The 56,834-nt window shown below is 74.4% G+C and carries 51 protein-coding genes, 1 other RNA gene and 2 pseudogenes (2 of these 54 only partly in view); 34 read left to right on the top strand and 20 right to left on the bottom strand.

The features are described from left to right. Together ACFYM6_RS05055 and ACFYM6_RS05050 are read left to right on the top strand one after the other, a co-directional pair. Positions 1-1,180 (top strand): annotated as a pseudogene (locus tag ACFYM6_RS05055) (DEAD/DEAH box helicase); its annotated part reaches 1,406 nt to the left of the window's first position; the annotation flags it as partial. Further along, a complete protein-coding gene (locus ACFYM6_RS05050) occupies positions 1,177-2,142 on the top strand; it encodes a hypothetical protein (RefSeq protein ID WP_387272373.1) in 966 nt (321 codons plus the stop codon). The pseudogene ACFYM6_RS05055 and the gene ACFYM6_RS05050, both read left to right, overlap by 4 nt. 45 nt (positions 2,143-2,187) lie before the next feature. Here the strand turns inward: ACFYM6_RS05050 and ACFYM6_RS05045 are convergent, their stop codons facing one another. After that, complete coding sequence (locus tag ACFYM6_RS05045; protein ID WP_073833711.1) at positions 2,188-2,445, bottom strand: DUF3040 domain-containing protein; 258 nt, start codon at positions 2,443-2,445, stop codon at positions 2,188-2,190. 531 nt (positions 2,446-2,976) lie between these two features. Further along, positions 2,977-3,648, bottom strand: coding sequence for a bifunctional DNA primase/polymerase (locus tag ACFYM6_RS05040; protein WP_387272371.1), 672 nt, complete (start codon positions 3,646-3,648; stop codon positions 2,977-2,979). A 243-nt stretch (positions 3,649-3,891) separates the two neighbouring features. On the opposite strand from ACFYM6_RS05040, the gene ACFYM6_RS05035 reads away from it, so the two are divergent. From ACFYM6_RS05035 to mctP, 7 genes are all read left to right on the top strand, one after another. Beyond that, the gene (locus tag ACFYM6_RS05035) at positions 3,892-5,115 is read left to right on the top strand and encodes a helix-turn-helix domain-containing protein (protein WP_387272369.1); all 1,224 of its coding nucleotides are present in this window, start codon (positions 3,892-3,894) and stop codon (positions 5,113-5,115) included. 4 nt (positions 5,116-5,119) lie between these two features. Further along, a complete protein-coding gene (locus tag ACFYM6_RS05030; RefSeq protein WP_387272367.1) occupies positions 5,120-5,701 on the top strand; it encodes a flavoprotein in 582 nt (193 codons plus the stop codon). 161 nt (positions 5,702-5,862) lie between these two features. Next, complete coding sequence (locus ACFYM6_RS05025) at positions 5,863-6,735, top strand: Nif3-like dinuclear metal center hexameric protein (RefSeq protein ID WP_387272365.1); 873 nt, start codon at positions 5,863-5,865, stop codon at positions 6,733-6,735. Continuing rightward, positions 6,725-7,462, top strand: coding sequence for a zinc ribbon domain-containing protein (locus ACFYM6_RS05020; RefSeq protein ID WP_387272363.1), 738 nt, complete (start codon positions 6,725-6,727; stop codon positions 7,460-7,462). The genes ACFYM6_RS05025 and ACFYM6_RS05020 overlap by 11 nt, the downstream gene beginning before the upstream one ends. Before the next feature lie 5 nt (positions 7,463-7,467). Continuing rightward, positions 7,468-8,688, top strand: coding sequence for a bifunctional RNase H/acid phosphatase (locus ACFYM6_RS05015; RefSeq protein WP_387272361.1), 1,221 nt, complete (start codon positions 7,468-7,470; stop codon positions 8,686-8,688). Between the two features lie 199 nt (positions 8,689-8,887). Next, entirely contained in the window at positions 8,888-9,133 is a 246-nt protein-coding gene (locus ACFYM6_RS05010) for a DUF3311 domain-containing protein (protein WP_387272359.1), read from the top strand. Then, positions 9,133-10,788 (top strand): monocarboxylate uptake permease MctP, encoded by a 1,656-nt coding sequence (mctP, locus tag ACFYM6_RS05005; RefSeq protein WP_387272357.1) that lies wholly within the window; start codon positions 9,133-9,135, stop codon positions 10,786-10,788. Before ACFYM6_RS05010 ends, mctP begins: the two co-directional genes overlap by 1 nt. A gap of 55 nt (positions 10,789-10,843) precedes the next feature. On the opposite strand, the gene ACFYM6_RS05000 is transcribed toward mctP, so the two are convergent. Further along, positions 10,844-11,323, bottom strand: a complete 480-nt coding sequence (locus ACFYM6_RS05000; RefSeq protein ID WP_387272355.1) for a MarR family winged helix-turn-helix transcriptional regulator — start codon at positions 11,321-11,323, stop codon at positions 10,844-10,846. A 53-nt stretch (positions 11,324-11,376) separates the two neighbouring features. On the opposite strand from ACFYM6_RS05000, the gene ACFYM6_RS04995 reads away from it, so the two are divergent. Continuing rightward, the gene (locus ACFYM6_RS04995) at positions 11,377-12,609 is read left to right on the top strand and encodes an MFS transporter (RefSeq protein ID WP_387272353.1); all 1,233 of its coding nucleotides are present in this window, start codon (positions 11,377-11,379) and stop codon (positions 12,607-12,609) included. A gap of 69 nt (positions 12,610-12,678) precedes the next feature. Here the strand turns inward: ACFYM6_RS04995 and ACFYM6_RS04990 are convergent, their stop codons facing one another. Next, complete coding sequence (locus tag ACFYM6_RS04990; protein ID WP_387272351.1) at positions 12,679-13,440, bottom strand: sulfite exporter TauE/SafE family protein; 762 nt, start codon at positions 13,438-13,440, stop codon at positions 12,679-12,681. A gap of 147 nt (positions 13,441-13,587) precedes the next feature. Between ACFYM6_RS04990 and rnpB the strand changes: the two genes are divergently transcribed. Beyond that, positions 13,588-14,000, top strand: an RNA gene (gene rnpB / locus ACFYM6_RS04985) — RNase P RNA component class A. 36 nt (positions 14,001-14,036) lie between these two features. Here rnpB and ACFYM6_RS04980 read toward each other — a convergent pair. After that, positions 14,037-14,396 carry a metalloregulator ArsR/SmtB family transcription factor gene (locus tag ACFYM6_RS04980; RefSeq protein ID WP_357434929.1) on the bottom strand — a complete coding sequence of 120 codons (360 nt, stop codon included), beginning with the start codon at positions 14,394-14,396 and terminating at the stop codon, positions 14,037-14,039. A 66-nt stretch (positions 14,397-14,462) separates the two neighbouring features. Between ACFYM6_RS04980 and ACFYM6_RS04975 the strand changes: the two genes are divergently transcribed. From ACFYM6_RS04975 to ACFYM6_RS04935, 9 genes are all read left to right on the top strand, one after another. Next, entirely contained in the window at positions 14,463-15,539 is a 1,077-nt protein-coding gene (locus ACFYM6_RS04975; protein ID WP_387272348.1) for a cation diffusion facilitator family transporter, read from the top strand. A 135-nt stretch (positions 15,540-15,674) separates the two neighbouring features. After that, positions 15,675-16,889 (top strand): PP2C family protein-serine/threonine phosphatase, encoded by a 1,215-nt coding sequence (locus ACFYM6_RS04970; protein ID WP_387272346.1) that lies wholly within the window; start codon positions 15,675-15,677, stop codon positions 16,887-16,889. Positions 16,890-17,052: 163 nt separating this feature from the next. Continuing rightward, a complete protein-coding gene (locus ACFYM6_RS04965; RefSeq protein WP_387272344.1) occupies positions 17,053-17,382 on the top strand; it encodes a PadR family transcriptional regulator in 330 nt (109 codons plus the stop codon). After that, positions 17,376-18,338, top strand: a complete 963-nt coding sequence (locus ACFYM6_RS04960; RefSeq protein WP_387272342.1) for a hypothetical protein — start codon at positions 17,376-17,378, stop codon at positions 18,336-18,338. Before ACFYM6_RS04965 ends, ACFYM6_RS04960 begins: the two co-directional genes overlap by 7 nt. A gap of 195 nt (positions 18,339-18,533) precedes the next feature. Beyond that, positions 18,534-18,737 (top strand): hypothetical protein, encoded by a 204-nt coding sequence (locus tag ACFYM6_RS04955; protein ID WP_073833768.1) that lies wholly within the window; start codon positions 18,534-18,536, stop codon positions 18,735-18,737. Between the two features lie 76 nt (positions 18,738-18,813). Beyond that, the gene (locus tag ACFYM6_RS04950; protein ID WP_387272340.1) at positions 18,814-19,542 is read left to right on the top strand and encodes a histone; all 729 of its coding nucleotides are present in this window, start codon (positions 18,814-18,816) and stop codon (positions 19,540-19,542) included. 180 nt (positions 19,543-19,722) lie between these two features. Further along, positions 19,723-21,180 (top strand): RNB domain-containing ribonuclease, encoded by a 1,458-nt coding sequence (locus tag ACFYM6_RS04945; protein WP_387272338.1) that lies wholly within the window; start codon positions 19,723-19,725, stop codon positions 21,178-21,180. Between the two features lie 83 nt (positions 21,181-21,263). Next, positions 21,264-21,962, top strand: coding sequence for an NADPH-dependent F420 reductase (gene npdG, locus ACFYM6_RS04940; protein ID WP_387272336.1), 699 nt, complete (start codon positions 21,264-21,266; stop codon positions 21,960-21,962). A gap of 43 nt (positions 21,963-22,005) precedes the next feature. After that, a complete protein-coding gene (locus tag ACFYM6_RS04935) occupies positions 22,006-22,449 on the top strand; it encodes a VOC family protein (protein ID WP_387272334.1) in 444 nt (147 codons plus the stop codon). A gap of 48 nt (positions 22,450-22,497) precedes the next feature. Here ACFYM6_RS04935 and panB read toward each other — a convergent pair whose 3' ends face one another. Continuing rightward, a complete protein-coding gene (panB, locus tag ACFYM6_RS04930; protein WP_073833697.1) occupies positions 22,498-23,343 on the bottom strand; it encodes a 3-methyl-2-oxobutanoate hydroxymethyltransferase in 846 nt (281 codons plus the stop codon). A 171-nt stretch (positions 23,344-23,514) separates the two neighbouring features. Then, entirely contained in the window at positions 23,515-25,275 is a 1,761-nt protein-coding gene (locus tag ACFYM6_RS04925; RefSeq protein WP_387272332.1) for an NAD+ synthase, read from the bottom strand. A 210-nt stretch (positions 25,276-25,485) separates the two neighbouring features. Between ACFYM6_RS04925 and glnA (ACFYM6_RS04920) the strand changes: the two genes are divergently transcribed. The 3 genes from glnA (ACFYM6_RS04920) (at position 25,486) to ACFYM6_RS04910 (ending at position 28,023) form a co-directional block, all read left to right on the top strand. Further along, positions 25,486-26,835: a type I glutamate--ammonia ligase gene (gene glnA / locus ACFYM6_RS04920; protein ID WP_387272330.1), complete on the top strand. Its 1,350-nt coding sequence runs from the start codon at positions 25,486-25,488 to the stop codon at positions 26,833-26,835. A gap of 31 nt (positions 26,836-26,866) precedes the next feature. After that, positions 26,867-27,559: a helix-turn-helix transcriptional regulator gene (locus ACFYM6_RS04915; protein WP_387272329.1), complete on the top strand. Its 693-nt coding sequence runs from the start codon at positions 26,867-26,869 to the stop codon at positions 27,557-27,559. 95 nt (positions 27,560-27,654) lie between these two features. After that, positions 27,655-28,023: a VOC family protein gene (locus ACFYM6_RS04910; protein ID WP_387272327.1), complete on the top strand. Its 369-nt coding sequence runs from the start codon at positions 27,655-27,657 to the stop codon at positions 28,021-28,023. Between the two features lie 86 nt (positions 28,024-28,109). Here the strand turns inward: ACFYM6_RS04910 and ACFYM6_RS04905 are convergent, their stop codons facing one another. Beyond that, positions 28,110-28,586 (bottom strand): hypothetical protein, encoded by a 477-nt coding sequence (locus tag ACFYM6_RS04905; protein WP_387272325.1) that lies wholly within the window; start codon positions 28,584-28,586, stop codon positions 28,110-28,112. A gap of 181 nt (positions 28,587-28,767) precedes the next feature. Between ACFYM6_RS04905 and ACFYM6_RS04900 the strand changes: the two genes are divergently transcribed. Beyond that, positions 28,768-29,634, top strand: coding sequence for a virginiamycin B lyase (locus ACFYM6_RS04900; RefSeq protein WP_387272323.1), 867 nt, complete (start codon positions 28,768-28,770; stop codon positions 29,632-29,634). A gap of 173 nt (positions 29,635-29,807) precedes the next feature. Here the strand turns inward: ACFYM6_RS04900 and ACFYM6_RS04895 are convergent, their stop codons facing one another. Continuing rightward, complete coding sequence (locus ACFYM6_RS04895; protein WP_387272322.1) at positions 29,808-30,740, bottom strand: LD-carboxypeptidase; 933 nt, start codon at positions 30,738-30,740, stop codon at positions 29,808-29,810. A 71-nt stretch (positions 30,741-30,811) separates the two neighbouring features. On the opposite strand from ACFYM6_RS04895, the gene ACFYM6_RS04890 reads away from it, so the two are divergent. Together ACFYM6_RS04890 and ACFYM6_RS04885 are read left to right on the top strand one after the other, a co-directional pair. Continuing rightward, a complete protein-coding gene (locus ACFYM6_RS04890) occupies positions 30,812-31,579 on the top strand; it encodes a type 1 glutamine amidotransferase (RefSeq protein WP_387272320.1) in 768 nt (255 codons plus the stop codon). Between the two features lies 1 nt (position 31,580). Continuing rightward, positions 31,581-34,613: a bifunctional [glutamine synthetase] adenylyltransferase/[glutamine synthetase]-adenylyl-L-tyrosine phosphorylase gene (locus ACFYM6_RS04885; protein WP_387272318.1), complete on the top strand. Its 3,033-nt coding sequence runs from the start codon at positions 31,581-31,583 to the stop codon at positions 34,611-34,613. A 144-nt stretch (positions 34,614-34,757) separates the two neighbouring features. Here ACFYM6_RS04885 and ACFYM6_RS04880 read toward each other — a convergent pair whose 3' ends face one another. Further along, on the bottom strand, positions 34,758-36,341 hold the full coding sequence (locus tag ACFYM6_RS04880) for a hypothetical protein (RefSeq protein WP_387272316.1): 1,584 nt from the start codon (positions 36,339-36,341) through the stop codon (positions 34,758-34,760). A gap of 45 nt (positions 36,342-36,386) precedes the next feature. Here ACFYM6_RS04880 and mptB (ACFYM6_RS04875) point away from each other — a divergent pair, with 45 nt between their 5' ends. Both mptB (ACFYM6_RS04875) and mptB (ACFYM6_RS04870) read left to right on the top strand, forming a co-directional pair. Continuing rightward, a complete protein-coding gene (gene mptB / locus ACFYM6_RS04875; protein WP_387272802.1) occupies positions 36,387-37,802 on the top strand; it encodes a polyprenol phosphomannose-dependent alpha 1,6 mannosyltransferase MptB in 1,416 nt (471 codons plus the stop codon). Positions 37,803-37,853: 51 nt separating this feature from the next. After that, positions 37,854-39,353 (top strand): polyprenol phosphomannose-dependent alpha 1,6 mannosyltransferase MptB, encoded by a 1,500-nt coding sequence (gene mptB / locus ACFYM6_RS04870; protein ID WP_387272314.1) that lies wholly within the window; start codon positions 37,854-37,856, stop codon positions 39,351-39,353. Between the two features lie 72 nt (positions 39,354-39,425). Here the strand turns inward: mptB (ACFYM6_RS04870) and glnA (ACFYM6_RS04865) are convergent, their stop codons facing one another. Further along, positions 39,426-40,850 (bottom strand): type I glutamate--ammonia ligase, encoded by a 1,425-nt coding sequence (gene glnA / locus ACFYM6_RS04865; RefSeq protein ID WP_387272312.1) that lies wholly within the window; start codon positions 40,848-40,850, stop codon positions 39,426-39,428. Positions 40,851-41,145: 295 nt separating this feature from the next. On the opposite strand from glnA (ACFYM6_RS04865), the gene ACFYM6_RS04860 reads away from it, so the two are divergent. Further along, positions 41,146-41,544 carry an RDD family protein gene (locus tag ACFYM6_RS04860; protein ID WP_073833684.1) on the top strand — a complete coding sequence of 133 codons (399 nt, stop codon included), beginning with the start codon at positions 41,146-41,148 and terminating at the stop codon, positions 41,542-41,544. 68 nt (positions 41,545-41,612) lie between these two features. On the opposite strand, the gene ACFYM6_RS04855 is transcribed toward ACFYM6_RS04860, so the two are convergent. Next, on the bottom strand, positions 41,613-42,302 hold the full coding sequence (locus tag ACFYM6_RS04855) for a DUF4191 domain-containing protein (protein WP_073833683.1): 690 nt from the start codon (positions 42,300-42,302) through the stop codon (positions 41,613-41,615). 211 nt (positions 42,303-42,513) lie between these two features. Here ACFYM6_RS04855 and ACFYM6_RS04850 point away from each other — a divergent pair, with 211 nt between their 5' ends. Both ACFYM6_RS04850 and ACFYM6_RS04845 read left to right on the top strand, forming a co-directional pair. Next, entirely contained in the window at positions 42,514-42,684 is a 171-nt protein-coding gene (locus tag ACFYM6_RS04850) for a hypothetical protein (RefSeq protein ID WP_387272310.1), read from the top strand. Then, positions 42,681-45,887 carry an AAA family ATPase gene (locus ACFYM6_RS04845; protein ID WP_387272308.1) on the top strand — a complete coding sequence of 1,069 codons (3,207 nt, stop codon included), beginning with the start codon at positions 42,681-42,683 and terminating at the stop codon, positions 45,885-45,887. Before ACFYM6_RS04850 ends, ACFYM6_RS04845 begins: the two co-directional genes overlap by 4 nt. 10 nt (positions 45,888-45,897) lie before the next feature. Here the strand turns inward: ACFYM6_RS04845 and ACFYM6_RS04840 are convergent, their stop codons facing one another. Together ACFYM6_RS04840 and lipA are read right to left on the bottom strand one after the other, a co-directional pair. After that, positions 45,898-47,757 carry a DUF423 domain-containing protein gene (locus ACFYM6_RS04840; RefSeq protein WP_387272306.1) on the bottom strand — a complete coding sequence of 620 codons (1,860 nt, stop codon included), beginning with the start codon at positions 47,755-47,757 and terminating at the stop codon, positions 45,898-45,900. Between the two features lie 107 nt (positions 47,758-47,864). Next, positions 47,865-48,911, bottom strand: coding sequence for a lipoyl synthase (gene lipA / locus ACFYM6_RS04835; protein WP_357434995.1), 1,047 nt, complete (start codon positions 48,909-48,911; stop codon positions 47,865-47,867). Positions 48,912-49,315: 404 nt separating this feature from the next. Between lipA and aspS the strand changes: the two are divergent. Then, a pseudogene (gene aspS, locus ACFYM6_RS04830) lies at positions 49,316-50,599 on the top strand (aspartate--tRNA(Asn) ligase); the annotation flags it as partial. A gap of 491 nt (positions 50,600-51,090) precedes the next feature. Continuing rightward, positions 51,091-51,675 (top strand): FUSC family protein, encoded by a 585-nt coding sequence (locus ACFYM6_RS04825; RefSeq protein ID WP_387272304.1) that lies wholly within the window; start codon positions 51,091-51,093, stop codon positions 51,673-51,675. Here ACFYM6_RS04825 and nadE read toward each other — a convergent pair. From nadE to ACFYM6_RS04795, 6 genes are all read right to left on the bottom strand, one after another. After that, positions 51,656-52,534, bottom strand: a complete 879-nt coding sequence (gene nadE / locus ACFYM6_RS04820) for an ammonia-dependent NAD(+) synthetase (RefSeq protein WP_387272302.1) — start codon at positions 52,532-52,534, stop codon at positions 51,656-51,658. The two genes, ACFYM6_RS04825 and nadE, sit on opposite strands and share 20 nt — an antisense overlap. Positions 52,535-52,581: 47 nt before the next feature. Then, positions 52,582-52,974, bottom strand: coding sequence for a VOC family protein (locus tag ACFYM6_RS04815; RefSeq protein ID WP_357435000.1), 393 nt, complete (start codon positions 52,972-52,974; stop codon positions 52,582-52,584). Positions 52,975-52,991: 17 nt separating this feature from the next. Next, the gene (locus ACFYM6_RS04810) at positions 52,992-53,684 is read right to left on the bottom strand and encodes a DUF6596 domain-containing protein (protein WP_387272800.1); all 693 of its coding nucleotides are present in this window, start codon (positions 53,682-53,684) and stop codon (positions 52,992-52,994) included. 12 nt (positions 53,685-53,696) lie between these two features. After that, the gene (locus ACFYM6_RS04805) at positions 53,697-54,020 is read right to left on the bottom strand and encodes a sigma factor-like helix-turn-helix DNA-binding protein (protein ID WP_387272300.1); all 324 of its coding nucleotides are present in this window, start codon (positions 54,018-54,020) and stop codon (positions 53,697-53,699) included. Between the two features lie 100 nt (positions 54,021-54,120). Then, positions 54,121-54,762, bottom strand: coding sequence for a lipoyl(octanoyl) transferase LipB (lipB, locus tag ACFYM6_RS04800; protein WP_387272298.1), 642 nt, complete (start codon positions 54,760-54,762; stop codon positions 54,121-54,123). Between the two features lie 53 nt (positions 54,763-54,815). Then, positions 54,816-56,633: a DUF2079 domain-containing protein gene (locus tag ACFYM6_RS04795; protein ID WP_387272296.1), complete on the bottom strand. Its 1,818-nt coding sequence runs from the start codon at positions 56,631-56,633 to the stop codon at positions 54,816-54,818. 195 nt (positions 56,634-56,828) lie between these two features. Between ACFYM6_RS04795 and ACFYM6_RS04790 the strand changes: the two genes are divergently transcribed. Further along, on the top strand, positions 56,829-56,834 hold the start of the coding sequence (locus ACFYM6_RS04790) for a PHB depolymerase family esterase (RefSeq protein WP_387272294.1). Its footprint extends 1,191 nt past the window's final position; only the first 6 of its 1,197 coding nucleotides appear in the window; it begins with the start codon at positions 56,829-56,831; the stop codon falls past the right edge of the window.

Raw genomic sequence — 56,834 nt, 5'->3', positions numbered from 1 at the left:
GGCCGAGCGCGCCCGGGGTGAGGCGTTCGCCGCGGCGGTGCACGCCGCGGACCTGGTCCTCACCACCTACTCGGTGGCCGCCCGCGACGCGTACGACCTGGCCGGGATCGACTGGCACCGGGTGGTGGTGGACGAGGCCCAGGCGATCAAGAACGCCGCCACCCGGCAGGCCGAGGCGGTCCGGTCGCTGCCCGCGCGGCACCGGGTCGCGGTCACCGGTACGCCGGTGGAGAACCGGCTCGCCGACCTCTGGTCGATCATGCAGTTCGCCAACCCCGGCCTGCTCGGCCCGGCCGCCACCTTCCGGAAGAAGTTCGCCGAGCCGATCGAGCGGCACGGCGACGCCGAGGTGGCCGGGCGGCTGCGCCGGATCACCGGACCGTTCGTGCTGCGCCGGCTCAAGACCGACGCGTCGATCATCTCCGACCTGCCCGAGAAGCTGGAGATGGAGGTGCTCTGCAACCTCACCGCCGAGCAGGCCGCCCTCTACCGGGCGGTGGTCGACGACATGATGGCGAAGATCGAGTCCAGCGACGGGATGGAACGCCGCGGTCTGGTGCTGGCCACCATGACCCGGCTCAAGCAGGTCTGCAACCACCCCGCCCAGCTGCTGCACGACGGCTCGGCCCTGCCCGGCCGCTCCGGCAAGCTGGAACGGCTCGAGGAGATCGTCGACGAGGTGCTCGCGGCCGGGGAGAAGGCCCTGCTGTTCACCCAGTACGCCGAGTTCGGCGGGATGCTGCGCGGGCACCTGTCCGCCCGTACCGGCCGGGAGGTGCTCTACCTGCACGGCGGCGTCGGCAAGGCCGAGCGGGACGCCATGGTGACCCGGTTCCAGTCCCCGGACGGTCCGCCGCTGTTCGTCCTGTCGCTCAAGGCCGGCGGCACCGGGCTGACCCTCACCGCGGCGAACCACGTGGTGCACGTGGACCGCTGGTGGAACCCGGCCGTCGAGGACCAGGCCACCGACCGGGCGTTCCGCATCGGCCAACGCCGCCGGGTGCAGGTACGCAAGTTCGTGTGCGCCGGCACGGTCGAGGAGAAGGTGGCCGCGATGATCGCGGACAAGCGCAGCCTGGCCCAGCGGGTGGTGGGCAGCGGCGAGCAGTGGGTCACCGAGCTGTCCACCGACACCCTGCGTGAGCTGTTCGCGCTGGACGCCGGGGCGGTGGTGGAGTGACCACTCCGGACCGAGGGTCGCGGTTCGCCGAGTTCGGGCCGCCGCGCCGGGTCGAGGGCGGCCTGAAGGCGCGCAGCACCCGGGGCGCGATCGGCCGCTCCTGGTGGTCCCGGCGCTTCCTGGAGGTGCTGGAGTCCTTCGCGCTCGGCACCCGGCTCACCCGGGGCCGGGCGTACGCGCGCCGGGGCCAGGTGCTCCGGCTCGACGTCGCCCCCGGGCTGGTGACCGCCAGCGTGCAGGGGTCACGGCCCAAGCCGTACCCGGTGCGGATCGGGTTGCCGGCGTACCCGGACGAGGTCTGGGACCGGGTCGAGGCGGACCTGGCCGGGCAGGCGTTCTTCAGCGCCCGGCTGCTCGCCGGCGACCTGCCGTCCGAGTTGGAGGAGCTGTTCGCCGAGGCGAACGCGCCCCTCTTCCCAGCCGGCGTGGCCGAGCTGGAGCAGCACTGCGGCTGCCCTGACTTCGCCGTCCCGTGCAAGCACCTGGCGGCCACCTTCTACCTGCTGGCCGAGGCGTTCGACGCCGACCCGTTCCGGCTCCTGCACTGGCGCGGCCGGAGCCGGGCCGAGCTGCTCGACCGGCTGCGTAGCCTGCGGGGCGTCGCCGCGAGCGCGGACGGCGCACCGGCCGAGCAGGCGGCGGTGCCGGGCGCGCCGGCCGGCCCGGCGGACGCCGGTGCCGGGCCAGCGGCGGCGGAACGAGCCGTGGCCGGCGCGGGGCGGGTGCTCGGCGGCCTGCCGGCGGCCGAACTGGCCGACGAGCTGGACCGGTTCTGGCTGCCTCCGGCGCCGTTGCCCGACCGGCCACCCACCCTGGCGACCGGACCGGAGCTGCTGCTGCGCCAGCTCGCCCCGCCGGGGGCCGCGATCGGCGGCCCCGGCCTGGTCGAGCGGCTACGGCGGGCCTACCGGGAGTTCGGCCGGCCGCGACCGGCGACGGACCCGGACACCTCGGCGCGCTGATCCCCGGCGTCCGGTCTCCCGGCCCGCAGGGTGCGATCGGCGCGGTCATAGCCAGCGTCGCCGGAAGTGCCACATGAGCCCGGCGTTGGCCAGCAGTACCACGGCGCAGATCGCGCCGGCCAGCCGGCCGGCCAGTACGGTCATCGCCGGCAGCGAGGCCCACAGCACGATCGTCAACAGCATCAGATAGCGGCCTCGGCGGCCCCGGGCCCGGTGATCGAGCCGGGCGAAGAACTGCGGGTCGCTCTCCCGCAGTTGGCGGGTGATCTGTTCGAACCTGCGCTGATCCTCTTTGCTGAGCATGGCGGTGCCTTCCCCTCACGGCTTCAGCGGTCCCGCGGCATACCCGCAACGGAGGCGGGTCACGCGCTGCTCCTGCCGCCACTTCGATCAAAGTCGGACGGGTAGGCATCTTCCGGTCTGACGACCTCAGCGCAGGCCTGCCCGGGGGTTACGTTTCCGCGGTGCCTTCGAACGGCCCCAACAGCGTCGCCGCGGGCGAAAACGTGAGGTCCCGGCCGCCGCGGCAACAACATTCGTGAGCAACGGGCGGCGGGGCACGGTGGGCGGCCGGGTCGGCCGCGCGGGGGTAGGTCAGCGGAGGGGGCGGTGGGTGGTGTTGGGGCGGGAGCCGGTGGGGCGGGGTCGGCCGGGGCGGGAGCCCCAGGGCCGGGTGCCCGCCCAGCGGCGCGGGCGGCGGTGGTGCGGTGCTGGTTCGGTGCCGCCGGTGTGGCGGGCCGCGTCATCACTGGACATGGTCAACCCCCGCTCTGGCGCGAGCGCGCCGTCACCCGGGTCCAACGAGTCCGGCACCGGGGAGGACGCTGCCCGCGGTCAGCAGCCGCGGCGGGGTAGGGGAAGTTGGCCCGGGAGCAGATCGGAGGTGAGCGTGACGCCGGCCCCCCGTAACGCCTCGATCAGCGCGTTCTGCACCAGATAGGAGTCGGGAAGCTGCCAGCGCGCCTGCTCGGGGGCGACCGCCCAGCGCACCGTCCCCTCGGGCAGCCGGGTCGGCGGTGCCGGGATCCAGGAGCCGCCACCGTGCCGGATCACGTGGAAGCAGTGCTCGAGTTCCGGCCGGAGCGGGTCCCCGCGGCGGACCAGGAACATCCAGCGGCCGGTGGGGGTGACCAGGACCGGCCCGCGTACGCCGAAGCCGGCCGGGTGGGTCGCGAGCGTGTCCAGGACCCGTCGGCCGAGATGGGCCGCGACCTCGAGTACGTCGAACGCGTGCCCGGTGGGCAGCAGCACCCCGTGCGGGCGGCTGCGCCACCAGGTGGCCACCCGCGCCGGGTCGGCGCTCGCCGCGTGCTCCCAGTTTTCCAGGGCCGGGTGGCAGCCGCTGGTGGGACAGCCGGCCCGGCCGCAGACGAAGCGGCTGTTGGCCAGGCAGGCGCCGGGCGTCACCTCCCAGCCGTGGACGGCGTAGCGGACGGCGACCCGGCGCAGCCGGACCCGTTCCAGGGGCGACAGGTGAGCCACGCGTGGTCCGACATTCCCCCACATGTGTGCCACATCCCCTCTCGTCCGCACTGGATGGTCCACATCGCACGTCGAACGCCGTCACTGCCGTAACCCGCGGTCGTTGAGCTGACGAACGGCTGATGCAACTTGCACGGAAACTACGAGGACTGGCCGTACGGCTGACGTACAGACTGTGCGACCAGGGAAAATCTGAGAACCGACCGGTCGTCGCGACCGTCGACCGGGTTGGCTCAGCCGGCCGTGGGCAGGGGGAGGGATGGCGAGATGGACGAACTACCCATAGGCCGCCGGGTGGCGTACTGGCGGGGGCGGCGCAAGATGTCCCAACAGGTCTTCGCCGACCGGCTCGGCAAGTCCAAGAGCTGGGTGGACAAGGTGGAGCGCGGAGTCCGGCGGCTGGACAAGTTCTCCGTCCTCTACGAGATCGCCGACATTCTCCAGGTCGACGTCCAACTGCTCCTCGGCAAGGACCCGGAGCGGCGCACCGACACCCTCAACTGCATCGACCAGGTCGAGGTCGAGGAGATCCGGGCCGCGCTGGAGCGGTACGACTCGATGACCGCCTACTTCGACGCGGCGCCGTACCCGCCCCCGCTGGCGGACATGCGCAAGGCGGTCAACCACGCCTGGCTCACCTACCAGTACGGCCGCTACGGGATGCTCACCCGCGCCCTGCCGAAGCTGCTGCGCGACGCCCAGGCCGCCGACGCCGGCTACGCCGACGAGCAGGCCCGCGACGCCGCCCACCTGCTCGGGCAGGTCTACCAGATCGCCTCCTCGGTGCTCCGCAAGCTCGGCGAGTGCGACCTGGCCTGGCTGGCCGCCGACCGCTCGATGGCGGTCGCCCAGCGGGCCGACGACCAGTTGCTGGCCGGTGTCGCCACCACCCGGGTCTGCAACGCGCTGGCGGCCATGGGCCGGTCCCGGCCGGCGCTGGAACTCAACGTCAACATCGCCAACCGACTGGCCCCCGGCACCGGCGACGCGAGCCCGGAGCAGCTCTCCGTCTACGGCATGCTGCTGCTCCAGGGCGCGATGGCCGCCGCCCGCATCGGCGACTCCGCGACGGTGGACGACCTGCTCAACGGGGCCCAGGAGGCGGCCACCCTGCTGGGCAGCGACCAGAACCACTACTGGACCTCGTTCGGCCCGACCAACCTCGAGCTGCACCGGGCCGCCGCCGCCGTCGAACTCGGCGACGGGGGCCGGGCGGTGGAGATCCACCAGCGGATCCCCGAGCCGGCGTTCAACGCGCTGCTGCCCGAGCGGCGCGCGCACCACCTGCTCGACATCGCCCGCGGCTACGCCCAGATCGGTGACGTCGCCAACGCGGGTGAGATGCTGCTGCTCGGTGACCGGCTCGCCCCGTCCGAGATCCGCTGCCGGCCGATCGCCCACGAGGTGATGTCCGACGTGCTCCGTCGCACACGGGGTACGCCGCCTCCGCCGATCGGGGAGTTGGCTGAGCACATGGGAGTCGGAGTATGAGCGGATGAACAGTCCGCATCTCAGCCACCGGCGCCGTCGGGTGCTCTACGTGATCGCCTGCGGCTCGCCGCTGGCCCGCAACGTCGGCCGGTTGGTCGACCTCGCCCAGCAGGAAGGCTGGGACGTTTGCGTGGTCACCACCCCCGACGGTGCCAAGTTCGTCGACCGCGCGTCGCTGGCCCGGCAGACCGGGCACCCGGTACGCACCCACTACAAAAACCCGGGCGACCCGGACGTGCTCCCCCCGGCGGACGCGATGCTGGTCTGCCCGGCGACGGTCAACACCGTCAACAAGTGGGCGGCCGGCATCGCCGACACGCTCGCCCTGGGGCTGCTGATCGAGGCGCAGGGGCTCGGGGTGCCGATCGCGGCCGTCCCGTACACCAACTCGGCGATGGCCGCGCACCCGGCGTTCCGGGCCAGCCTGGACCGGCTGCGTGAGTGGGGGGTGCGGATGGTCTTCGGCGACCACGTCGTACCGCTGCACCCGCCGGGTACCGGTGAGCGGCACACGGACGTGTTCCCCTGGGAGGTCGGCCTCGCGGCGCTGGGCGGCACGCCACGCCCGGCCGCCCCGGTCGGCTGAGCCGGCCTCGACGTGCCGACGGGTCAGCTCCCGCCGGCCCCGTCCGGCCGCACCGACCCCGGGTCGCGCCCGGCCACCGGCGAGCGGATGACGGGCGACCTGTGGGCCGCAGGTTCCGTCTGCCGCCGGACCGGGCCCGGACGCCGGTAAGCTGGCCGGCCGTGAGCACAACCGGATCCCCGCCCACCGTCGCCGACGTGGTGGCCGTGCTGGACCGCCGCTACCCGCCCGCGTGGGCCGAGGAGTGGGACCGGGTCGGCCTGGTGCTCGGCGAGCCCAGCACCCCGGTACGCCGGATCGCCTGCGTGGTCGACGTGGTCCCGGAGACGGTGGACGAGGCGCTCGCCGCCGGGGCCGACCTGATCGTCGCGCACCACCCGTTGCTGCTGCGCGGGGTCTCCTCGGTCGCCGCCACCACGTACAAGGGGCGCATCGTCCACCGGATGATCAAGGCGGACGTGGCGCTGTACGTGGCGCACACCAACGCCGACGTGGCCGACCCGGGCGTCTCCGACGCGCTCGCCGCCCGGTTCGGGCTGACCGGGCTGCGCCCGCTGCACCGGCCCCGGCCGGGGTCGCCCGCCGACGGCCCGGGGCGGGGCATCGGCCGGATCGGCGAGCTGCCCGCCCCGATGACCCTGGCCGAGCTGACCCGGCACGCGGCCGCCGTGCTCCCCGCCACCGCCTGGGGAGTTCGCGCCGCCGGGGATCCCGGGCGTATGGTTCGTACCCTTGCCGTCAGCGGAGGCTCGGGGGACAGCTTCCTCGCCGAGGCGACCGCCGCCGGGGTGGACGCGTTCCTCACCGCAGACCTGCGCCACCACCCCGCCGGTGAGCACCTCGCCGCCGGCGGCCCGGCCCTGCTGGACGCCGCCCACTGGGCGACCGAACGACCCTGGCTGGACGACCTGGCCGCCCACCTGCGGGCCGAGCTGGGCGTCGAGACCGTGGTGTCCGACCTGGACACCGACCCGTGGACCGTGCACGCCGCCGCACCCGACCGGACGACAAGGAGTCCCGACCGTGAAGGCTGATCCGAAGGTGCAGCGCCGGCTGCTCGACCTGCAGGCGATCGACACCGCCCTCGCCCAGCTCGCCCACCGCCGCCGGTCGCTGCCCGAGCGGGCCGAGCTGGAGGCCCTCGCCCGGGAGCTCTCCGCGCTGGAGGACGAGCGGGTCCGGGCGCAGGTGGCCGTCGACGACCTGGACCGGGACATCGCCCGGCTGGAGAAGGACGTCGACCAGGTACGCGCCCGCAAGAGCAAGGACGAGGCGCGGCTCGCGTCCGGCAGCGGGCCGGCCCGGGAGCTGGAGGCGACCCAGCACGAACTGGCCTCGCTGAACCGCCGGCAGAGCGACCTGGAGGACGCCGAGCTGGAGCTGATGGAGCAGCGGGAGACCGCGCAGGGGGTGCTCGACGGCGTGGAACGGCGCATCGCCGAGGCCCGGGACCGGCGGGCCGCCGCCGAGCAGCGGCGCGACGAGAGCCTGGCCGAGATCGCCAAGGAGGAGGAGTTCAAGCGCGGCGCCCGCCAGCCGCTCGCCGGCGACCTCCCGGCCGACCTGGTCGCCCTCTACGACCGGATCCGCGAGGACACCGGGCTCGGGGCCGCGTTGCTCACCGCCGGCCGCTGCGGCGGCTGCCGGCTGGAGCTCTCCGGCGCCGACGTGGCCCGGATCCGCAAGGCCGACCCGGACGAGGTGGTGCGCTGCGAGGAGTGCCGGCGGATCATGGTCCGGACCGCCGAGTCGGGTCTCTGACCGCCGTGGCGGTGCGTGCGGTCGTCGTCGAGGCCGACGGCGGGTCCCGGGGCAACCCGGGGCCGGCCGGCTACGGCGCGGTGGTCCGGGACCCGGCGACCGGCGAGGTGCTGGCCGAGCGGTCCGAGGCGATCGGCACCGCCACCAACAACGTCGCCGAGTACCGGGGCCTGATCGCCGGGCTGGAGGCCGCCGCCGAACTGGGCGCGGCCGAGGTCGAGGCCCGGATGGACTCGAAGCTCGTGGTCGAGCAGATGTGCGGCCGCTGGCAGATCAAGAACCCGGGGTTGCGGCCGCTCGCCGCGCAGGCCGCCGGCCTGGTCGCCCGGTTCGCCGCCGTCCGGTTCACCTGGGTGCCGCGGGAGCGTAACCAGCACGCCGACGCGCTGGCCAACGCGGCGATGGACGCCGCCGCCGGGATGGCGCCGGCCCGGCCGGTCGTCGCCACGCCCCGCATCGTGGAGCCGCCGCGCGAGGTCGCCGGCCCCGACTCGGCCGCCCGGGCCGCGGCCCGCGAGGTCGCCGCCCGCGCCGCCATCGGCCGGGCCACCGGCACCGACCCGGCCACCACGCCGGCCTCCTGGGAACCGCGCCCGACCGAGAGCGCCACCCGGCTGATCCTGGTCAGGCACGGCGAGACCGAGCGGACCGTGCAGAAGCAGTACTCCGGTCGTGGTGACGTCCCGCTGACCGATCGGGGCCGGGCCCAGGCCGGGGCCACCGCCGCCCGGGTGGCCGCCCTCGCGCCGTCCGTCGCGGCCGTGGTCAGCTCGCCCCTGTCCCGCTGTACGGCCACCGCCGAGGCGATCGCCGCCGTGGTCGGGAACCCACCGGTACGTACCGACGACGACCTCGTCGAGTGCGACTTCGGGGTCTGGGAGGGGCGGACCTTCGCCGAGGTGCGCGCTGACTGGTCGGGGGAGCTGGACGCCTGGCTCGCCTCCACCCGGGTCGCCCCGCCCGAGGGCGAGTCGTTCGCCGCGGTCGCCGAGCGGACCGGCCGGGCGGTCGAGCGGCTGCGTACGGCGTACCCCGGGGAGACCGTCGTGGTGGTCTCCCACGTCTCGCCGATCAAGCTGGTGCTGCGCGACGCCCTCGCGGCCGGCGACGCCTTCCTGCACCGGCTCTACCTGGACACCGCGGGCGTCTCGGTGCTCGACCTGTACCCGGACGGCGGCGTCGCGGTCCGGTCGGTCAACGACACCGCCCACCTGACCTCCCACTGACCACGGCGGCTCCGGTTCGGCGCGTCGGGCGCCGGTGGCTGGAGCCGCCGCCGGCCGTCCGACCGATCGGCTCCGCCGTTCGGCGCATCCGGGTGTCCGCTCGGCGCATCGCCGCTGTCCGGCTGAACGTGACCGGGCTCACAGGGTCGTAGCCTCCGGCCGTCACATGGCGAGTTACGACTTCCCGGAGGTGTGTCACATGGCTGCACCCGAGCCGGAGGCGCCGACGACGGCGCGATCCAGGGCGAAGGACCACAGTCCCTGGAACTGGTTGCTCTTCATACCGATCGTGGTGCCGCTCATCCCGGCCTTCTTCAACGCCGACTCACCCCGGATCTTCGGGTTCCCGCGCTTCTACTGGCTGCAGCTGGCCTGGATCCTGCTCGGCGTCGGCACCACCACGCTCGTCTACCAGATGACGAAGAAGCGGGGAGGTGAACGGTGATGTGGCGGGACCACCTGACCGAGATCATCGTCTTCACCGTCCTCTTTCTGCTGGTGAGCGCGATGGGCTTCGTGGCGGCCCGGTGGCGGGCGCCGCGCGACATGGCGCACCTGGACGAGTGGGGGCTGGGCGGGCGCAGCTTCGGCGGCTGGATCACCTGGTTCCTGGTCGGCGGTGACCTCTACACCGCGTACACCTTCGTGGCGGTGCCGGCGCTGATCTTCGGGGCCGGCGCGGCCGGGTTCTTCGCGGTGCCGTACACGATCGTCATCTACCCGATGGTGTTCCTGGTGCTCTGCCGGCTCTGGTCGGTGTCGCACCGGCACGGCTTCGTCACCCCGGCCGACTTCGTCCGCAGCCGGTTCGACTCGCCGGTCCTGGCGCTGCTGGTCGCGATCACCGGCATCGTGGCGACCATGCCGTACATCGCGCTGCAACTGGTCGGCATCGAGGCGGTGCTGAAGACGATGGGGGTCACCGGGGAGAGCGCACTGGCCCGGCACCTGCCGATCATCATCGCGTTCGCCATCCTGGCGGCCTACACCTACCAGTCGGGGCTGCGCGCGCCGGCGCTGATCGCCTTCGTCAAGGACTCGCTGATCTACATCGTGATCCTGGTGGCGGTCTTCTACCTGCCGTACAAGCTCGGCGGCTGGGGCAGCATCTTCGACGCGGCGGACGCGAAGTTCCAGGCCTCCCCGGCACCGGGTGACGGCATCCTGCTCAACGCCAACAACCAACTCCAGTACGTCACCCTGGCGTTCGGCTCGGCGCTGGCGCTCTTCCTCTATCCACACAGCATCACCGGCGTGCTGGCCAGCCGGAACCGGGACGTGATCAAGCGGAACATGTCCGCGCTGCCGGCCTACAGCCTGCTGCTCGGGCTGATCGCGCTGCTCGGCTACATGGCCATCGCGGCGAAGGTGACGCCGCTGGCGGGGACCAAGGAGGGCAGCTTCGACACCAACACCATCGTGCCGAGGCTCTTCGACGCGCAGTTCCCGGACTGGTTCGCCGGGGTCGCGTACGCCGCCATCGGCATCGGCGCGCTGGTGCCGGCGGCGATCATGTCGATCGCGGCCGCGAACCTGTTCACCCGCAACATCTACAAGGAGTACTTCAAGCGGGACGCGACCCCGGCGCAGGAGGCGAACGTCTCGAAGATCACCTCGCTGGTGGTGAAGGTCGGCGCGGTCGCCTGCATCGTCTTCCTCGACCCGCAGTTCTCCATCGACCTGCAGCTCATCGGCGGCGTGATCATCCTCCAGACGCTGCCGGCGGTGGCGCTGGGGCTCTACACCCGCTGGTTCCACCGCGGGGCGCTGATCGCCGGCTGGGCGGCCGGCATGGCGCTCGGCATGTGGATGCTCTACCAGATCGGGAACCAGACGACCGGCAAGAAGCACTTCGCCGGTTCGGCCTTCCCGCTCTCCGAGTTCGGCTTCGACACCAAGAAGACGATCTACGTCGGGATCGTCGCGGTGCTGGTCAACCTGGCCGTCGCCGCGCTGCTCACGCTGGTGCTGCGGGCCGGCAAGGTGGCCGACGGGGTGGACGGCACCACCCCGGACGACTACTTCGCCGACGAGGGCGACGCCCGGGTCACCCCCGGCGCCACCCGCGACGCCGACTCCGCCCCGGAGCCGGTCGCCTGAGGTCCCCCGAGGCCCCCGGTCGCCCCCGCAGGCGGCCGGGGGCCTCGCCGTGCCGTCAGCGGCGTCGGTTGCGCGACTCCAACGCCCCGTTGAGTCGGTGCAGCAGCTCCGCGAGGGTGTCCCGGTCGCCGGCGGTCCAGCCGGCGAGGATGTCGCCGTAGAGCCGGGTGCGGGCCGCCTGGACGGCGGCCATCCGCTGCAGCCCGGCCTGGGTGGGGGAGATCACCGTGCCCCGCCCGTCGGCCGGGTCCGGCGTACGGACGATCAGGCCGTCCCGCTGCAGGGCGGAGACCTGCCGGGTGACCGTGGAGCCGTCCAGGTTCAGCCGCGCGGCCAGCGCCGAGACGTTCTGCGGGCCGACGCTGTCCAGGTGCCGCAGGATCACGTACGCCGCCCGGTCCAGCACCCGGTGCTCGGCCGTGCCGGTGGCCCGGCGGGTCGCCTCGCCCAGCCGCATCAGCAGCGCGATCTCGGTCTCGATCCGGCCGAGGGTGGCCTCGTCCTGAGCCGGTCCGGTCGTGTGGTCGTCCCTCATAGCTGTATGATACAACCGAATTACCTGTACGATACAGCTATCTGGGAGGCGGAGTGGATCGGCGATCCGAGCCCAACCGCAGTGCCATCTACGCCACCACGCTGGTGGCCTTCCTCGCCATCGCCGGCATCGCCGTGGTGGACCCGATCCTGCCGGCCATCGGCGAGGCGATCGGGGTCACCGCCTGGCAGGTCGAACTGCTGTTCACCGCGTACATCGCGGTGATGGCCGTCGGCATGATCCCGGCGACCCTGGCCAGCGGGAAGTTCGGTTTCAAACCGGTGCTCATCACCGGCGTCTCGGTGGTCGGCCTGGCCGCGATCCTCGCGTCGTTCAGCAACGACATCGTGCAGCTCTCCGCGCTGCGCGGCGTGTGGGGCCTGGGCAACGCCATGTTCTTCGCCACCGCGATGGTGGTGCTGGTCAATCTCGCCAACGACCGGGAATGGGTGGTCGGCCTCTTCGAGACCGCGCTCGGCCTCGGCTTCGCCGTCGGCCCGCTGATCGGCGGCCTGCTCGGCGAGGTGAGCTGGCGGCTGCCGTTCTTCGTCTGCGGCGTGTTCATGGTGCTCGCGCTGGGCGTGGCGGCGCGCAAGCTCCGCGAGCCGGCCCGCCGGCAGGCCCCGGTACGCCTCGGCCAGATCTTCTCGACTTACCGCAAGCCGGCGTTCATCACCCTCTGCGTGGTCACCGCCGCGTACAACTTCGTCTTCTTCGTGGTGCTCGGCTACACGCCGCTCTTCCTGCACCTCGACGTCATCCCGCTGGGGCTGGCCTTCACCGGCTGGGGCCTCGGCCTGGCCGCCGGCATCCTGCTGATCGGCCACCGGCTGGCGCACCGGATCGGCGCGGTGCAGACCGTCGGCGTGGCCGTCGCCGGCCTGCTGGTCTGCATGGTCCTCTTCGCCACCTCGTCCGGCACCACCGAGTCGCTGGTGGTGCTGTTGCTGTCCGGCCTGTTCATGGGCCTGGCCAACGCCAACCTCACCGACCTGGCGCTCGGCCTCGGCTCCGCCGACCGGCGGGTCGCCACCGGCGCATTCAACCTGGTCCGCTGGGGCGCCGCCGCGCCGGCCCCGATCATCTCCGGCAAGCTCGCCGAGCACGGGCTGGCCCTGCCGTTCTGGGTCGGCTTCGGGGTGCTCGCCGTCGGCGTGCTGGTCTACCTCGCCTTCGCGCACGTGATGGCCGCCGGCTACGGCGAGCGCGTGCTCTGGTCCCGGTGGAACCGGGCCGCCCGCGGCGCCGAGCACGCGCCGGAGGAGCCGGTCGGCGAGGCGTACTGAGCCACTGTCCCTCCTGGTCGAACCGCCCCGGTGCAGCCTTACGCCGGGGCGGTTCGGTGCCCACGGGGGTCAGCGCAGTGCGCGCCAGAGCAGGTCGAGGCCGATCACCGTGCCGAACACCACGATGACGGTCTTCAGCACCACCGGCGGGAGCCGGCGGACCAACCGGGCGCCCGCGTACCCGCCGACCAGGGTGGCCGGCGCGACCACCGCGACCGCCGCCCAGTTGACCGGGCCGAAGAGCGCGAACACCACCAGCGTGGTCAGCCCCACCACGGCCGAGAGCAGGTTCTTGACGGCGGTGACCCGGGCCAGGGTGGCGTCCAGCACCAGGGCCAGGCCGGCCACCAGCATCACCCCGAGCGCCGCGCCGAAGTAGCCGCCGTACACCGAGCCGAGCGCGACCATGGCCTGCACCGTGACGGTACGGCGGCGCGGGCTGAGGTCGGCCGGATGGCCGACCAGCCGGCGCAGCGGGTCCTGGAAGGCCAGGACGGCGGTCGCGCCCAGCACCAGGAACGGCACCACCAGCTCGAACGCCCGCGCCGGGGTGGCCAGCAGCAGCAGGCAGCCGACGCCCGTGCCGAGCACGGTGGTGGGCAGCAGGCGCCACAGCTGCGGCCCGCGCGGCAGGTCCATCCGGCTGCCGGCGACGCTGGCCACGTACCCGGGGAAGACCGACACCGAGTTGGTGACGTTGGCCGGCACCGGCGGCAGGCCGGTCGCGATCAGGGCCGGGAAGGTTATCAGGGAGCCGCCCCCGGCCACCGCGTTCACCGTGCCCGCGGCGAGACCGGCGGCGAGCAGGAGCGCGGCGTCGGAGAGGTCCATGGTCACCAGAGGCTAGCCCGCCAGACCCGCCGACGCGGGATCGGCCTTCGGCGGGAGGTCTGAGCCCATGTCGGCGATGTGGCGCAGGACCGCCCGGGTGGGAAATGGTGGCGGCGCGGGCGTCGTTAGGATGATGGACGCGACGGACGAGTCGACCGGGCGGTCGCGTCGACGGGCTTTGCGGCCCGTCGCCGAGGAACGTCCGGACTCCACAGGGCAGGGTGGTTGCTAACGGCAACCCGGGGTGACCCGCGGGACAGTGCCACAGAAAACAGACCGCCGGCCCGAAACGGGACGGTAAGGGTGAAACGGTGGGGTAAGAGCCCACCAGCATCCCGGGTGACCGGGATGGCTCGGTAAACCCCACCCGGAGCAAGGCCAAGAAAGGATCCTCGCCGCGAGGCGATGGGTCCGCGCAGACGCTTGAGGGCTGCCCGTCCGATGTCTGCGGGTAGGCCGCTGGAGCCTGCCGGCGACGGTAGGCCGAGATGGATGGCCGCCGCCGACGCGCCTTCGGGCCGCGTCGGTCACAGAATCCGGCGTACAGGTCGACTCGTCCGTCGCCCTCCGGCTGGCCGGCGCGGCCCTCGGGCTGCTCAGTCGTGCTCCGGGAGGCCGCTGACCCGGTGCGCCGCAGCGTGCAGCACCTCCGCCACCAGCCGGCGCACATGGCCGCCCCGGGCCCGGTAGAGCGCCCGGCGGCCCTCTCGCCGCACGCTGACCAGCCCCGCCAACCGGAGCTTGCCGAGGTGCTGCGACACCGCCGGCCGGGCCAGCCCCACCGCCGCCACCAGCGCGGTCACGTCGTGCTCGCCCTCGCTGAGCAGGTGCATCAGCCGCAGCCTGGTGCCGTCGGCCAGCATCCGCAGCATCTCCGTCGCCGCCGCCACGTCCGGCCCGCCAGGTAGGCGCTGTTGCAGGTCACTGGCAGCTGCAACGTTGTCGCGTGCGTACATGAGCACATATTATCGCCGGCGTCAGGGGTACGGACCGTCCGTGCGACCGGGCGAACTGGGGGAGCGGTGACGGACCACGGCCACGGCCATGACCACTCGCGCGACCACGGCCGGCGCGAGCGCGACCATGATCACCACCACGACGGGCGCACCGCCTGGTGGCACCGGCTGACCCACGCCGCCGTCCCCCACTCCCACGACTCCCGGGCGAAGGTCGACCCCGCCCTGGAGGCCTCCCGGCAGGGCCTACGCGCCCTCTGGCTCTCACTGGTCGGACTCGGGATCACGGCGCTCGCCCAGGCGGTCATCGTGGTGCTGTCCGGCTCGGTGGCGCTGCTCGGCGACACCCTGCACAACGTCGCCGACGCCCTGACCGCCGTGCCGCTGGGGATCGCCTTCCTCGTCGGCCGGCGTGCCGCCACCCGCGCCTACACCTACGGGTACGGCCGGGCCGAGGACCTCGCCGGCATCATCATCGTCGCGGTCGTCGCCGCCTCCGCCGTCGCCGCGGCCGGGACCGCCGTCGCCCGGCTGCTGCACCCCGCCGAGGTGACCCACCTGCCCTGGGTCGCCGCCGCCGGCCTCGTCGGCTTCCTCGGCAACGAACTGGTCGCCCAGTACCGCATCCGGATCGGCCGGCGCATCGGCTCCGCCGCCCTCGTCGCCGACGGGCTGCACGCCCGCACCGACGGGTACACCTCGCTGGCCGTGCTCGCCGCGGCCGGCGGTGCCGCCCTCGGCTGGCGCTGGGCCGATCCCGTCGTCGGTGTGGTCATCGCCGTCGCCATCACCTTCGTCCTCAGAGACGCCGCCCGCGAGGTCTACCGGCGCCTCATGGACGCCGTCGATCCCGACCTCGTCGACCAGGCCGAGTCCGCGCTCCGGGCCGTCGACGGCGTGCAGGACGTGGCCGCCGTGCGACTGCGCTGGATCGGCCACCGGCTGCACGCCGAGGCGGAGCTGGTGGTCGACGCGAAGCTCAGCCTCCTCGCCGCGCACGAGATCGCGGCCGACGCCGAACACCAGCTCACCCACGCCGTGCCCCGGCTGGCCACCGCCACCGTCCACACCGATCCGGACAGTCATCCCGGCGGGCACCATCACACCGCGCTGTCGCACCGCCGGCGTGCGCCCTCCCGATGAGTGCCCGGTAGCTGCCCCGATCGCCGTGACCGGCCCTGTCTGGGCAGCTCGCGCCCCTGCGTATGCCGCCGGCGCGTCGACATCGGGGCGGGGTCGGACGGGCGGAAGTTGCGGGAATGCAACTACGATCCTGAGGTGGTTCGCGCGGAGCACCTGAGGGACGAGCAGCGGTTGCGCCGCATCGAGGCGGTGACCGATGCCACGCTCTCTCGTCTCGACGTCGCCGATCTCTTCGACGAGCTGCTCGACCGGGTCCGCGACCTGCTGCAGGTCGACACGGCGGCCATCCTCCTGCTCGACGTACGCGCCCAGCAGTTGGTCGCCACCGCGGCCAAGGGGCTGGAGGAGGAGGTACGACAACGGTTCCGGGTGTCGGTCGGGCGTGGCTTCGCCGGCCGGATCGCCCACACCCGGCAGCCGGTGATCATCGAGCAGGTCACCCCGGACAAGGTGGTCAACCCGATCCTGCTGGACACCGGTGTCCGGTCCCTGCTGGGCGTACCGATCATCGCGCGGGGTGACCTCGTCGGAGTCCTGCACGTCGGCACCCTCACGCCGCGCCGGTTCACCCCCGACGACGTCCGCCTGCTGGAACTCGTGGCCGACCGGCTCAGCCTGGCCAGCCGGGCCCGCGCGAACACTCTGGACCAGGCCGCCGCGCTGGCGCTGCAGCGCAGCCTGATCCCCACCGAACTGCCCGAGGTGCCCGGTATCGAGATGGCCGCCCGGTACGTGCCGGGTCACGCCTCCGGCGTCGGCGGCGACTGGTACGACGTCTTCACCCTCCCGTCCGGCTGGACGGGTGTGGTGGTCGGCGACGTGTCGGGTCACGGGCTGCAGTCGGCCGTGGTGATGGGCCGGGTCCGCAGTGCCCTGCGCGCATACGCGCTGGTCTGCGACGATCCGGCCGAGGCGCTGACGCTGCTCGACCGGAAGGTGGTCCACTTCGAGGCCGGCAGCCTGACCACCGCGCTGTACGCGATGATCTCCCCGGACGGCACCACCGTGCGCGTCGCCCTGGCCGGGCACCCCCGCCCGGTGCTGGCCGTCCCCGGCCAACCGACCGACATGCTCTCCGCCCGCGTCGACCCACCGCTCGGCACCGGCCGCCGGCCGGCCGAGCGGCACACCACCACGGTCGACTTTCCGCCCGGCGCGGTCCTGGTCTCCTACACCGACGGCCTCGTCGAACGCCGCGGCGAACTGCTCGACGTCGGCATCGCCCGGCTGATGGCCGCCGTGCCGCTGGCGCCCGTCGAGACGGTCTGCGCCACCGTCATGGCGATGCTCGACACCGAGCACCCGGTTGACGACATCGCCCTGCTGGCCATCCGCCGCCTGCCCGACTAGGACCACCGCGGTGGGGCGGGCGGCCGTGCCGGGTTGGTGGACCGTCCGGCGAGGTCGCGGATCCGGTGCCGGCCGGGCCCACACCCGGTTGGGCCGGCGTCCATCCACTTTGGCGCCCGTGGTGCGCTCGCACCCTATGTAGAAATCCGATACAGTGCCGACCATGCGGATGACGATTCCGGTGGCGAAGGTGCTCGCCGCACTCCTCGCCGACCCGGAGGCCCCCCGCTACGGCCTCGACCTGATGAAGCTCACCGGCCTGCCCAGCGGCACCCTCTATCCCGTCCTGCACCGGCTCCAGGCGGCCGGCTGGCTCGCCGCCGACTGGGAGGAGGTCGACCCGGTCGCGGCCGGTCGACCCGCGCGCCGCTACTACCTGCTCACCCCCGAGGGCGTACGCGCCGCCCGGCAGGCGCTCGCCGAGCTGCGGGCCCTCGCCTCGGACGGCCGGGCGTGGGGTGGCGCCGAGCCGACGGGAGCCCCGGCGTGGTGAGCCGGCGGCTGGCCGAGTTCCTGCTGCGGTCGGCGGTGCGCCGCTGGCCGGCGGAACTCCACGACGAACTGTCCCGGGAGTGGCAGGCCGAGCTGCACGTGCTGGCCGAGCGCGGCCAGCGGTGGCGGATGCTGCGCTTCGCCGCCAGCCTGGCCGCCAGCCGGGCCGGCACGCCGGTGGTCGACCGGACCCGGTTCGACTCCCGGGCCCGCCGGACGGCCGGCACCCTGCTGCTGGCCCCGCCGGCCTGCCTGGCGATCCTGATGATGGCGGTGGTCGGGTCCGGGGCGCTGGTCGGCTCGCTCTTCGGGGTGGTGGACGCGAACCTGTCGCAGGTGCCCGTGCTGAGCGCCCTCACCGCCGGGCTCGCGGTGCTGCTGGCCCGTCGGGTTGGCCGGGGCGCCGCGCGTACGGCCCTGCGTGGACCGCTGCGTCGGGCGCTCGGCGTGATGCTGCCCCTGGGCCTCACCGTCGTCGCCGTCGAGTACGCGCTGAACACCACCACCGACGACCTGGTCCGTATCGCACCCGGTCTGGTGTGGCTGGCCGGCCTGGCGCTGGTGCTCTGGGGTGCCGGGACGCTCGCCGGGCGGGGACGGGTCCGGGCTGCCTGGTGGCTGGGCGTGCTCGCCGCGCTGGTGGTCGCCGACACGGCGGTGGTGCTCTCCGTGGTCAACCACATCCCCGGCGGTCCGGGGACGGTCGTCGACGGGGTGGCGCAGTACGACAGCGTCAACCGGGTCTCCGCGCCGCTGTGGCTCTTCACCTGCTGGACCGACTGGTCGTTCGGGCTGCCCCGCCCGACGCAGTGGGAGATCTTCCTGATCGGTGACCTGGTCGAGCTGCAACCCTTCCTCTACCTGGCCGGTACCCCGTACGCGCTGGCGTACGTCATCGGCGCGGCCCGGCCGGCCGACCCGGTGGCCGTGCCGGCGCCGGTGTCTTCGCCCGCCTGAGCGGACCCGGCCGGGTCGCGCCCTGCGCCTGGCGGACCACGAGCGTGACCGGATCCTGGCTGAGCAGGAGTGGAATCGTGTGCGACTTCGCCCGTTCCGTCCCGCGACGGCCGGGGCACGTCTACTGTGGAGGTCATCAGGACTATTTGCGGCGTTCCGGTGGCGGCCGGGCACTTCGCGGTGCACAGTGATCGCATGAGCGACGACGGAAGTGGTGGGCACTACTACTGGTGCACGCGACACCACCGGGTCGAGACCGATGCCGACGTGTGCCCCGCGAAGCACGTTCTCGGACCGTACGCCTCAGCCGCCGACGCGGAGAACGCCCTGCAGACGGTGCGGGAGCGGAACGAAGCGTGGGACGCCGAGGACGCCCGTTGGGCCGGGGAGGGCAGCTAGACGGCGCGGGACGGCCCGCGTCGAGGTGATCCGTGCTCCGCGAGGGCGAGAGCACGTCCCCAAGGAGGGAACCGAGATGGCCGAAGCACAGCAGGCCACCACCCGCCCGGCCGCCAGACGTACGAGCGCGAAGAAGACCACCGCAGCCAGGCGTACCGTGGGCACGGCCACGGCCAGGACGGCGACGGTCACCAAGGCGTCCGCCAACGCCTCGGGTGCGGGCGCCGGCCGGGTGCCGGCGAAGAAGGCGGTCGCGAAGAAGGCGGCGGCCAGGAAGGCCGTGTCGGCGGCGCGGAAGGCACCCGCGAAGAAGGCGCCGGCCACCAGGACCACCGCCAAGAAGGCGCCCGCGAAGAAGGCCACCACGGCGAACAAGACGGTGGCCGCGAAGAAAGCCACCGCGGCGAAGCGGGCTCCGGCGAAGCGGGCTCCGGCGAAGGAGGCGCCCGCGAAGAAGGCACCGGCGAAGAAGGCCGTGGCGGCGAAGCGGGCGCCGGCGAAGAGGACCACGGCCGCGAAGAAGACCACGGCCCGCAAGGTCACCGCGACCACGGCCCGGAAGGCCGGCGCCGCGCCGAAGAAGACGGCGGCCGCCAAGAAGGCCACCGCGGCGAAGAAGGCGCCGGCGAAGAAGACCACGGCCACCCGTCCCGCCGCGGGCAAGACCGCGGCGAAGAAGGCGCCCGCGAAGAAGGCCACCACGGCGAAGAAGACCGCGGCGGCGAAGAAGGCGCCGGCCAAGAAGACCACGGCCGCCCGGAAGACCACCGCCCGCAAGGCGCCCGCGCGGAAGGCCACCGTCTGACGTCGCGGCGCCGTCGGTCTCCGGCAACTCCAGTTCGCCTGGCGGCCACAATTCGGCCTCCGCGCCGCCAGGCGCTCCGGACCAAATGAAGGCCGGTCTGGCGCCGCGCCGGGACCTGAAGCCGTCGCTGGCGCCTCGGTCGGTGGGCGGATCACCCGCCGCACTGTCAGGATTGACCACGTGGTGATCCGACGCGTACTCGCGCCCCGCATCGACTTCGGCGCGCTGCGCCGTGAGCTGGGACTGCCCGAGGGCTTCCCGGCCGCGGCGCAGCGCGAGGCCGACGAGGCGGCCGCTGCGCCGCTGCCGGCCGTCGCCGACCGGACCGACGTCCCGTTCGTCACGGTCGACCCGGCGACCTCGCGCGACCTCGACCAGGCGATGCACCTCGCCCGCCGCCCCGGTGGCGGTTTCCGGGTCCGGTACGCCATCGCCGACGTGGCCACCCACGTACGCCCCGGTGGCGCGCTGGAGGCGGAGACCTGGCGCCGCGGGCAGACCGTCTACCTGCCCGACGGCAACGTGCCGCTGCACCCGCACACCCTCAGCGAGGGGGCGGCCAGCCTGCTGCCCGACGCCGACCGGGCGGCGGTGTTCTGGACCATCGACCTCGACGCCGACGGCGGCACGGTCGGCGTGGTGGTGGAACGCGCCCGGGTCCGCAGCCGGGCCAAGCTCGACTACGTCGGCGTGCAGCTCGCCGCCGACGCCGGTCGGCTGCCCGAGCCGATCGCCCTGCTGCCCGAGATCGGTGCCCTGCTCACCGCCCGTGGGCTGCGCCGGGGCGCGGTCAACCTGCCCCTGCCCGAGCAGGACGTCGAGCCGGACGGCGACGGCTGGCGGCTGGTGCTGCGCGGGCCCGGCCCGATGGAGGACCACAACGCGCAGATCTCCCTGCTGACCGGGATGGCCGCCGCCGACATCATGCTCGCCGGCCGGATCGGACTGCTGCGGACGATGCCCGCGCCGAAGCCGGAGGCGGTCGACCGGCTGCGGCTGGCCGCCGGCCCGCTGGGCGTCCGCTGGCCGGCGGGGATGTCGGTGGGCGAGGTGCTCGCCGGACTGGACGCCTCCCAACCCCGGGCGGCCGCCTTCATCGACCAGGCGGCCGAGCTGATGCGCGGGGCCGCGTACACCGCCTTCGACGGGGAGTTGCCCGAGCAGCCGGCGCACGGCGGGGTGGCCGCCGCGTACGCCCACGTCACGGCGCCGCTGCGCCGGCTCGCCGACCGGTACGCGACCGAGGTCTGCCTGGCCCTGCACGAGGGCCGGGAGGTGCCCGACTGGGCCCGCGCCGCGCTGCCGAAGCTGCCCGAGGTGATGGCGACCACCGACCGGGTGGCGTCTTCGGCCACCCGGGGCGCGATCGAGCTGGCCGAGGCGGTGCTGCTGGAGCACCGAGTGGGGGAGACCTTCGAAGCGGCGGTGCTCGACGTGGACGAGCCCCGGCCGGCCACCGACCCGCCCCGGCAGGCCGGCAACGGCCGGCCCGGTCGACCGCCCGGCGGCACGGTGGCGCTGGACGAGCCGCCGGTCCGCGCCCGCTGCGTCGGCCAACTGCCACTGGGCGAGCGCGTCCCGGTCCGCCTGGTCAGCGCCGACCCCACCCACCGCAAGGTCCTCTTCGAACGCGCCTGACCCCACCGATTCGGCCGGGCCAGCGGGGATTGTCACAGCCGCGTACGGTGCTGCCCGGTGGCACGGTTTGCGAGGATGATCGCATGGCTTACGACGCGACCACGCTGCCCGATGTCTCCGGGCTGACCGTCGGCATCATCGGTGGCACCGGCGACCAGGGGCGGGGTCTCGCCTACCGGTTCGCCCGGGCCGGGCAGACCGTCCTGATCGGGTCCCGCTCCGCCGACCGGGCGGCGCAGGCCGCCGCCGAGATCGCCGCCCTGCCCGGCGTACGGGCCGACGGCGTGGTGTCCGGCGCGGACAACGACGAGGTGGCCCGCCGCAGCGACGTGGTGATCATCGCGGTGCCGTGGGACGGGCACGCCGCCATCGTCGCCGCTCTGGCCGGCGCCCTCGTCGGCAAGATCGTGATCGACTGTGTCAACCCGCTCGGCTTCGACAAGCAGGGCCCGTACGCCCTCGCCGTCGAGGAGGGCAGCGCCGTGCAACAGGCCGCCCGGCTGCTGCCCGAGTCCCGGGTCTGCGCCGCGTTCAACCACGTCAGCGCGCCGCTGCTGGCCGACCCGGAGATCGACCGGATCGACCTCGACGTGCTGATCTGCACCGAGGACCGGGAGCTGGTCGGGGTGGTCGCCGCGCTCGCCGCCCGGATCCCCGGCATGCGGGGCATCTACGCCGGCCGGCTGCGCAACGCCCACCAGATCGAGGCGTTCACCGCGAACCTGATCGCGATCAACAAGCGCTACAAGGCGCACGCCGGCATCCGGGTCACCGACCTCTGAACCGCGGTCGCCGATTGTCACACCCCTGGTGGACCATCACCGGATGGAGTGGCAACTGGTCATCGACTGTCGGGAGCCGTCGCGGCTCGTGGCGTTCTGGGCGCAGGCGCTGCGCTACCGTCCGCAGCCGCCGCCGGACGGGCACGCCACCTGGCGGGACTGGTACCTGGCGAACGGCATCCCGGCCGACGAGCTGGGCGAGGGTGACTGCCTGGACCGCCTGGAGCACCCGACCGGCGGCGGGCCGCGGATCTGGTTCCAACCGGTCCCCGAGCCGAAGTCGATCAAGAATCGGCTGCACATCGACCTGAAGGTCGGTGGCGGACGCGGGGTGCCCCTGGCGCGGCGGCGGGCCGCCGTCGACGCCGAGGTGGCCCGGCTGACCGCGCTGGGGGCCCGGGTGCTCGGGCGGATGGACGATCCGGCGAACGGCTACTACTCGGCGCAGCTCGCCGACCCGGAGGGCAACGAGTTCTGCGTGGTCTGACCGGGCAGTGCGGGCGGTGCGGCCCGGAAGCCGCACCGCCCGACCTGCTCAGAAGGTGTGCTCGGCGGCGGGGAACTGCCCGTCGCGCACCTCGTCGGCGTACCGCCGGGTGGCGTCGGTCAGCGCGCCGGCCAGGTCGGCGTAGCGCTTGACGAAACGCGGCGCCTTTCCGGTACGCAGCCCGGCCATGTCCTGCCAGACCAGCACCTGTGCGTCGGTGTCCGGGCCGGCACCGATGCCCACGGTCGGGATCCGCAGCTCGGCGGTGATCCGCTTGGCCACCTCACCCGGCACCATCTCCAGCACCACCGCGAACGCGCCCGCCTCGGCGACCGCCCGGGCGTCGGCGATCACCTCCTCGGCGGTGTCGCCGCGGCCCTGCACCCGGTAGCCGCCCAGCGTGTGCTCGCTCTGCGGGGTGAAGCCGATGTGCGCCATCACCGGGATGCCGGCGCCGACGATCGCCTCGATCTGCGCGGCGCAGCGCCGGCCACCCTCCAGCTTCACCGCGTGGCAGCCGCCCTCCTTCATGAACCGCACCGCGGTCCGCAGCGCCTGCGTCGGCCCCTCCTCGTACGAGCCGAAGGGCAGGTCGCCGACGATGAGCGAGTGCTTCGTCGCCCGGACCACCGCCCGGACCAGGGGCAGCAGCTCCTCGGCGGTCACCGGCAGGGTGGTCTCGTAGCCGAAGACGTTGTTCGCCGCCGAGTCGCCGACCAGCAGCACCGGAATCCCCGCCTGGTCGAAGATCGAGGCGGTGTACTGGTCGTACGAGGTGAGCATCGCCCACCGCTCGCCGCGCTCCTTGGCGGCGATCAGGTCGCGGGTACGGACCCGCCGGGTGGCCGGCCCGCCGTAGAGGGCGGTCACCTCGGCCGGGGTGGACTCCACCATGACTCTCTCCTTCCTCGAGGCCGCGTTCGCGGTCCCCGGGCTCTGCCGCGATCGTCGCACCGGACGACCGGGCGGCGGCAGGGCGGAGTGGAGGATGTCACTTCCCGGCCCGGCGTGCCCGGCAGGCTCAGCCCGGCGGGCGTGAAGCCGGCACCCGGCGGGCGGGCCCGCTCAGCCGTGCTCGCGCCAGCGGTTCGTGATCGGCAGCCGGCGGTCCCGCCCGAACGCCTTGTGCGAGATCTTCGTGCCGGGCGCGGACTGCCGGCGCTTGTACTCGGCGGTATCCACCATCCGCAGCACCTTGTCCACCATCGCGGGATTGTGGCCCGACGCGATCAGCCCGTCCCGGCCCAGGTCGCCATCGACGTAGCCGATCAGGATCGGGTCGAGCACGTCGTAGTCGGGCAGGGTGTCGCTGTCCAGCTGGCCGGGGCTCAGCTCGGCCGACGGGGGCTTGCCGATCGAGCTCTCCGGGATCGGCGGAGTCTCGCCCCGGCGCTCGGCGTCCGCGTTGCGCCACCTCGCCAGCCGCCAGATCAGCGTCTTCCAGACGTCCTTGACCGGGTTGTAGCCGCCCACCGAGTCGCCATAGAGGGTGGAGTAGCCGACCGCCAGCTCGCTCTTGTTGCCGGTGGTGAGGACCAGATGGCCCTCCTGGTTCGACAGCGCCATGAGGATCACCCCGCGGACCCGGGCCTGGAGGTTCTCCACGGCCACCCCGGAGAGCGACATGTTGGCCAGGAAAGCGTCCACCATGGGCTGGATCGGCTCGATCCGGTAGTCCAGGCCGGTCCGCTTGGCCAGGTCCTCCGCGTCGGCCCGGGAGTGCTTGGAGGAGTGCTGGCTGGGCAGCGAGACGCCGACCACCCGGTCCGGCCCGAGCGCGTCCACCGCGATGGCGGCCGACACCGCCGAGTCGATCCCGCCGGAGAGGCCCAGCACCACCGACGGGAACCGGTTCTTGTTGACGTAGTCGCGCAGGCCCAGCACCAGCGCCTGCCACACCTCGGCCTCGTCGGCGACCGGCTCGATGATCCCGCCGGCCGCGATCTCACCGCTGGCTGCCGGCGGGAGGATGTCGCTGACCCTGGTGTGGACCACCCGCATCCCGCCGAGTTGCTGGTCGCCGCCGACCGGCTCCTTCGCCGCCGCCAGATCCACGTCGTGCACCAGCAGGTGCTCGACGAACTGCGGCGCCCGGGCGAGCAGCGTGCCGTCCGCGCCGACGATCATCGAGTCGCCGTCGTAGACCAGCTCGTCCTGGCCGCCCACCATGTTCACGTACGCGACGGTGGCGCCGGCCTCGGCGGCCCGGCGGCGGACCAGCGGCAGCCGGACGTCGTCCTTGTTCAGCTCGTACGGCGAGCCGTTGATGTTGACCACCAGCCCGACGCCGGCCTGCCGGGCCACCGCGAACGGGCCACCGGCCTGCCAGAGGTCCTCGCAGATGGTCAGCCCGACGTCCACCCCGCCGATCCGCACCACCTCGAGGGTGTTGCCCGGGACGAAGTACCGGTCCTCGTCGAAGACGCCGTAGTTGGGCAGGTGATGCTTGAAGTAGGTGGCCACGACCGCGCCCCGGTGCAGCAGCGCGGAGGCGTTGCGGGCGCCCCGGCCCGGCTGAGCGTCGCCGCTGACCTGGGGCGGGCCGTCCGCGTCGAGGTAGCCGACCACGACCGGCAGGTCGCCGAGCCCGTCGGCGGCCAGGTCGGCGGCGAGCTGCCGCAGCGCGGCCTGGGAAGCGGCGACGAAGGAGCGGCGGAAGACGAGGTCCTCGACCGGGTAGCCGGTCAGCATCAGCTCCGGGAAGAGCGTGAGCTGGGCGCCGGCGTCGGCGGCCTTGCGGGTCCAGGCGCGGATCAGGTCGGCGTTGCCGGCGAGGTCGCCGACGGTCGGATTGACCTGACACAGGGCGAGACGCAAGGTGGGCATGTCCCTCATCTTGCCCCAGCGGAGCGGGCCCAACCCGGCCGGACGCGGGAGACGCCGGCCACGCTCCCACCCCCGCCGACGGCGGCGGGACACGGCGGGACAGCCCCGGGGTGGTCGCGTAACGTCGGCGTAACCAGGCCGGTGGAGACTGGGCGGTCAGGGTCGGGCCGGCCGGACCGGCGCCGGACGTACGTGTCACGAGGGGTGGAAGTGGACCGTCAGCAGGAGTTCGTCCTCCGTACGCTGGAAGAGCGGGACATCCGGTTCGTCCGGCTGTGGTTCACCGACGTGCTCGGCACGCTCAAGAGCGTGTCGGTGGCCCCCGCGGAGCTAGAGGCGGCCTTCGACGAAGGCATCGGATTCGACGGCTCGGCCATCGAGGGCTTCGCCCGGGTCTTCGAGTCCGACATGGTCGCCATGCCCGACCCGACCACCTTCCAGGTCTTCCCCTTCGAGGGCGGGGTGAGCGGCGAGAGCGCCCGGATGTTCTGCGACATCCTGCTCCCCGACGGCAGCCCGTCCTGGGCCGACCCACGGCACGTGCTGCGCCGGGCGCTCTCCCGGGCGGCCGAGAAGGGCTTCACCTTCTACACCCACCCGGAGATCGAGTTCTTCCTGCTGGAGGACGGCGCCAGCGACGGCTCGGTGCCGACCCCGGTGGACACCGGCGGCTACTTCGAGCACACCACCCACGCGGTGGCCCGGGACTTCCGCCGGCAGGCCGTGCTGGCGCTGGAGCGGATCGGCATCTCGGTGGAGTTCAGCCACCACGAGGTGGCCCCCGGCCAGCAGGAGATCGACCTGCGCTACGCCGACGCGCTGACCACCGCGGACAACATCATGACCTTCCGGCACGTGGTGAAGGAGGTGGCGCTCTCCACCGGCGTGCAGGCCAGCTTCATGCCGAAGCCGTTCACCGACCAGCCGGGCAGCGGCATGCACACCCACCTGTCGCTGTTCGAGGGGGAGCGCAACGCGTTCCACGACGCCGGCGACCCGATGAAACTCTCCAAGGTGGCCAAGTCGTTCATCGCCGGGCTGCTCACCCACGCCCGGGAATACACCGCGGTCACCAACCAGTGGGTCAACTCCTACAAGCGGCTCTTCCCGCAGGCGCTGCCGGACCGGATCACCGAGAGCCCGGCGTACGTCTGCTGGGGTCACCTGAACCGGTCCGCGCTGGTCCGGGTGCCCGCGTACGGCAAGCCGAACTCGGCCCGGGTGGAGGTGCGCTCGCTGGACTCGGCGGCCAACCCGTACCTGGCCTTCGCGGTGATGCTCGGCGCCGGTCTCAAGGGGATCGAGGAGGGCTACGAGCTGCCCCCGGGCGCGGAGGACGACGTCTGGTCGCTGAGCAGCGCCGAGCGCCGCGCCATGGGCTACAAGGCGCTGCCGGAGAACCTCGCCGAGGCGATCGACGTGATGGCCGGTTCGGAGTTGGTCGCCGAGGTGCTCGGCGAGCACGTCTTCGACTTCTTCCTGCGCAACAAGCGGGCCGAGTGGGAGCAGTACCGCCGCGAGGTCACCCCGTACGAGCGGCAGCGCTACCTGTCGCTCTGACGGTGTCGTACCCCGGGCATAGCTTCGCGGGGTGAACCGGACCGACCGTCTCTACGCGTTGGTGGAGGAGTTGCGGGCGGTGTCGCCGCGCCCGCGCAGCGCCAGCTGGCTGGCCCGGCGCTTCGAGGTCAGCGCCCGGACCATCGAGCGGGACATCGCCGCGTTGCAGGGCGCCGGGGTGCCGATCTGGGCCGAGCCCGGCCGCACCGGCGGCTACGTGGTGGACCGGGCGCGCACCCTGCCGCCGGTCAACCTGACCCCGGGCGAGGCGGTCGCGATGGCCGTCGCGCTGCACCGGCTGGCCGGCACGCCGTTCGCCCCGGCCGCCGGCGCCGCGCTGCGCAAGCTCGTCGCGGTGATGCCGCCCGCCGACGCCGCCGAGGCGCACCGGCTGGCCGGCCGGGTGCACCTGATCGGCGACGGGCCGGCCACCCCCGTCCCGGCCTCCGTCGCCGACGCGGTCACCGCCCGCCGCGTGCTCCGCCTCCGGTACGCGGACCGCGCCGGTGCGGACTCGGTGCGCGACGTGGAGCCGCTGGGCTACCTCGGCAGCCCCCGGCACTGGTACGTGGTCGCCTGGTGCCGGCTGCGCGACGGGTTGCGCTGCTTCCGCACCGACCGGATCGTCTCGGTGCACCCGCTGGCGGAGCCGGTGACCCGGGAGTTGCACCCCGGCGACCTCGACATCCCGCACGAGCGGGTCCGCCCGCTCAGTCTGGTGTGAGACCGGAAAACACCGACAGGACGCTGTCGCGGGCGGGGGTGAGGCTGCTTCCTGACGACGCCGGCCGGCGGGCCGGCACGACGACGGGAGACAGCATGTCCAGCACGCCCATCACCTGGTTCGAGATCGGTTCCGACCGCCCTGAGGAGGTCGAGCGCTTCTACGCGGACCTGTTCGGCTGGACCTTCGACGAGCAGGGGGCGCCGGGCGCGTCGTACCGGGTGACGACGGCCGGCGGGGAGCAGGGGATCGGCGGCGCGATCCGGGGCACCGGCGGCGACTCGCCGAACTACGCGATCTTCTACGCCGAGGTGGCGGACGTGGCGGAGACCTGCCGCCGGGCCGAGGCGGCCGGCGGGAAGGTGGTGGTGCCGCTGCGGACCGCGCCGAGCGGGCTGACCCTCGCGCACCTGCTCGACCCGTCCGGGAACCACCTCGGCGTCTTCACCCCACCCGCCGGCTGATTGGGCGCGGGATCGGCGATGTGGCGGCATCCCCGGACCGGGATGCCGCCACATCGGCGAGGTGCAGTCGATCAGCGTGACGGGTCTTAGCGGCCGTTACCCCAGCCGCCGCGGTGGCCGCCGCCGCCCGGGCCCGGGAAGACACCGGCCTCGACCGCCTTCAGCACCGCGTCGGCCTGCTCCTGGGTGAGCTTGCCGTCCTTGACGGCCTGGTCCAGCCGCTCCTTCAGCTGCGCCTGCCGCTCCTTCTGCCACGCCTGCCGGTCCTCGGTCGACGGTCGCTCCGGGCGGTCGCCCTGGTGCTGCTCGCGGATCTTCTCCAGCGCCGCGGTGACCTTGTCGGTCGACACGCCCAGTTCCTTGGCGAGGGCGTCGGCGAACTCGGCCTGCCGGTCGGCCCGCTGCTGCTTGCGGTCGGTGCCCTGATCGGCGTTGGCGCTGGCGCTCGGGCTCGGGCTCTTGTCGTCGGCGAGCGCCACCGTGGGGGCGGCGATCCCGACGCCGAGCACCCCGGCGGCGGCCAGGCCGGCCAGTACGTGCTTCCTCGACATCTTGCGGATCATGCGGTTCTCCAGTTCGGTGGTGGTGCGTTGACGTGACCGACAGTGACGGGCGGAGCTGGGGGGAACCCGTGGTGAGCCTGTCAACGCGCTGAAAATCCGGTTTCGAAGTGCGGGCAAACCGGTTGCGAGGGGCACGGTAAGGCCGGCAGGGTAGGCCCGCCCGCGACGAGAGGTGACCTGCATGACCAGCCCCGCAATCCGCGAGATCGCCCTCACCGGGCCGGGCTCCGGGCCGTACGCCGTCACGACCGGCCCCGACGGCGCGCTCTGGCTGACGCTGGCCGGGACGGGCGGGGTGGCTCGGCTCGGGCGGGACGGCTCGGTCCGTACCTACCGCACCGCCCCGGCGGAGAGCCGACCGCTGATCATCACCACCGGGCCCGACGGCGCCCTCTGGTACACCCGCTCCGGCGATCATCGGCTCGGCCGGATCACCGTCGAGGGCGACGTCAGCTCCGTGGCGCTGCCGCCGGGGACCGGCCCGTGCGGCCTCGCCGTCGGCCCCGATGACGCCCTCTGGTATGCGGGCATGGGCAACGACACGATCGGCCGGGTCACCGTCGACGGGACGGTGACGACGTTTCCGCTGCCGGTGACCGGCGGCTTTCCGTCGATGCTGGCCACCGGCCCCGACGACGCCCTCTGGTTCACCCTCAACCAGGCGAACGCGATCGGCCGGATCGGCCTCGACGGCGAGGTGACCCTGCACGGGCTGCCCACCGAGGCGGCGGGGCCGGTGGGCATCACCCTCGGCGGCGACGGGGCGCTCTGGTTCGTCGAGATCGCCGCCGGTCAGCTCGGCCGGATCACCCCCGACGGCCGGGTCGAGGAACACCCGCTGCCGGACCGGGCCGCCCGGCCCCACGCGATCGTCGCCGACCCGGCCGGCGGCTCCTGGTTCACCGAGTGGGGCGCGAACCGGATCGGCCACGTCGACACCGCCGGCCGGATCACCGCCCACCACCTACCTACCCCAGGATCGGAACCTCACGGCCTCACGGTCACCCGAGACGCACGGTCTGGGTCGCGCTGGAGATCGGCGCTGTAGCCCACCTGACCCCCTGACCAGCCCACCCCGCCCTGACCCGGCCCACCCCGCCCTGACCCCGGTGATCATGAGGTTAGCGGCAGTTGTGGATCTTCAAACCGCCGCTAACTTCATGATCGACTGGGCAGGGGTGGGGCAGGACAGAGCAGGGCAGGGCAGGGCAGGGCAGGGCATCAGCGGACGGCGGGGGAGGTGGTGAGGGTGCCGGCGGTGGCGTCGAGGATGGCGGGGGTGCCGACGGGGACGGTGAGCTGGCCGACGCCGTGACCGATCGGGAGGCCGCCGAGGACGGGCACGCCGAGGTCGCCCAGGCGTTCGGCGAGCACGTCGGTGACCGCGGTGTCCCAGCCGTCCGCGCACTCGGTGAACTGGCCCACCGCGACCCCGGCGATCCTCGCCAGGGCGCCGCAGCGGCGCAGGTGGGTGAGCATCCGGTCGACCTTGTACGGCGGCTCCTGCACCTCCTCGATCAGCAGCACCGCCCCGGTCAGGTCCGGCATGTCCGGGGTGCCGATCGACGCGGTGATCAGGCAGAGGTTGCCGCCGAGCAGCCGGCCCTCCGCCCGGCCGGGCACCCGGACCGGGTACGTCTCCTCCTCCCGCACCGCCTCGACGGTCACCGGCCCGGTGGTCATCAGCGCGGCGTGCAGCGACTCCGCCGAGCGGGGCGGGGTGCGGTCGTCCAGCCATGCCGCCCCCGGGCCGTGCACGCTGGCCAGCCGGGCGCCCCGCCAGAGCGCGAACTGCAGCGCGGTGATGTCGGAGAAGCCGGCCACCACCTTCGGGTCCCGACGCACCGCGGCCATGTCGATCAGGTCGACCACCCGCTGCGCGCCGTAGCCGCCCCGGGTGCAGATCACCCCGCGTACCTCCGGGTCGGCGAAGGCGGTGTTCAGGTCGGCGGACCGCAGCTCGTCGCCGCCGGCCAGGTAGCCCCGCCGGGCGTACGCGTTGGGTGCCAGCACCGGGCGCAGCCCCCAGCCGGTCAGCAGTTCCATGCCGCGGGCCACCCGTTCCGGGCGGGTCGGGCCGGAGGGCGACACCAGCATCACGGTGTCGCCGGCACGCAGGACCGGTGGGCGCAGGCAGTGTTCGTCGGTGGGCACGACGGCAGCCTAGTGAGCGCCCCGCCGAGCCGCGCCGGCCCTGGTCGGTAGCACCGGCTAGCCTCGACGTCGTGGCGACCGCGCTAGTGATCGAGAACGACCCGACCGACGACCTCCGCCGACTGGGGGAGTGGCTCCTTGAGGGGGGCGTCGACCTGCGGGTGCTGCGCCCGCACGCGGGCGACGAGCTCCCCGCCGACCTCGACGGGTACGCCGCGCTGGTGGTGCTCGGTGGGGAGCAGCAGGCGTACCCGCTGCCCGACGGCAGCCCCGGCGCGCCCTGGTTCCCGGCGCTGGAGGGGCTACTGCGCAAGGCGGTCCGGCACCGCGTACCCACCCTCGGTGTCTGCCTCGGCGCGCAACTGCTGGCCGCCGCGCACGCCGGGCAGGTCGAGCGGAGCCCGTCCGGGCCGGAGGTCGGGCCGGCCGTGGTCGGCAAGCGGGACGCCGCCGACACCGACCCGCTCTTCCGGTACGTGCCGCTGATGCCGGACGTGTTCCAGTGGCACTCCGACGAGATCACCGAGCTGCCGCACGGGGCCACCCTGCTCGCCGCCTCCACCCGCTACCCGCACCAGGCGTTCCGGCTCGGTGACCGGGCCTGGGGGCTGCAGTTCCACATCGAGTGCGACACCGCGATGATCGCCGACTGGGCCCGCGACTCGACGCTCCTCGCCGAGCTGGGCTACGACCCGGAGCTGGTGGTGGCCGCCTGCGACCGGGTGATGGCCGACGTCGAGGAGGTCTGGCAGCCGTTCGCCGTCCGGTTCGCCGCCCTCGCCCTCGGCGAGCTGGACGACAGCGCGTCGCGCCGCAGCCTGCCGCTGCTCGGGCACTGACATGACCCGGCCGACCAGGGGGCGCCTCGCCCGGTACGGCTTCGCCGAGGGCGACGGCCGGGCGCGGGCGGCCGACCTGCTCGGCCCGGACGGCCTGGGACTGTGGCGGCCGGACACCCAGGAGCCCACCGACGAGCGGGCCGCCGAACTGCTGGCCGGCCTCTCCCGGGCGGCCGACCCGGACCTCGCCCTGCGCCAGCTGCACCGCCTCGTCGAGGCGGAGTGGCGGGCCAGCGGCAAGCCGGCCGTGCTCGACGCCCTGTACGCCGACCCGGGACTGCGCCGCCGGCTGACCGCCGTGCTGGGGGCCTCGTCGGCGCTCGGCGACCACCTGGTGGCCAATCCGGAGCAGTGGACCGTGCTGGCCACCGAGCCGGACGGGCTCGCACCCACCGCCGAGGGCCGGCTCGACCTGGCCACCGCCGCCCGGCTGACCGCCGCCACCGGCCCGGTGCCGGTGCTGCGGCAGGCGTACCGGCTGGCGCTGCTGCGGATCGCGGCGGCCGACCTGACCGGCGGACGCGGCCTGGAGCAGACCATGGCGGCGCTCTCCGCGCTCGCCGACGCCACCCTCGCGGCTGCCTACCAGATCGCCGTGGACGAGCTGCCGGGCGGGACGCCCGGGCCCCGGCTGGCCGTGGTGGCGATGGGCAAGGCCGGTGGCGACGAGCTGAACTACGTCTCGGATGTGGACGTCATCTTCGTGGCGGCCGAGGACGACGACCTGACCGCCGCGACCCAGGTCGCCACCCGGCTGATCCAGGTCTGCGGGCTGGTCGCCTGGCCGGTTGACGCCGCGCTGCGCCCGGAGGGCAACCGGGGCCCGCTGGTGCGTACCCTCGCCAGCCACCTGGCCTACTACCGGCGCTGGGCCCGGACCTGGGAGTTCCAGGCCCTGCTCAAGGCCCGGCCGGCGGCCGGCGACCTGGCGCTCGCCGGAGAGTGGATCGACCAGCTCGCGCCGCTGGTGTGGACCGCGGCGGAACGCCCCGAGGCGGTCGAGGACGTCCGCGCGATGCGCCGCCGGATCATCGAGAACGTCCCGCCGAAGGAGTTGGAACGCGAGATCAAGCGGGGGCCGGGCGGCCTGCGCGACATCGAGTTCGCGGTCCAGCTGCTCCAGCTGGTGCACGGCCGGGGCGACGAGTCGCTGCGGGCGCCGGGCACCATCCCGGCGTTGCGCGCCCTGGTCGCCGGCGGCTACGTCGGCCGGGCCGACGGGGAGGCGCTGCTGCGCGGCTACCGCTTCCTGCGCGGCGTCGAGCACCGGCTCCAGCTCCAGCACCTGCGCCGCACCCACACCGTGCCTACCGAGCCCGCCGCGCTGCGCTGGCTGGCCGCCGCGCTCGGCTACCAGGCCACGCCGGGCCGCAGCGCCGTCGAGGAGTTCCGCGCCGAGTGGGTCACCCACGCCACCGAGGTACGCCGGCTGCACGCGAAGCTGCTGTACCGACCGCTGCTGGAGTCGGTGGCCCGGGTGCCGGCCGACGGGCTGCGGCTGACCCCGGAGGCGGCCCGGCACCGGCTGGAGATCCTCGGGTTCGCCGACCCGGCCGGGGCGCTGCGCCACCTCCAGGCCCTCACCGGCGGGGTGAGCCGCACCGCCGCCATCCAGCGCACCCTGCTGCCGGTGCTGCTCAGCGAGTTCGCCGACGCGCCGGAGCCGGACCGGGGGCTGCTGAACTACCGGCAGGTCTCCGACAAGCTCGGCAGCACGCCCTGGTACCTGCGGCTGCTGCGCGACGAGGGGCCGGTGGCCCGCCGTCTGGCCCGGGTCCTCGCGCTGTCCCGCTACGCCGCCGACCTGCTGGCCCGCGAGCCGGAGGCGCTGCGGCTGCTGGCCGAGGACACCGAGCTGACGCCACGGCCCCGGGAGGTGCTCTGCGAGGGCTTCGCCGCGGCGGCGGGGCGGCACGACGACCCGGTCGAGGCCGCCCGGGCGGTCCGTGCGCTGCGCCGCCGGGAGCTGCTCCGGCTCGCCTGCGCCGACGTGCTCAGCCGGGCCGGTGCGCTCACCCCGCGCCCGCCGCGTGCCGCCGAGGCCGGGGTACGCCCCGACCGGGCACCCACCCTGGCTGACGTCTGCACGGTCGGCACCGCGCTCGCCGACGTCACCGACGCCACCCTGGCCGCCGCGCTGCGGGCCGCCCGGGCCGCCCAGCCGGCGCCGCCCGGGCTGCGTTTCGCCGTGGTCGGCATGGGCCGGCTCGGCGGGTACGAGTCGAACTACCTCTCCGACGCCGACGTCCTCTTCGTCTACGACCCGCCGCCCGGCGTGGACGAGGGCGCGGCCAGCGCCGCCGCCCACGCCATCGCCGAGGAGCTGCGCCGGCTGCTCTCCGCGCCGGCTCCCGACCCGCCGCTCGGGGTCGACGCCGACCTGCGCCCGGAGGGCCGGCAGGGACCGCTGGTCCGCAGCCTCGCCGCGTACGCCCAGTACTACGCCCGCTGGTCGAAGGTGTGGGAGGCGCAGGCGCTGCTGCGGGCCCGGTTCGTCTGCGGCGACGCCGACCTCGGCGCCGAGTTCGAGGCGATGATCGACCCGGTGCGGTACCCGGCCGACGGGCTGACCCGCGAGCAGGTGGTGGAGATTCGCCGGATCAAGGCCCGGGTGGAGACCGAGCGGCTGCCCCGGGGCGCCGACCCGGCCACCCACACCAAGCTGGGCCGGGGCGGGCTCGCCGACGTCGAGTGGGCGGTGCAGCTGCTTCAGCTCCGGCACGCCGGCCGGCTGCCCGCGCTGCGCGGCACCCGTACCCTCGACGCGCTGGCCGCCGCCCGGGCCGCCGGGCTGGTCGACCCGGACGACGCGGCGGAGCTGGCCGCCGGCTGGACGCTCGCGGCGCAGGTCCGCAACGCGCTGATGCTGGTTCGCGGCCGGGCCGGGGACCAGCTCCCGCGGCACGGGTTGGAGCTGGCCGGGGTGGTGCGCCTGCTCGGCCGGGACGACCCCGGCGAGTTCCTCGACGAGTACCTGCGCGTCGGCCGCCGCTCGCGCGCCGCCATGCAGCGGGTGCTGGACGCCCCGGCCTGACGGCCATGGACTGCCGCCCGTAGCACCGCCGGCGGCCGGTCGATTTGTCGAGACCTGCCGGTGGGAGCGCCGCCGGGTGCTGAGTCGTTTGGGACGTCAGCTCCAAAGGCGCCGCCACGGTAAGCCCGCGCGGGCGCAGGGGGGTCAGCCGCCGAGGGTGTAGGTGCCGGCGCGCGGCACGGTCACCGCTGTCCACTCGCCGTCGGCGGTGAGCGTGGCGCCTCCGCTGACGGTCAGCCAGCGGTCGTGCCGGACCCGGACCGGCACCCGGCCGGGGCCCGGGACGCGGAAGGTGACGGTGGCGGCGTCCTGCCGGACTAGCTCGCCGGGGGCGCCCACCAGCGGGGTGGGGTCGGCCACGGCGTACAGGCGCCAGTGCGTGTCCGACCAGACCTGGGCGAGGTAGGGCAGGCCGGCCTCGACCAGCTCGGCCTCCGGGCGGCCCACCCAGGACAGTTCGGCGTCGGCGACGGCGACGTACTGCACCGCGTTGTCGGCCAGCCAGGCCTGGTAGCTCGCCGGGGTGAGCGGGACGCCGGTGCCGGCGGCTCCCGGGACGGTGGTGAAGAAGAGCGGGTTGCGGGCGATGTCGGCCTGGCGCAGCCAGCCCCGGGCCAGCGGCAGCTCGCCGAGGTGGGCCGCCTCCCAGTAGTCGCGGGTCGGCGGCACCTCGACCCGGCCGGTCAGCCCGTGCCGGGCCAGCTCGGCCCGCAGCGGCGCGAAGTACGCCGGATCGGCGCTTGGGTCGCCCGCACCGCGCAGGTCGGCGGTGACCACGGGCGGCTGCCACCAGCACCCGGCGGCGAGGAGCGCGGCCAGCGCCACCCCACCGGCCACCCGCCGCCGAGCCACCCGCCCCGGCAGGCGGTCGGCCAGCCACCGGGGGAGCCCTGCGGTGGCCGCCAGGACGGGCAGGGCGAACATCACCACGAGGCGGGTGGCGTTCAACCCGACCGGGGTGTGCAGCAGCGCCGCGGCCAGCACTCCGGCCGCCGACAGCAGGGCGCCCACCCGGACCGGCCGGTACGCCACCAGCGCGGCCACCAGCAGGCTGGTCACCACCGCGTGCAGGGTGTCGCTGCGACTGATGTTCATCCAGCCGCCCTCGCCGAAGAGCAGCCCGGTCACCGCCAGCGGCACGGCGGCCGGGACGGCCAGCAGCAGGCCGTCGGCGTACCGGCGGGTGAGCAGCAGCGCGACGCCGGCCAGGCCGACGAAGAGCCCGGCGACCGGGCTGGCCGCCGAGGCGAGCAGGGCCGCCAGGCCGGCCAGCACGCCGCGCGCCCACCAGGGGTGCCGGGCGGCCGGCCGGGTGAGGGCGAGCAGCGCGGCCAGGCCGAAGGCGACCCCGAGGGCGTACGTCACCCGGCCGGAGACCAGGTTGCCGGCGATGGTGAGCACCCCGACCAGGCTGCCCAGCAGGGGCCGGGGCACCCCGGTCCGGACCAGCAGCGCGGCGAACGCGGTCGCCGAGGCGAGCAGCGCGAGCGCGCCGGTGGGGCGGACCCCGAGCAGGGCCATCAGCGGCGGTGAGATGAGGCTGTAGCCCCACGGGTGGACGCCGCCGTACCAGCGCAGGTCGACCAGCGCCGGCCCGTGGGCGGCGAAGAAGCCGGCGCGGGCCACCTGGGCCGACAGGTCCGAGCCCAGCGGGGGAAGGGTGACATACAGCACGCCCAGGACGAGCGCGGACGCGGCGGACACCGCCACCACCCGACCGCCACGCATGCCCACCTCCTGATCGCGACCCACCGTACTGGCAGCATGTCCGATGTGCCTCACCACCTCTCGCGCTGGATCGGGCTGGTCGGCTCCGTGCTGCTCGCTGTGGCCGCCTTCCTCGGCGGCGCGCTGCCGTACGGCGACCTGCGCCCCACCCCCGTCAGCATCTGGCAGGGCCCGCACGGGCCATTGATCATCAGCACCTGGTTGGCCGGCACGGCGCTGCTGGGCTGGGCCTGGTGGTCGCTGCGCGACCGGGTGCCGTCGACCCGCTGGGTGCTCGTCACGATCGGGCTCTGGCTGCTGCCGATGCTGGTCACGCCGCCGCTCGGCAGCCGGGACGCGTACGCGTACGCCTGCCAGGGCGCCAGCTACGCCGCCGGGATCAACCCGTACGAACAGGGCGTCTCCGCCCTGCCCTGCCCGTGGCTGGACACCATCTCGTACATCTGGCGGGACACCCCCGCCCCATACGGACCGCTGTTCGTGATGATCTCCGGGGCGGTGGTGACCGCCGCCGGCTCGCTGGCCGCCAGCGTCGCGCTGTTCCGGGTGCTCGCCGTGGCCGGGGTGGCGCTGGCCGCCGTGTCCCTGCCGGTGCTGGCCCGCCGCTGCGGGGTGCCGCCGCAGCGGGCGCTCTGGCTGGCGCTGGCCGGCCCGCTGGTGCCCGTGCACCTGATCTCCGGCGCGCACAACGACGCGATCATGGTGGGCCTGCTCACCGCCGGGCTGGCGGTGGTGGCCGCCCGGCCGGGCCGCCCGCTGCCGCTGCTGGCCGGTGGGGTGCTGCTGGGGCTGGCCGGCGCGATCAAGGTCACCGCGCTGGTCGTGGTGCCCTTCGCGGCGCTGGCCGCGATCGTCGGGCCGTACCGGATCCGCGCGCTGGTCCGCCAGGGCGGGTGGGTGGCCGGCGGGGCGCTGGCCGCGGTGGTCGCCGCGACCCTCGCCGCGGGTTTGGGCCTCGGCTTCATCAGCGGCTTGGAGCAGGGCGGGCTGGTGGTCGCCTGGACCTCTCCGCCGACTGCGGTGGGGCAGACCATCGGCTACCTGGCGGTGCCGTTCGGCGCGCATGTCGACGCGCTGCCGGTCACCCGGGGCCTGGCCGTGGTGGTGCTCGGTGCGGTGCTGGTCTGGCTCTGGTTCCGCGCGTTCCGCCGCCAAGATCCGTTCTGGCACGCCGCCCTGGCGCTGGTCGCGACCGTGGCGCTCGCCCCGCTGTTTCACCCCTGGTACTGGACCTGGCCGCTGGCCGTGCTCGCCGCGACCGCCCGCCGGACCGGCTGGTTCGTGATCGTCGCCCTGGTGTCGTCTTTCCTGGTGCTGGCCGACGGCACCGGTTTACCTCGGTACACCAAGATGCCGGGTGCCCCCCTGATGACGCTGTTCGTGATCGTGGTGGCCGTCCGGTTGGTACGGTCGGCTCGGGCGGAACGGCAGCCTACGACAGCTTCAGATCGGCGCGTCTAAAACCGCGCCGCGACCTGAAGCCGTCGCCCCGCAGTCTGAGGAGTAGTGCCGGTGAGCGAGCCCGGCTCGGTGCCCGGCGGGCCGGTCCGCCCGGTCGCCGCCGGGCTCGCCCGGTACGCCGGGCTCGCCGGCGCGGTGCTGCTGACCGTCGCCGCCTGGCTGGGCGGGGCGCTGCCCGACGCCCCGCTGCGCACCACCCTCGCCGGCCTCTGGCACGCCACCTACGGGCCGTCGACCCTCGGCTGCTGGCTGGTCGGCACGGCGCTGCTGGTGGGCGCCTGGTGGTCGCTGCGCTGGGGCGCCCCGTCGACCCGGTGGGCGTACGTGACCGCCGGCCTGTGGGCGCTGCCGCTGCTGGCCGCGCCGCCGATGGGCAGCCGCGACGTCTACTCGTACGTCTGCCAGGGCTGGTCGTGGGCGCACGGCGCCGATCCGTACCGGGTCGGCGTGGCGGCGGCCGGGTGCCCCTGGACCGACACCGTGACGCCGATCTGGCGGGCCACCCCGGCGCCGTACGGACCGTTCTTCGTCCTGCTGGCCGGCCTCGCGGTGCTGTTCGGGGGCGGCCTGGTCGGGGCGATTGTGCTGCTGCGGGTGATCGCGGTGGCCGGGGTGCTGCTGGCCGCGCTCTGCCTGCCCGGCCTGGCCCGCGCGGCCGGCGTGCCGACCCGGCGCGCGGCCTGGCTGGCACTGGCCTGCCCGCTGGTCGGGGTGCACCTGGTCGCCGGCGCGCACAACGACGCGCTCGGGCTGGGGCTGCTCCTGTTCGGCCTGCTGGTGCTGGTCCGTCGGCCGGGCAAGCCCCGCGCGCTGGTGGTGGCCGGGGTGCTGCTGGGGCTGGCCGTGTCGGTGAAGGCGGTTGCCGTGGTGGTGCTCCCGTTCGCCGCGCTCGCCGCGGTGCTGGGCCGCTACACGCTGCGCGTGCTGCTGCGCGACGCGGGCTGGCTGGCCGGGGGCGTGCTGACAGCGCTGCTGGTCACCTCCCTGGCCACCGGGCTGGGCCTGGGCTGGGTGGGGGGCCTCGCGCACAGCGGCGACTCGAAGCAGTGGACCTCGCCGCCGACGGCGGTGGGGTTCGTGGTCGACTACGTGGGCGGCCTGTTCGGGCAGGAGCCGCACGCCGTGCCGGTGGTCCGGCTCGTCGCGCTGGCGCTGCTCGCGGTGCTGCTGGTGGCGCTCTGGTGGCGCGCCTGGACCGGGCTGCGCCGGCTCAACGACGTCCGGCAGCGGGCGGTCCGGCTGGCCGCCGCCCGCCCCCGGGTGGCGCTGCTCGGGGCCGGCCTGGCGCTGGCCGCCACCGAGCTGCTCGCCCCGGTCTTCCACCCCTGGTACGCGACCTGGCCGCTGGCGCTGCTCGCGGTGGCGACGGTGTCGTTGGCCCGGACCGTCTGGTTCGTGGCGCCCTGCGCGGTGGCCTCCTGCCTCACCCTGCCGGACGGCACCAACCTGGCCCGGTTCACCAAGGCCCCGGGGGCGCTCCTGATGACCGCCGTGATCGTGCTGCTGGCGGTCCGGGCGGTGCGGTTGGCGCTGGCCCGACGAGCCGGCTGACCGCGTACGCGGACGGCCGGGCCGGCCCCGCGGTCGCGGAGCCGGCCCGGCCGGTGCTGACGGAGTGCCTGGTCAGCAGTCGAAGTACATGGCGAACTCGTGCGGCGTCGGGCGCAGCCGCACCGGGTCGACCTCGTTGGCCCGCTTCCAGGACACCCAGGTGGAGATCAGGTCCGGCGTGAAGACGCCGCCGTCGAGCAGGTAGTCGTGGTCGGCCTCGAGCGCGTCGAGCACCTCCGGCAGCGAGCCCGGCACCTGCTTGACGTCGCCCCACTCCTCCGGCGGCAGGTCGTACAGGTCCTTGTCGATCGGCGCCGGGGGCTCGATCTTGTTCTTGACGCCGTCCAGGCCGGCCATCATCATCGCCGAGAAGGCGAGGTACGGGTTGCTGGACGGGTCCGGCACCCGGAACTCGACCCGCTTGGCCTTCGGGTTGCTGCCGGTGACCGGGATACGGGTGCAGGCGGAGCGGTTGCGCTGCGAGTAGACCAGGTTGACCGGCGCCTCGAAGCCCGGCACCAGCCGGCGGAACGAGTTGACCGTCGGGTTGGTGAAGGCCAGCAGCGACGGCGCGTGGTGCAGCAGGCCGCCGATGTACCAGCGGGCGGTGTCGGACAGGCCGGCGTAGCCGGTCTCGTCGTAGAACAGCGGCTCGCCGTTCAGCCACAGGCTCTGGTGGGTGTGCATGCCGGAGCCGTTGTCGCCGAAGAGCGGCTTCGGCATGAAGGTGGCGGTCTTGCCGTTCGCCCAGACCTCGTTCTTCACGATGTACTTGAAGAGCTGGAGCTGGTCGGCCGCGTGCAGCAGGGTGGAGAACTTGTAGTTGATCTCCGACTGGCCGGCGGTGCCCACCTCGTGGTGCGACCGCTCGACCGTGAAGCCGTTGTCGACCAGGCGGCGGACGATCTTGTCGCGCAGGTCGGCGAAGTGGTCGACCGGCGGCACCGGGAAGTAGCCGCCCTTGTAGGCGGTCTTGTAGCCGCGGTTGCCACCCTCCTCCTCGCGGCCGGTGTTCCAGGCGCCCTCGATGGAGTCGATGTAGTAGAACGACCGGTGCGCGGAGGTCTCGTGGCGGATCGAGTCGAAGATGTAGAACTCCGCCTCGGCGCCGAAGTACGCGGTGTCGGCGATCCCGCTGGCCGCCAGGTACGCCTCGGCCTTCTTCGCCACGTTCCGCGGGTCCCGGGAGTACGCCTCCCGGGTGAACGGGTCGTGGATGAAGAAGTTCAGCGCGAGGGTCTTCTGCGCGCGGAAGGGGTCGATGAAGGCGGTCGCGACGTCGGGGAGCAGGAGCATGTCCGACTCGTGGATCGCCTGGAAGCCACGGATCGACGAACCGTCGAACGCGAGGCCGTCGGTGAAGAGCGCGTCGTCGACGGACTCGACCGGCAGGTTGAAGTGCTGCATCACGCCGGGCAGGTCACAGAAACGTACGTCGACGAACTTCACGTCCTCGTTCTTGAGGTATCGCAGGAGTTCCTCGGGATTGGCGAACACACGTCCTCCTGGCAGGTCCACTCCGGTGGCTGGCTTCTGGCGACGGTATGGCCGTGGAGTTGCCCGGCCGTGTCTCCCCTGTTTCCGCCGTGTTACGTCCCTCGCGGAGCGTCATCTCGGCCGCTCAGGTGCCGGTCAGTCTCCGTCCGGACGATACTCGCGGTGATGGTGTGGCATCAATTGGCGGCTTTGGTCCGATTCTCCGCTCCGCGCCGAACCGGCGTACCCGGGCAGTGACCGGCACCCCTGGTCACCGCGCCCGTCCCCGGCGGGTGCGTGGCTACCCTTGACCGCTGTGACCGATACCGCCGCCGTGCCGGTGCCGCCCGCCGCGGACCCGACCTTCACGCCCCCGAGCCTCGGCCGCCGCTTCGGCGCGCTGGTCATCGACTGGGTGCTCTGCCTGCTGATCTCCAACCTCTTCGCCGACCCGGTCCGGGACGGCTGGGCCCCGGTCCTGGTGCTGGTCCTGGAATACGCCCTCTTCCTCGGCCTCTTCGCCCAGACCCCCGGCATGTACGTCACGAGGATCCGCTGCCTGGCCTGGGCCGACGGCGGACGGATCGGGCTGGTCCGGGCCCTGCTCCGCGGCGTGCTGCTCGCCCTCGTGGTGCCCGCCGTGATCATGGACGAGCACCGCCGCGGGCTGCACGACCGCCTCACCGGCTCGGTGATCGTCGCCGCCCCCCGCTGACCCGGGCGCCCCGACGACGAAGGAGCCGGCCCCGTGCGGGTCCGGCTCCTTCACGCGTACGGCGGGGGTCAGCGACCCCGGGTCTGGCGGAACGCGCCGCGCGGCGGCCGCATGTTCTTGGGGATCGCGCCCTTGGGCATCTGCGGGCGGGCGGTGAGCGCCTTGAGCCGCTTGTCGAGGGCGTTGACGTCCTTGGGGGAGAGGGAGCGGGGCAGCCGCATCAGGGTGGTGCGCAGCTTGCGGATCGGCAGCTCGTCCTCGCCCTGGCCGATCACGTAGTCGTGCAGGGGGGCGGTGCCGATCACCTTGGCCAGCCGGCGCTTCTCCTGGCCCAGCAGGCCGCGGACGCGCTGCGGGTTGCCCTCGGCCAGCAGGATCACGCCGGGGCGGCCGAGCACCAGGTGGACCATGTCCATCTGGGTGGTGGAGCTGACGGCCGGGGTGACCCGCCAGTCGCCCCGCATGCTCTCCATGATCTGCGCCGCCGCGCCGGGCTGCCCTTCGGCGGCGCTCATCATCGCCGTGTTGGATCGCAGGTTGAGCACGATCAGCACGGCGAGCAGGGCGAGCAGGATGCCGATCGGCAGCCAGAGCCAGCCATAGAGAATGACCGCGACCACGGTGAGCGCGAGCGGGATCAGCACCGCCGCGGCGACCAGCGGCGCGAACCACCGGTCCTGCTTGGCGGTGAACCGGAACACCATCCCGATCTGCTTCAGCCGCTGGCCGAACGAGACCTTCTCCTGGGGCTTTGCCATGCCTGAGAGTCTAGTGGGCGCCCCGCCACCCGTTGATTCCCGGCCGGCCCTCCGCGGCTGAGTACCTTACGCCGCCGTCCGCCCCCTGAGCCGTCCCGGTAAGGAGGGGGCGACGCCGAAGATCAGGCAGGGGACTCATGCCCCGGGGGCACCTTCGCGCGGAAAGTCAGTGTCGACCGCGAAACGACACCGCACGACAGGGGAAACCGAGATGTTCGGCAACGACGCAGAGCTTCTGCTCACCATCCACCGCAGCCACGCCGCCGAGCTCCAGGCCGACGCGGCCCGCGACCGGCTCGCCCGATCGCTGCCCCGCCGCCACCCGCGCAGCTGGCTCGGCCGCCGGCACCAGGCCGCCCGTACCGTCGACGGCCGCCGGTGACCACCCTCGCCGCGCCGGCCGTCGCGGCGACCGCCCCGGCCGGCCGGGACGCGACCGCGATGCCCGGTCCGGCGGCGTCCCCGGCCGGCCCGGTGCCGACCGCACCCGGGCCGGCCGCCACCCGGGACGGGGGACCGCCGGGCGGCACCGGTCCGGCCGCCATCGGGGACGGGGGACCGCCGGACGGCACCGGTCCGGCCGCCACGGGGGCGGCCGGACCGGCGGTCGGCGGCCGGGCAGACCGACCGGCCGGCCGGGACGGTGCCGGCGCCCGTCGTGGCATGCTCGATGCCGTGACCACACGCGCCGCCAGCACCGTCCTCGTCGGCCGCCAGCCGGAGCTGGCCGGGCTGCGCGACGCGTTCGGCCGGGCCCGGGCCGGGGAGCCCGCCACCGTCCTGGTCGGCGGCGAGGCGGGCGTCGGCAAGACCCGCCTGCTGGAGGAGTTCGGCACCCAGGCCTGCGCCGCCGGGGCGCGGGTGCTGGTCGGCCAGTGCCTGGAGCTGGGCGAGGCCGGTCTGCCCTTCGCGCCGTTCGCCGCCGCGCTGCGCGAGGTGCTGCGCCGCGACGGCCCGGCCGCCTTCGCCGGGTACGAGGCGGAGTTCGCCCGGCTGCTGCCCGAGCTGGCCCGGGTGCCGGCCGGCGTCGCCGCGCCCACCGGCCTGCCCGTCTCGGACACCCCGCGCGGCTACCTGTTCGACCTGGTCGCCGACCTGTTCCGGCGGATCGCCGAGGAACGGCCGCTGGTGCTGGTCATCGAGGACCTGCACTGGGCCGACCGGTCCACCCGCGACCTGATCGGCTTCCTGGTGCGGGCCGCCCGGGCCGCCCGCCTGCTGCTGGTCTGCACCTTCCGCACCGACGAGCTGCACCGCGGCCACCCGCTGCGGCCGTTCCTCGCCGAGCTGGACCGGGCGCGCGGGGTGGACCGGGTCGAGCTGAGCCGGCTCGACCGGGACGGCACCGCCACCATCCTCGCCGACCTGCTCGGCACCGAGCCGCCCCCGCGGGCCGTCGACGACGTGCACCGCCGTACCCAGGGCAACCCGTTCTTCATCGAGGAGTTGGCCGCCGCCGGCGACCCCGTCGGCTGCGCGGTGCTGCCGGAGACCCTGCGCGACCTGCTGCTGGCCCGGGTGGACCGGCTGCCCGAGCCGGCCCAGCGGGTGCTGCGGATCGCCGCCGCCGGCGGCACCCGCTTCGCCCACGAGCTGCTCGCCGAGGTCGCCGGCCTGCCCGAGCCCGAGCTGGAGGACGCGCTGCGCGCCGCCGTGGCCGCCCAGCTCGTGGTGGCCGACCCGGACGGCGACTACGAGTTCCGGCACGCCCTGGTCCGGGAGGCTGTGCACGACGAACTGCTCCCCGGCGAGCACGCCCGGCTGCACGCCCGGTACGCCGCCGCGATCGAGGCGCAGCCGCACCTGGTGGCCGCCGGTCGCGCCCCGGCCGAGATCGCCCACCACTGGTACGCGGCACACGACCACCCGCGCGCCCTGATCGCCGCCCGCGTCGCCGCCTGCGCCGCCGCCGACCGGTACGCGTACGCCGAGCAGAGCCGGCTGCTGGAACGGGTCCTCGAACTGTGGGAGCTGGTGCCCGACGCCGCCGAGCGGCTCGGCATGGACCACCTGCGGGTGCTGGAGGAGACGCTGGGCGCGGCCACCACGGCCGGCGACTACAGCCGCGGGTTGACCCTCACCCGGGCCGCGCTGGCCGAGGTGGACACCGAGGCCGAGCCGCTGCGTGCGGCCCGCCTGCTCGACCAGCGCGGCCGGCTGCTGGCGCTGCTCGGCAAGAGCGACGGTGCGGCCGAGCTGGGTGCGGCGTACCGGCTGGCGGCCGGGGTGCCGGACGGGCGGGAGCGGGTGGGCGTGCTCGCCGACATCGCGGCGCACCTGGTGAAGATCGATCCCGAGCAGGCCGCGTCGGTGGCCGCCGAGGCGATGGCCGCGGCCGAGGCGATCGGCGAGGACGTGGCGCTGCTGCCCACCCGGATCGCCATGCTCTGCCGGACCGACAAGGCCCCCGACCTGGGGCTGGCCGAGCTGCGTCGGGCGGAGGCCCGGGCCCGGGCCACCAACAACGCGCCGGCGCTGGTCAGTGCCCTGGTCTACCTCTCCGACGTGCTCTACGAGCTGGGCAGCTACGAGGAGTCGGCGGAGGCGGCCGCGGCCGGGGTGAGCGAGGCGCGCCGGGTCGGGATCAGCCGCTCCACGGGGGCGTACCTGCTGTCGAACCGGGCCGAGGCGCTGATCGCCCTGGGGCGCTGGGACGAGGCCGACGCGGCCTGCGCCGAGGCGGCCCGGATCGACCCGCCGGGCGTCTCCGGGCTGCACTGGCTGCAGCTCCGCGCCGGGCTGCGGCTGGCCCGGGCGCACCCCGCGGCCGACGAGCTGGTCGGGCGGGCGCTGGCCTTCCTGGCCCGGCCGTACCTCTGGCCGAACCACCGGCTGCCGCTGCGCGAGTTGCGGATCGAGGCCGCCCTCGCGGCCGACGACAAGACGGCGGCGCTCGAGGCGAGCCGCGCCGCCCTGGCCGACGAGCGCCTGGTCGACCTGCCCCGCGAGGGGTGGCCGGTGCTCAGCGCCGCGGCGCGGACCGCCGCGCTGGCCGGCGACGCCGAGCTGGCCGGTGAGGTGGCCACCGTGGCCGCCGCCCTGCCCGTCCGCTATCCGGCGGAACGGGCACACGCCGCCCAGGTCACCGCGATCCTGGCTGGTGTTGGCGCTCCTGCCGTCGGCGGTGGCGGCGTGGCGCTGGCGGCCTGGCGGGCGGCGGTGGCGCAGTGGCGGGCGGTCGGGCAGCCGTATCCGCTGGGCCGGGCGTTGCTCGGGCTGGCCGAGGCGGCCGCCTCCGCCGGCGAACGGGACAGCGTCGCCGCCGCGGTACGCGAGGCCGGCGACATCGCCGCCGGGCTCGGCGCCACCCCGCTGGGCGAGCAGGCCGCCGTCCTGGCCCGCCGGGTCGGGCTGCGCACTGGTGGCCGTCCCGGGCCGGACCTGCTCACCAGCCGCGAGCAGGAGGTGCTGCGGCTGGTCGCCGAGGGACACAGCAACAGCCGGATCGCCGAGCGGCTCTTCATCTCGCCGAAGACGGCCAGCGTCCACGTGTCCCGGATCATCGCCAAGCTGGACGTGAGCAATCGGGTGGAGGCGGCCGCGCTGGCCCACCGCCTCGGCCTGCTCGACCCCACCCCGCGCTGACCCGCCCGGGTCAGGGGCGGGGGAGGTAGATCCGCCAGTCCGCGACGGTGACCACGACGAGGGCGCCCGGGCCGGGGCCGAGCCGCTGGTCGAGCCGGGCGGCCAGCGGGGAGCCGGCCGGCGCGACCCAGGCCGCGCGCGGATCGGCCGTCACCGCCCGCCGGTAGCTCGGCAGCCGGTCGAAGCCCGGGCGCAGTTCGTCGTCGACCACCGCGCAGACCACGTCCTCCCCGCTGGCGAAGGTGAGCCGGTTGCAGGTCCAGTAGCCGCCGCGCACGTGCCGTACGCCCAGCCCGCCGAGGGTGTCGACGAGCGCGCGGTGCCGCTCGGCCTCGGCGTGGATGGCCGGGACCCGGGCCATCGCCGCGGCGGTGGCGACCCCCGCAGTACCGAGCATGGCGGCCAGCACGGCGACCGCCGCCAGGGCCGCCACCCGGGCGCGCCGGCCGCCCTCCGCCGGCCCGAGTCCGCCGGCCGGCTCGGCGCTGGCGGACTCCACATCGGCGAGGCGGTGCTGTCCGACCGACCCGGACACCGCCAGATCGCCGACCTGGCGTGGAAAAGGGAGCGGCCACAGCGACCAGAGCAGGGCGGGCGTGGCGACCGTCAGGCAGGAGAGGTAGCGGGCGCTCTCCACCGGTGTCTGCCCGGCCGCGCTGCTCACCGTGTACGCCGCCAGCACGGCCGCCGCTCCGGCGAGCAGCGCCAGCCGCACCGCCGCCGAGACCCGCCGCTCGTCCGCGCCGCCCGAATCGTCGTCGGACCCCGTACCGCCGGCAGGCCCCACCGGCGTGCGGAGGGCGCGCCAGGCGGCCACCGCCCCGAGGAGCAGCAGCACCGGGAACGCGACGGCCCACCAGAGCTGCCAGCCAGCGCAGTGGCTCGGCGAGCAGAAGCCCATGCCGAGCGGCGGCCCGAGCACTGGGCCGCCGTACAGCCGCTCGCCCCAGCCCGCCGCCGCGTCCCCGCCGCCGGCGGCCAGGACCGCGGCCAGCGGGTTGCGGCCGTGCCGGAGGCTGTCCAGCAGCATCGGCGCCGCGCCCAGCAGCAGCGTGCCGGCCACCACCAGCCCGGCCCGGCCGACCAGCTCCCGCCCACGGCGGGCCACCAGCACCGCGCCGGTCCCGAGGATGTACGGCAGCAGCAGCGGGTCGACCCAGAGCATCAGCCCGGACACCAGCCCCCAGGCCGCCCACCGGAGCAGTCGCGCCCCGGCCCGCAGGCGGGTGGGATCGGCATCGACGGCGCGCTCGTCCGGGCCCGGGGGCGCGGCGCGGCTGGACGTCGGCCGCCCCGACGCGCCGGCGCACCGCCCCGACCCGCTGGCGGGTCGGGCCGAGCCGCCGGCGCACAACCCCACGGTGAACAGGGCGAGCGCGACCCCGGCCGGGTTCAGCTCGGGGTAGCCGCCCCCGGCGATGAGCTGGTTCTTGACGACGCGGTCCGAGCCGAGCGCGAGGAAGCCGACGACCAGCAGGGCGAACCAGGCATCTCCGCCGAGCCGGCGGGTGAGCCGCCAGGACAGGGCGAGGAAGAGTGCGTAGAGCGCGAGGGTGGGCAGCCGCAGCGCGAGCACCGACGGTCCGGCGAGGGCGACCAGCGGCGCGGCCAGGTACGCCTCCAGCGTCCCCATGTACGCCTGCCCGTAGAACCAGACCGGGAAGTCCTGCCCGCCGGCGATGTGCAGGGCGGCCAGGCCCATCGTCGCCTCGTCGCTGTTGGTGGGCGGGGCGTCGGCGAGCAGCAGCGCCAGCCGGTACCCGACCCCGGCCAGCCCGACGAGCAGCGCGAGCAGCACCGGCAGCCGGGGCCGCAGGGGCGGGCGCGGGCGGGCGCCCTCGCGTGGCTCCTGGCGTACCCCGGCGGTCATGCCTGCGATCATGGCATCCGGGCGGTGGCCGGCGGCGGGTGACGCGGCCGGCGCCCCCCGCCCGGACGCAGCCGGCGGGTGGCGCGGTCTGCGCCGGCGGCCGGGCCTCAGCCGGCGGCGGGGACGCCCTCGCGGGCGGCAAGCGCCTGCTGGTAGAGGCGCCCGGCCCGGTACGACGAGCGGACCAGCGGGCCGCTCATCACGCCGGCGAAGCCGATCTCCTCGGCCTCCTCGCGCAGCTCGACGAACTCCTCCGGCTTGACCCAGCGGGTGACCGGGTGGTGCCGGGGGGAGGGGCGCAGGTATTGCGTGATGGTGATCAGCTCGCAGCCGGCCTCGTGCAGGTCGCGCAGCGCCTGGGACACCTCGGCCCGCTCCTCGCCCATGCCGAGGATCAGGTTGCTCTTGGTGACCAGGCCGGCGGCCCGGGCCTGGCGGATCACGTCGAGGGAGCGCTCGTAGCGGAACGCCGGCCGGATCCGCTTGAAGATCCGCGGCACGGTCTCCACGTTGTGCGCCAGCACCTCGGGCCGCGACCCGAAGACCTCGGCGAGCTGCTCCGGGACCGCGTTGAAATCGGGGATCAGCAGCTCGACGCCGCACCCGGACTGGAGGGCGTGGATCTGCCGGACCGTCTCGGCGTAGAGCCAGGCGCCGCCGTCGGGCAGGTCGTCGCGGGCGACGCCGGTGATGGTCGCGTAGCGCAGGCCCATCGCGGCCACCGACTCGGCGACCCGGCGCGGCTCGTCGGCGTCGAACTCGGCCGGCTTGCCGGTGTCGATCTGGCAGAAGTCGCAGCGCCGGGTGCACTGGTCGCCACCGATGAGGAAGGTGGCTTCCCGGTCCTCCCAGCACTCGTAGATGTTGGGGCAGCCAGCCTCCTGGCAGACGGTGTGCAGCCCCTCGCGCGAGACCAGCCCGCGCAGCTGGGTGTACTCCGGCCCCATCTTGGCCTTGACCTTGATCCACGGCGGCTTGCGCTCGATCGGCGTCTCGGCGTTGCGCGCCTCGATCCGCAGCAGCCGCCGCCCCTCGGGTGCCGCGGTCGCGGTGCGGCCGGCCTGCGGGGTCGTCGGCGTGGAGTGCTCGATCGTCACGAATCCGAGCCTACGCCGGACGGTGGCCGTCGATGAACGTCGGGCGACCGGCGTCACGCCGCAGATGTTGTGACACCGGACACCGACGGTGAAAAAAGGTCGTCACAGCGGCCGGTACGGGGTGCTAACGTGCCGGCAAAGCTGCGACGGAGCCGAGTAGCGCGCCGACCCGCCAGCGCAGAGAGCCGCCGGTTGCTGGAAGGCGGTCTGGCGCCGGCGCGTGAAGACCCTCCCGAGCTGCGGGAAGAACGGCGCTTGTGCCCGGCAGGGCCCCCTCTCCACGCCTCCGGTGGAGCGGGTGACCCTGCTCACCGCGCCCAGTAGAGCCCGCCGGCTGGCCCCCGTCACGGGCGACGAACGAGGCTCCCGCTCCGGCGGGGGCGAAGGTGTGGTGGCACCGCGAGGATCCCGCTCGCCCACACCTCCCGGGGATCGCGTTGCGATTGATCGAGGAGGTAGCCGTGCAACGCATCCTTTCCACCCAACTGTCCGCCCACGTCGGCGAGTCCGTCCGGATCGCCGGCTGGGTGCACCGCCGCCGGCTGCTCAAGTCGGTGGCCTTCCTGATCGTCCGCGACGCCGCCGGCCTGGCCCAGGTGGTGGTCGCCGACCCGGCGGTGCGCGCGGTCGTCGAGAAGCTCACCGAGGAGACCGTCGTCGAGGTCGTCGGCACGGTGGTCGCGAACGACACGGCGCCCGCCGGGGTCGAGCTCACCGTGCCGACGGTACGGCTGCTCGGCCCGCCCGCCGTCCCGCCGCCGTTCGACCTGTACCGGCCGGCGCTCACCGCCACCCTGCCCACCCAGCTGGACCACGCGCCGACCGCGCTGCGCCACCCGACCCGCTCGGCGGCGCTGCGGATCTCGGCGGCGGCGGTGGCCGGCTTCCGGGCCGCCCTGGACGCCCGCGACTTCGTGGAGATCCACACCCCGAAGGTGGTGGCGTCGTCCACCGAGAGCGGGGCGAACGTGTTCGCGCTGGACTGGTTCGGCCGGCCCGCCTACCTGGCCCAGTCGCCGCAGTTCTACAAGCAGCTCATGGTCGGCGTCTTCGAGCGGGTGTACGAGGTGGGGCCGGTGTTCCGGGCCGAGCCGCACGACACCGTCCGGCACCTGGCCCAGTACACCTCGCTCGACGTCGAGCTGGGCTTCGTCGCCGACCACCGGGACGTGATGGCCGTGCTGCGGGACACCCTCGCCGGCATGCTGGGGGCGGTCGCCGACCGGGCCGGCGCCGCGCTGGCCACGCTCGGGGTGGCGGCGCCCGAGGTGCCGGCCGAGATCCCCGCCGTGCACTTCACCGAGGCGCTGAAGATCGCCGGGGCGCCGGCCGACGAGCCGGACCTCGCCCCCGCGCACGAGCGGGCGCTGGGGGAGTGGGCCCGGCGCGGGCACGGTTCGGACTTCCTCTTCGTCACCGGGTACCCGATGGCGAAGCGGCCCTTCTACACCCATCCGGACCCGGCCCGGCCGGCCTACTCCAACGGCTTCGACCTGCTGTTCCGGGGGTTGGAGCTGGTCACCGGCGGGCAGCGGCTGCACCGGTACGAGGACTACCTGGCCGCCCTCGCCGCGCGCGGCGAGCCGGTCGAGCCGTACGCGGGCTACGTGGACGCGTTCCGGCACGGCATGCCGCCGCACGGCGGCTTCGCGATCGGCCTGGAACGCTTCGTGGCCCGGCTCACCGGCGCGGCCAACGTCCGGGAGGTGACCGCCTTCCCCCGCGACCTGCACCGGCTCACCCCGGCCGCTCCGGCCCCGGGCCGAGCGGCGCGGTATGAAGGACGGACGGGCGAAGGAGCAGGATGGGCGAGCAGGCGCGGGCGACGCTGCGGGGCCTGCTGCACGTCCGTCCGGCCCGGGGCGCCCACCGGGTCGCGCTGCGTGCCGGGATCAGCGTGCTGCTCCCGCTGCTCGCGGTGCTCGCCCTGGACCGCCCCGCCTGGTCGGTGTACGCGGTCTTCGGGGCGTTCACCTCGCTCTACGGGCGGAACCACGTGCACCTGTCCCGGGCGGCCATGCAGGCGAGCGCGGGGGCTGTGCTCACCGGGTCGGTCATCCTCGGGGTGCTCGTCGGGTCGCTGGCGTCGCGGGCGTGGGTCGCGGTGGCGGTCACCGCGGCCCTCGTGGCGCTGGGTGCGGTGCTCGCCGCCGCGCAGGACTGGCACCCGCCGGGGCCGCTGTTCCTCGTCTTCGCGTTCGGTGCGGTGGCCTCGGCCCCGCACCGGGTCGCGGACGTGCCGGTCGCCGCGGCCGTGGCCGGGTTGAGCAGCCTGTTCGCGCTGCTGGTCGGCAACGTGGGCAGCCTGCTGCGGCGGCAGCGGGGCCGGCCGCCCCGGCTGGCGCACGTGTGGACCTGGGAGCCGGTGCGCTACGCCCTCGCCGTGGTGCTGGCCGGCGGCACGGCGACCGCCGTCGGGATCGGCCACCCGTACTGGGCGATGGTGGCGGCGGTCGCTCCGCTGAGCGTCCAGGGTGTCACCGCCCAACTGGTCCGCGCCGCGCACCGGATCCTCGGCACGCTGCTCGGGCTGCTGACCAGCGCGCTGCTGCTGGCGCCGCACCTGTCGCCGTACGCCACCGTGCTCGTGGTGGCGGGGCTGCAGATCGTCACCGAGCTGCTGGTGGGGCGCAACTACGGCCTGGCGCTGCTGTTCATCACCCCGATGGCGCTGTTGATGGGGCAGCTCGCGGCGGCCCGCCCGATCGGGCAGCTCCTCTTCGATCGGGGGGTGGAGACGGTCATCGGCGCCCTCATCGGCGGCGTGATCGTGCTCTGCGAACCGTGGGTTCGGGCGCGGATCAGCCCTGCTGGGCGGTGACCCGGTCGTCCGCCTCGCGGCCCACCGGCGCCTGCGGGGGCGCGATCGGGAGGCGGCGCTTGTGGTCGGTGGCCCGGTAGCGGGCCACCAGCGCCTCGGCCACCTCCGGCGGGACCGGCCGGCCCTCCAGGAAGTCGTCGATCTGCTCGTACGTCAGGCCGAGCGCGTCCTCGTCCAGCTTGCCCGGGTCCAGGCTCTCCAGGTCGGCGGTGGGCGCCTTGCCGACCAGTTCGGCCGGGGCGCCGAGCGCCTGGGCGAGCGCGCGGACCCGCCGCTTGGTCAGCCCGGTCAGCGGCACCACGTCCGCCGCCCCGTCGCCGTGCTTGGTGAAGAAGCCGGTGACCGCCTCGGCCGCGTGGTCGGTGCCGACGACCAGGCCACCCATCGCCCCGGCGACCGCGTACTGGGCGATCATGCGCTGCCGGGCCTTGACGTTGCCGTGCACGAAGTCCCGCTGGGCGGCGTCGATGAAGTCCAGCCCGGCCGCCACCAGCGCGTCCAGGGCGGCGTCGCTGGCCGGCTTGACGTCGACCGTGAGCACCCGGTCGGGCCGGATGAACGCCAGGGCCGCCTGGGCATGGTGCTCGTCGGCCTGCACCCCGTACGGCAGGCGCATCGCCACGAACACCGCCGGGTGGCCGACGGCGCGGGCCCGCTCGACGGCGAGCTGGCAGAGCCGGCCCGCGGTGGTCGAGTCCACCCCGCCGCTGATGCCGAGGACCAGCGTCGTCAGCCCCGTGTCGACCAGGCGGTCGGCGAGGAAGACGACCCGGCGCTCGATCTCCACGGCGGCGTCGAAGGTCGACGCCACCTGGAGTTCCTCGGCGATCTGCCGCTGCGTCGAGATCAGGTCGGTCATCGGGTCCTTTCCGGTTCAGGCGGGGCCGAGTTGCAGGCGGGCCGAGTTCAGGCGGGGCCGAGGAGGTCCCAGGGGTTGCCCTCCAGGTCGCGGAAGACGGCGACCCGGCCGTACGGCTCGGTGCGCGGCGGCTTGACGAACTCGACGTTCGCCTCGCGCATCCGGCGGTAGGTGGCGTCGAAGTCGTCGACCTGGAGGAAGAAGCCGACCCGGCCGGCGGTCTGGTCGCCGACCACCGCCTCCTGCCGCTCGCCGTCGGCGCGAGCCAGCAGCAGCCCGGTCCCGCCGCCGGGCGGGCGGACCACCACCCAGCGCTTCGGGCGGCCGTCGTTGGTCAGCGACGGCTTGTCCTCGGCCAGCTCGAAGCCGAGCACCTCGGTGAAGAACGTGATCGCCGGGTCGTAGTCGGCGACGACCAGGGTGACGAGATCGATCCGCACCGGACGAGAGTACGCGATCAGCCCGGCAACTCGGCCCGGCGCTGGCGCAGGTGGTCGGCCTGCGGAACGCTCAGGTCCAGGGCCAGCGCCCGGTCGTACGCGGCCGCCGCCTCGGCCGGGCGGTCCAGGCGGCGCAGCAACTCGGCCCGGGTGGCGTGCCACCACGGGTACCCGGTCAGGCCCTCGACCGCCTCGACCAGGGCGAGCCCGGCCGCCGGCCCGTCCCGCTCGGCGACCGCCGCCGCCCGGTTCAGCCGGACCACCGGCGTGTCGTGCACGGTGAGCAGCACGTCGTACCAGGAGACCACCGCGTCCCAGGGGGTCCGGTCGTACGACGGGGCCAGCGCATGGCAGGCGGCGATGGCGGCCTGCACGACGTACCGGTCGGGGTGGTGCGGGGTGCGGCGCAGCGCCCGCCCGACCAGCTCGACCCCCTCGGCGATCCGGGCCGCGTCCCAGCGCGAGCGGTCCTGGTCGGCCAGGAGCAGCGGCCGGCCCTCGGCGTCGCTGCGGGCTGCCCGCCGGGAGTCCTGGAGCAGCAGCAGGGCCAGCAGGCCGAGCACGGTCGGCCCGTCCGGCATCAGCTCGGCCAGCAGCCGGGCCAGCCGCAGCGCCTCGTCGGCCAGGCCGGTGCGGACCAGGTCGCCGCCGGTGCCCGTGGCGTAGCCCTCGTTGAAGATCAGGTAGACGGTGGCGGCGACCCCGGTCAGCCGCTCAGGCAGCTACTCCGCCTCCGGCACCCGGTAGGGGATGCGGGCCTGGGTGATCTTCTGCTTGGCCCGGGTGAGCCGCTTGGCCATCGTGGCCTCGGGGACCAGCAGGCCGCGGGCCACCTCGGCGGTGGTCAGCCCGCCGAGCGTACGCAGCGCCAGCGCCACCTGCGACCCGCACAGTCGTGGCGGTCGCGGTCGGGTAGAGCGCCTGGCCTCCCCGCAGCACCGCCCGCGCGCCCGCCGGAACTCGCGATACTCCGCCAGCTCCGCGGCCTGCTCCGGCTGGCTCCAGTCGACGTCGGCGGTGTAGGTCAGCGCGACGTACATGGGCATGATCGCCTCCGGTGGTCGGTGGCCGGCGTGGTCGCCGGCCTGCTCACCCTAGGGACGATCGGCGGGCTGCCCTCCGGGACACCACGCGGCGGATTGTTTCTCAGACCTGCACGAGGGTCGGCAGGTGGCGTTCGACCACCGGGAGCACGTCGGCGACGGTGACCGGGCGGCCCAGCTCGGCGGTGAGCGAGGTGGTCCCCGCGTCGCGGATGCCGCACGGCACGATCCGGTCGTAGTACGTCAGGTCGCAGTCGCAGTTGATCGAGAAGCCGTGCAGAGTCACGCCCCGGGCCACCCGGATGCCGATCGCGGCCACCTTGCGGGCCGGGCCGCGGTCGTCCTCGGGCACCCAGACGCCGCTGCGCCCCTCGACCCGGCCGGCGGTCAGCCCGAACTCGGCGCAGACCTCGATCAGCAGCTGCTCGGTGCGCCGGACGTACGCCACCACGTCCACCGGGTCGGGCAGCTTGACGATCGGGTAGCCGACCAGCTGCCCCGGCCCGTGCCAGGTGATCTTGCCGCCGCGGTCCACGTCGATCACCGGGGTGCCGTCCATCGGCCGGTCCCACGGCTCGGTCCGCTTGCCGGCGGTGTAGACGCTGGGGTGCTCCAGCAGCAGCACCGTGTCGCCCTGCTCGCCGGCCACCACGGCCTCGTGCAGCCGGCGCTGCTCGTCCCAGGCGGCCTGGTAGTCGAGCACACCGGCACGGACCGGGGTCAGCCCGGAAGTCGTCACGCTCACCCGTCCAGCCTAGTCCCGCCACCTGCCGGTGCGCCCCTGTGAGCCTCGTCGCGTCAGGCCGGCGGGACCCGCCAGACCCACACGTCGTCCACCCGCTGGGGCGGGCCGAGCAGGCCGGTGGCGGTGCGCAGCAGGGCCTCCTCGTTGATGTCGTACTTGGCGCCGTGCACCCGGTCGGCCAGGACCACCGTCTCGACGTGCCAGTAGCGCAGGTCCTCCCGGCTCTGCCGGATGCTGCCCTCGGTGATGATCGGCACGAGCCCGGTCCGCCCGGCCTGATCCATCAGCGAGTCGAAGGTCCGCGGCACTGGCCCGATCCGCCCCCGACCCTCCGGGCCGCCCGGGCCGAGGAAGAAGCCGGCCGGGATGCGGAACTCGCCCTGCCGGTGCGCCAGGGCGTACGCCTGCCAGCGCTGGCCGTCCGGGGTGACGTCGACGGTCAGCGGCAGTGGGGTGAGCACCCCGCCGGGGGAGACGTACTGCTGCCAGGTGCCGTTGGTGATGAACTGCGGGACGGGCTCCCGCACGCTGGTCAGCAGCGGGGTGGGCAGCAGCGGCACCAGCGCGACGGCGAAGCCGAGCGCCCAGGCCGCCGTGGTCACCCGGTGCCGGGGTGGCCGGGCGCGGAGCCGGTCCACCGTGTGCGCCAGCAGCAGCCCGATCACCGGCGCGACCACCAGCGCCAGCCGCGAGGGCAGCGCCGCGTTGATCACCGGCAGGTTGTCCAGCACCCCGAACGGGAGGAGTTGGCCGGTGCGCCGGCCGTTCCACTTGGCCGTCGGCCCCCAGGAGAGCACCGCGAAGACCACGGCGGTGACGCCGAGCGCGGTGAGGCTGGCCCGGAACGCCCGGTCGGCGCGCCGCCAGAGCAGCCCGAAGCAGGCCACCGCGAGCAGCAGCAGCGGGATCCCGAAGAAGGAGTTCTCCTCCGTCGGGTTCGGCGCCAGCGAGGTGCCCAGCCCGGCCCAGCCGGCCAGGGACCGGCGCGGGTACGACCCGTACGCGGCGATGTCCTCGGAGTGGATGAGCGGGTCGAAGCCGGTGCCGTGGAAGCGCTGCGGCCCGGCGAAGTGCAGCCACAGCGGGTACGCGAGCAGCGCCCCGGCCACCAGCGCGGTCACCCCGAGCCCGGCCGCGAAGCGGGGCAGCGCGGCGCGGACCTCGGCCCGGCGGGCCGGGTGCAACGCCCACACCAGCAGGAACAGGGCGAGCGCCAGGGCGGTGAAGAAGAGCCCTTCGGCGGCGATCGAGAAGGCGACCGCCACCAGCAGCCCGAGCACGATCCCGCCGCGGACCGCCCGGCCGGGGCGGCGCAGCCGGAACACGCCCCAGATCAGCAGCGGCACCAGCCAGCCGGCGGTCCAGTTCAGGTGCGCGTTGGCGTGCGAGACCATCGCCGGGCAGTAGGCGATGAAGAGCGCGCCGACGGCGGCGGCCAGCCGGCTGCCCACCAGGTATCGGCTGAGCAGCCAGTACCAGGCCACCCCGGTGGCGGCGAGGTTGAGGGTGAGGATCACCAGGAACGTCGCGGGCGGCCCGACCAGATACGTCAGCGGCGCGAAGAGCACCGCGTACACGGTGATCGAGGTGTTGACCGCGAGGTTCACCCCGTCCGGATTGTTGATCAGGTGGGTGTAGAACGGGTTCTCCCCGTGGCTGACGGCGTGCCCGCCGAAGGCCAGCAGCCACTCGAAGAGCGCCTGGTCGCTGGAGTTGACGGTGATGGCCCGGGTGTCCGGGTTCCACCACAGGCCGCTGGTCACCCAGAAGGCCAGGGCCACCGCGGCGAGCACCACGACCAGGTCGGCCCGCCAGCTCCGGTTGGCGGGCTCGGGGGACCGGTCGGTGACCAGGGTCGGGGAGGTCGGCACGCAGCGGACGTTACCAACCGGAACTGGACACGCCGGTCAGACACGAAACCTCGCGGTCGCTTCCGTCGCCCGCGGCGACACACTTCGATCTTCATGAATGTGTGAGTGGCGGCCATGTCGGGCCGCGCAACCCGGACGTAACGTCTCGGCAACTTCAGCGTGACTCAGTTCACAATTCGCCGTCCGGAGGTCGCCATGCGC

This window comes from Micromonospora sp. NPDC006431, from assembly GCF_042870725.1.
Lineage (GTDB): Bacteria > Actinomycetota > Actinomycetes > Mycobacteriales > Micromonosporaceae > Micromonospora.
The sequence above is the reverse complement of the archived record's forward strand: the minus strand, read 5'-3'. Positions and strand labels throughout refer to the sequence as shown.

Bases quoted from the DNA above. Each gene is read 5' to 3' on its own strand.
- ACFYM6_RS05035 (WP_387272369.1), top strand. From the start codon at position 3,892: ATGGACGAACTACCCATAGGCCGCCGGGTGGCGTACTGGCGGGGGCGG.
- ACFYM6_RS05000 (WP_387272355.1), bottom strand. From the start codon at position 11,323: ATGAGGGACGACCACACGACCGGACCGGCTCAGGACGAGGCCACCCTC.
- ACFYM6_RS04990 (WP_387272351.1), bottom strand. From the start codon at position 13,440: ATGGACCTCTCCGACGCCGCGCTCCTGCTCGCCGCCGGTCTCGCCGCG.
- ACFYM6_RS05030 (WP_387272367.1), top strand. From the start codon at position 5,120: ATGAACAGTCCGCATCTCAGCCACCGGCGCCGTCGGGTGCTCTACGTG.
- ACFYM6_RS04955 (WP_073833768.1), top strand. From the start codon at position 18,534: ATGAGCGACGACGGAAGTGGTGGGCACTACTACTGGTGCACGCGACAC.
- ACFYM6_RS04850 (WP_387272310.1), top strand. From the start codon at position 42,514: ATGTTCGGCAACGACGCAGAGCTTCTGCTCACCATCCACCGCAGCCAC.
- npdG (WP_387272336.1), top strand. From the start codon at position 21,264: ATGGCTTACGACGCGACCACGCTGCCCGATGTCTCCGGGCTGACCGTC.
- ACFYM6_RS05010 (WP_387272359.1), top strand. From the start codon at position 8,888: ATGGCTGCACCCGAGCCGGAGGCGCCGACGACGGCGCGATCCAGGGCG.
- ACFYM6_RS04925 (WP_387272332.1), bottom strand. From the start codon at position 25,275: ATGCCCACCTTGCGTCTCGCCCTGTGTCAGGTCAATCCGACCGTCGGC.
- ACFYM6_RS04805 (WP_387272300.1), bottom strand. From the start codon at position 54,020: ATGCCCATGTACGTCGCGCTGACCTACACCGCCGACGTCGACTGGAGC.
- ACFYM6_RS04935 (WP_387272334.1), top strand. From the start codon at position 22,006: ATGGAGTGGCAACTGGTCATCGACTGTCGGGAGCCGTCGCGGCTCGTG.
- ACFYM6_RS05045 (WP_073833711.1), bottom strand. From the start codon at position 2,445: ATGCTCAGCAAAGAGGATCAGCGCAGGTTCGAACAGATCACCCGCCAA.
- ACFYM6_RS05040 (WP_387272371.1), bottom strand. From the start codon at position 3,648: ATGTGGGGGAATGTCGGACCACGCGTGGCTCACCTGTCGCCCCTGGAA.
- ACFYM6_RS04885 (WP_387272318.1), top strand. From the start codon at position 31,581: ATGACCCGGCCGACCAGGGGGCGCCTCGCCCGGTACGGCTTCGCCGAG.
- ACFYM6_RS04900 (WP_387272323.1), top strand. From the start codon at position 28,768: ATGACCAGCCCCGCAATCCGCGAGATCGCCCTCACCGGGCCGGGCTCC.
- ACFYM6_RS04910 (WP_387272327.1), top strand. From the start codon at position 27,655: ATGTCCAGCACGCCCATCACCTGGTTCGAGATCGGTTCCGACCGCCCT.
- ACFYM6_RS04905 (WP_387272325.1), bottom strand. From the start codon at position 28,586: ATGATCCGCAAGATGTCGAGGAAGCACGTACTGGCCGGCCTGGCCGCC.
- nadE (WP_387272302.1), bottom strand. From the start codon at position 52,534: ATGACCGACCTGATCTCGACGCAGCGGCAGATCGCCGAGGAACTCCAG.
- ACFYM6_RS04840 (WP_387272306.1), bottom strand. From the start codon at position 47,757: ATGACCGCCGGGGTACGCCAGGAGCCACGCGAGGGCGCCCGCCCGCGC.
- ACFYM6_RS04965 (WP_387272344.1), top strand. From the start codon at position 17,053: ATGCGGATGACGATTCCGGTGGCGAAGGTGCTCGCCGCACTCCTCGCC.
- ACFYM6_RS04880 (WP_387272316.1), bottom strand. From the start codon at position 36,341: ATGCGTGGCGGTCGGGTGGTGGCGGTGTCCGCCGCGTCCGCGCTCGTC.
- panB (WP_073833697.1), bottom strand. From the start codon at position 23,343: ATGGTGGAGTCCACCCCGGCCGAGGTGACCGCCCTCTACGGCGGGCCG.
- ACFYM6_RS04950 (WP_387272340.1), top strand. From the start codon at position 18,814: ATGGCCGAAGCACAGCAGGCCACCACCCGCCCGGCCGCCAGACGTACG.
- ACFYM6_RS04855 (WP_073833683.1), bottom strand. From the start codon at position 42,302: ATGGCAAAGCCCCAGGAGAAGGTCTCGTTCGGCCAGCGGCTGAAGCAG.
- mctP (WP_387272357.1), top strand. From the start codon at position 9,133: ATGTGGCGGGACCACCTGACCGAGATCATCGTCTTCACCGTCCTCTTT.
- ACFYM6_RS04980 (WP_357434929.1), bottom strand. From the start codon at position 14,396: ATGTACGCACGCGACAACGTTGCAGCTGCCAGTGACCTGCAACAGCGC.